This window comes from Ruegeria sp. J8 (genome assembly GCF_056531925.1).
On sequence record NZ_JBQFMR010000002.1, the window covers coordinates 169452 to 224747 of the forward strand.

Here is a 55296-nt window from a genome sequence, read left to right on the forward strand (position 1 = left end):
CCCTATTGGCGCGGCATGGCGCAGGTTCTGGTGCAAAATGCCCGTGGCCGGATCAACGCGCCCTATCTACCGGCGCGTCAGCACAAAGCCATGCGGCTGGAGGCGCGGGTGCTACTGGGCCTCTACGCCCTAGCGCTTGTCAGCCTGTTTATGTCACCCGTGCTGTGGTGGCTGTGGCTGCTGCCCGTTCTGGTCGGCCAGCCCTTTCTGAGGCTGTACCTTCTGGCCGAACACGGGCTCTGTCCGCCGGTCGCGAATATGCTCGAGAATTCCCGAACCACTTTCACCAACCGCCTGATCCGCTTTCTGGCCTGGAACATGCCCTACCACGCCGAGCACCACGCCTTTCCGAATGTCCCCTTCCATCAGCTACCCGCGCTGCACAGATGGACCCGAGCGCATTTGAGATCGACATCAGACGGGTATTCTGACTTTACAAGCGCGTACATCCGCAAAGTAAGGAACTAACAACACCGGCGGTTGCTCTGGATGGCTAGCAACCAGACGTCATCAAGCAGCTTATGACCAGAATATTATGCCAGTGCGATTTCGTTTTCGATGCCAGCCGCACCTTCCGCAAGGACATAACCAAGATCCTCTAGGGACGCGACTGACCAATCTGACAAATAGTTGGTGGCATCATACGAGCCATCATCTGCCACATACCCGATATACCCGGTCATCAGCTCATCCTGATACTCTTCTTCGTCCCAGTGTCCTCCGGCTGTGCCCGACCCACCGTCAGTCTCTACAAACAAGAAATCGTCTTCAGTGAAGTAGCCGACATATGCTGAGTTCGCTGCATCACCGGTATAAACGCTGGTCACTATGTCATCAGTCGGCCGTCTGGTGCCATTGTCGTCCACCACAGTCGATACCAGACCGTAGTAATCCCAAAGCGTACCAAGACCCATGACATGCATCATTTCATGCAGAACAATATCATCGAATTGCCCAGCATCATGATACGCCAGAGCGTCCGCTTCATCGAACGTCATTTCTCCCAAAGCTGGCAAACCAGTATCAGAGCGTATTGCGGTCGGACCCGCCTGCCCCAGCACGCCGCCTTCTCCGTCTATGGCATCCAAATCCGCCATGATGACGAGGTCGTCGTAGAGGTTCCCTTCTCCATCGACAGCGTCTTCGATATCGCCATCAACAAGCGAAGCCAAATAGTCTGCGGACGCAATGAACACTGACTTCAGATCTTCAGGCCAGTCACCTACAAACCGGACTTCAATATTGTATTGAAGGCTGTCGTCGATTCCGTCGCCTTGACCGGTGATGTACGTGTCCGTGACAACCTCTGTTTCGGTTTCACCCCCGCCGCCTATGCCTGCTGGTGGCCCTTTGCTGCCCCTGGCTGCCGCTGACTCATTGATCATAAGCAGATCACCGCTCAAAGTTCCAATGGATTGTTTGCTATTTTCGGATTCATGTAGACGCGAAGCTCCCGCGCCTGATGACTTCACGTAGTCAAGAAAATTTCCACTGTTTTCAGATGGCATACCCTTCTCCCTCGAGCCTAGTCGAATACTACCACCCAGTTTATTTTCGAGGATCTAATCCAAACAAAAGAAAATGACAAAAATGTGACTTGACGCGAATTTTGCGCGCTCATTTCGCTACAATAGCCCAGTAAAGCTAGGCTTTGTTTGCCTAAAGCACACTAAATAAAAGCTATTGGTGTGGCACATAGAGTGACCTAAAAACGCTTAATCGAGTCTTCAATACGCTCGACACTACTCACCACACCTCCTCCCACAAGCGCGCTGACTCCTGTGGTTCCGGGGCATGAGGTCGGCAGGCCCCGCGCCACGCGGACGGCGAGGTAGGCGAAGGCTTGGGCTTCTAGCATATCTCCGTCCAGACCTACGGCTTCGACCGGCTCGACCGCGCAATCAAGACCAGCGCGCAGCATATCCATCAGAACCGTGTTGTGGCGGCCTCCACCCGTCACCAGCACACGCGCGGGGGGTTTGGGGCAATGCTCCATCCCCTGCATCACGCCTGCGGCGCACATACCCGTCAGGGTCGCCACGGCATCGGCGTCCGAGAGTTCCTGCACCAGACGGATCATCTCGGCAAAGTCGTTCCGGTCCAGCGATTTGGGGGGCATCTTGTTGAAGAACGGCTCGGACAGGAACAGCTCCAACGCACCTGCCTCAACCGACCCTTGGCGGGCCAGCGCGCCGTCCCTGTCCATCGGCAGACCCAGCCGCGCCTGCATCAGGTCATCCACGGGCGCGTTTGCCGGGCCCGTGTCGAACGCCAGCAGCGCGCCAGGGGCCTCAGGGCCGTCAAAGCTGGGGTCCACATAGGTCAGGTTCCCCACCCCGCCCAAGTTCAGGAAGCACAAGGGTTCGGTCGCGCCGATCCACTTGGCGCAGGCAAAATGGAAGAACGGCGCCAGCGGAGCACCCTCGCCCCCCATCGCTACATCGTCGCTGCGGAAATCCCACACGACCGGAACACCCAGCGCCTGTGTCAGACCGTCTCCATCGCCCACCTGCAACGTCCCCCGCCCGCGCGGCTCATGCGCCAAGGTCTGACCGTGAAAACCGATCAAGTCGATTTCATCGAACTCGGACAGCGCCTCGGCATGGGCAACCGTGACCAACTCGGCGGCGGCATCGACCTCGGGCCCGTGCCACTGGCCCAGCGCGGCCCGCAGAACCGCACGCTCGGCATCTGAATAGGCCCGGTATCCGCTGGGACCAAAGCCCAGAATGCGCACACCATCGGTTTCGACCACAGCCGTATCAACACCATCCAAAGACGTGCCCGACATGGCGCCCAATGCCTTAACTGCGCCCGTTTTGCTGATCGCCCGACCCATGTTTGCCCTCGCGTTCCTCACGCCCGTTGATCCGGCGCGTTGGCCTCAACCTGCACGGTAACGCGAAGACAGTGCAAGCCACATCGGGCGTGGCCTCCGCTTTTCGTGCAAAAGGTGCCTTTTCCTTGCCACCCCCACCGCCTATACACTGCCCCGCAACATAAACCCAAAGGGCACGGATATGACCTACCACCCCAAATCGGATTTCATCGCCACGATGATCGAGCGCGGCTTTCTCGCCGACTGCACCGATTATCAGGGCCTTGACGAGGCGCTGATCAGCGGGGTGCAAACAGCCTATATCGGCTATGACGCAACGGCGCAGTCGCTGCATGTGGGCCACCTGATGAACATCATGGTGCTGCGCTGGCTGCAAAAGACCGGCCACAAGCCGATCACTCTGATGGGCGGCGGTACGACCAAGGTGGGCGACCCCTCGTTCCGGTCGGATGAACGCCCCCTGCTGGGCCCCGAACAGATCGACGCCAACATCGCCGGGATGCAAAAGGTGTTCGCCAAGTACCTGTCGTATGATGACAGCGAGACCGGCGCGCTGATGCTGAACAATGCGGAATGGCTGGACAGCCTGAACTACCTCCATTTCCTGCGCGATATCGGGCGGCACTTCTCGGTCAATCGGATGCTGTCGTTCGAGTCCGTAAAATCGCGGCTGGACCGCGAACAATCGCTGAGCTTTCTCGAATTCAACTACATGATCCTGCAGGCCTATGACTTCCTTGAGCTGAACCGCCGCTATAGCTGCGTTCTGCAGATGGGAGGTTCAGACCAATGGGGCAACATCGTCAACGGTATCGACCTGACCCGCCGCGTATTGGATCACGAGATATACGGCCTGACCACACCGCTGCTGACCACCAGCGACGGCCGCAAGATGGGCAAGTCGCAGGGCGGTGCGGTTTGGTTGAACGGCGACATGCTGTCAGCCTATGAGTTCTGGCAGTTCTGGCGCAACACCACCGATGCGGATGTTGGCCGGTTCCTGAAGATCTTCACCGAACTTCCGGTGGATGAATGCGACCGTCTGGCCGCGTTGCAAGGATCTGAGATCAACGAGGCCAAAATCCGCCTCGCCAACGAAGTCACTACTCTGCTGCACGGGGCCGATGCCGCCGCAACCGCCGCGGCGACCGCCCGCGAAGTGTTTGAAAAAGGCGGCGTGGGCGATGATCTTCCAACGCTGACGCTGCGCGCAGATGATCTACCTACTTCGATCGTGCAGTTGATCGTGAAATCAGGCCTGGCCAAAACCGGCAAAGAGGCCAAGCGCCTGATCGCCGAAAACGGAGCCAAACTGGATGACGCGCTGCTGACTGACGCAGGGTTGATGATCGACGCCGGTGCGCTGTCGTCTCCGATCAAACTGAGCGCGGGTAAAAAGCGCCACGCGCTGGTGCAACTGGGCTAAGCTCAGTTCTACGCTAAGAAAAACGGCCACCCAAATGGGTGGCCGTCGTCGTTTCAGGTTTGGCCTGTCTCAGCGGTTCCCACGGTTGCCATTGTTTCCGCCGTTACCGTTTCCGCCGCCACCGTTGCCCGAGCCGCCGCCCTGACCGTTATTGCCGCCGCCATTACCGGTGCCGGGACCGGAGCCGCCATTGTTGCCACCGCCGTTACCGGGGTTGCCACCATTGCCGTTCCCGTTTCCGGGGCCGCCATTGTTCCCACCGTTGCCGTTTCCGCCACCGTTGCCACCGCCATTGTTTCCGCCGTTGCCATTGCCGCCGCCGTTGCCACCGCCATTATTTCCGCCGTTACCACCGCCGCCATTGCCGGGTCCACCACCATTGCCGGGGCCACCGCCACCATCACCTGGTTCGTCGCCGCCACCGCCATCACCCGGCCCATCTCCGCCGTCACCAGGCCCGTCACCGGGGCCACCATCACCGGGCCCATCGCCGCCGCCACCGTCACCCGGCCCATCGCCAGAGTTTCCGCCACCGCCCGGACCGCCGACACCCGGCCCTGCATCGGCCGACTGCTCGTTGTCACGATCTTCCCCAAGCGGAGCGTTGGATCCGATCGAGGCAGTCGGCACATCTGTTAGCAAACCTGCAAGCCCCGGACATTGTTCGCCCGTTACCTGCAAAGTGGTCAGAAAATCACTCTGTTTTTGCAACCGCTCCAAAAAGCTGGGCGTCACCTGCGCACAGTCGCACAAGGCCGCGTAATCCCCGCTTTTGGTCACATCGCGCGCGGTTTTCCAATTGCACACTTCAGGCGCGGCCGAGGCTTCACCCACAAACATCACACTCGCCAAGGGGACAACTAAAAGCCCTCCGGCCGCACCTTTCAAAACATTTCGCATCACAGCACCTCCATTCACCAAACACGCGAATTGCAAAGTTTCTTCGGTCACGAGGTGGCGATTGGACGTGATCCCCACATGAGCCAAACATGAAGACGCCTTCATACTTGCTCGTGGCACAGCCCCTTCCCTGCAACCGATCACTGGACAGACAGGGGTGCGACAGGTTATTGAACAGGTGTTCATATATTGAAAAGGAGCCCGCAATGCACCTGTCCAACACAGCCGCACTCATCACCGGCGGAGCGTCGGGTCTGGGCGAGGCGACCGCGCGCCACTTCGCTGATCAGGGCGCGCAGGTCACGATTCTGGACCGCGATGCCGACCGGGGCCCAAATGTCGCCAACGAAATCGGTGGTCACTTTGTCCAGACCGATGTGACCAACGAGGCATCGGTGACCGAGGCCGTTGCATTTGCGACAAGTAAGATGGGGCGTGTCACGGCTGCTGTGAATTGCGCAGGCATCGCCTTGGGCATCAAGACCGTTGGACGCGACGGCCCGCATCCCCTGGAGGCGTTTCAGCGCACCATCGACATCAATCTGGTCGGCTCCTTCAACGTCTCGCGCCTTGCGGCGGCTGAGATGGCCAAGAATGACCCAGAACCGGACGGTGCACGCGGCGTGATCATCAACACGGCCTCTATCGCAGCGTTCGACGGGCAAAAGGGGCAGACGGCCTATGCGGCCTCAAAAGGAGGGATCGTGGGAATGACCCTGCCCATGGCGCGCGACCTGGCCTCGACCGGTATCCGCGTGATGGCGATTGCACCGGGCATATTCATGACGCCCATGCTGGCCGGACTACCGGAAGAGGTGCAACAGCAGCTGGCCGCCGATGTGCCTAACCCTGCTCGCCTTGGCGACCCGCACGAATATGGGAGGCTGGCCGGGTTCATCGTGGAAATGGGCTATCTGAACGGAGAGGTCATCCGCATCGACGGTGCGCTCAGAATGCGGTAAACCTGCGCCATGAACGAGCGCGAGAAAATGGAGTCCGGGCAGTGGTATTGTTGTCTGGACCCGGAACTGAACGCCTTGCGCGATCAAGCCAGACGCGCCGTTCATGCGCACAACACCAGTTCACCGGACCGGCGCACCGACATGGGGCCGGAACTACGCGCCCTCTTGGGTCATGTGGGCGCGGACTGTTTGCTAGAAGCACCGTTTCACTGTGCCTATGGGATGAACATTCATCTGGGTGACAGAGTTTATTTCAACGCCGGTTGCATCGTTCTGGATACGGCCCCGGTCCGGATCGGCGACGATACGATGTTCGGGCCCCATGTGCAGATTTATTGCGCCCAACATGCCAAAGATCCGGCAGACCGCGCGCAGGGGCTAGAGGTTGGTTTGCCTGTCACAATCGGCAAACATGTCTGGATCGGAGGCGGAGCAATCCTGTTGCCCGGTATCACCATCGGCGACAATGCCACCATCGGCGCGGGCAGCGTGGTCACAAAGGATGTCGTCGCCGGGCAGACCGTGGTTGGAAACCCAGCCCGCGTGCTGCCAGCCTAAGCGCCCTCAGCTTTTTCCTCTAGCATCAGCCATTCCTCTTCGGCAGCGGCGAGTTTTTCCTGCCGCTCGACCAAAGCCTCGGTCGCTTTCTGGAACTTAACCGGCTCGCGGGTGAACAGCTCGGGGTCGGACATCAGCTCTTCCAGCTTGCCGATCTCGGCCTCAAGCCGTTCCATCTCGGCAGGCAGTTTTTCAAGGCGATGTTTTTCCGAGAAGGACAGACCCGCCTTCGGCTGCGCCTCTTGCTTGACCTTCGGCTTGGAAGGTTTTGATTTCTCTTCCTTCTTAGGCAGGAGATCGCCGCGCTGAGCTATGTAATCCGACCAACCACCCGCATAGACAGTGGCGCGGCCATTGCCTTCCATCGCGATGGTCGTAGTAGCGACACGGTCCAGAAAATCGCGGTCGTGGCTAACCAGCAGAACGGTGCCGTCATAATCGTCCAACAGCTCTTGCAGCAGGTCCAGCGTTTCCACGTCCAGATCGTTGGTCGGTTCGTCCAGCACCAGCAAGTTGGACGTCTTGGCCATCAACTTGGCCAACAACAGCCGCGCTTTCTCACCGCCCGAGAGGGATTTGACCGCAGCCCGCGCCTGCCGTTCATCGAACAGGAATTCCTTGAGGTAGCCGACCACATGTTTGGGCTGTCCGCCCACCATGACTTGATCGGCCTTGCCCGAAACCCGCATTTCGGGATCGCCGGTCAGGCTGTCCCACAGGGTCATCTCGGGGTCTAACTGGGCACGGGTCTGGTCGAAGACCGCAACCTCAAGATTGGTGCCCAGCGTGACTGCGCCCTCATCCGGGGTTTCCTGACCTAGCAGCATTTTCAGTAGCGTCGTCTTGCCCACACCGTTGGGGCCAACAAAGGCCACACGATCACCGCGCTGCACCAGCAGATCAAAATTCCGCACAATGGGTATTGAATCAAAAGCCTTGGCCAACCCTTTGGCTTCGATCACCTTGCGCCCCGATTTAGGCCCTGCCTCCAACGTCATCGCCGCCGAGCCCTGACGTTTGATCTGCGCTGCCTTCTCAGCCCGCAACGCCTGCAAGGCGCGCACTCGGCCCTGATTGCGTTTGCGGCGGGCGCTGATGCCTTCAACGGCCCATTTCGCCTCGGATTTGATCAAGCGGTTCAGCTTGTGGCGCTGCTGATCCTCTTCTTCCCAGGTCTTGTCGCGCCATGCCTCGAACGCATCAAACCCCTGTTCCTGCCGCCGCACCGCACCCCGGTCGATCCAAAGGGTCGCACGGGTCAAAGCGCGCAGAAAAGCGCGGTCGTGCGAGATCAGGACATAAGCCGCGCGGGTCGAGCCCAGCTCACGTTCCAGCCAGGCAATCGCTTCGATGTCCAGATGGTTGGTCGGTTCGTCCAGCAGCATCAGGTCTGGCGCTTCGGCCATCAGTTTTGCCAATGCCGCGCGGCGACGCTCCCCGCCCGAGGCCGTTTCGACCAGGCGCGCCGGATCGAACTTCAGCCCCTCGCCTGCGCGCTCGACTTTATACAGTTCGCCCGGCTCTAGCCCGCTGGAGGCATAGTCGCCCAGTGTGGCAAAGCCCTCCATGCCCGGGTCTTGCTCCATATAACCGACCGACTTGCCCGGAGGCACCACGATGTCGCCCTGATCGGCCTCAACCAGTCCGGCCATCACTTTCATCAGGGTCGATTTGCCGGACCCGTTGCGCCCCACCAGCGCCACGCGGTCGCCGGGTTGAACCACCAGATCAAGCTCGGAAAACACCGGATCGCCCCCGAAGGTCAGGGAAATGCCGGACATCTGCAACAAAGGAATTCTCGCCATGCCCGCCAGCTAAACCGGCAGGGTCGGCGCGTCAACGCCCAGCCCTTGTTCTCGTCAAAAATACGGAATCTACCCAGCCACCACCCGCAACAGACGTTTCCGGGCTGGCGGAATCGCCCCGATCTCGAGCCCGGTAAACACGTGCAGCGTGTTCATATGCCGATCGACCACTGCATGATCACTGACCCAGCCGCCCATCAACAGATAGGTGCGCAGCAAGGGCGGCATCCGCAACATCGCTTTTTTGACGTCGGGCCGACGCCGCAACCGTGCGGCAAAACGAAAGACATCCGGTGCCTTGACCCGTGGCAACCAGCGCTTGGGCGCCAGATGACGGTGTTTTAGCATTGCAAAAGCATCCAGATACTCGGCCGTTTCTGTCCCGGCAAAGGACGAACAGCCAAACAGCATCTCAACGTTGTTCTGATCCACATAAGCCGTCATCGCGCCCCATGCGACGCGCAGTATGTCAGGATCGGTCCAGTCGGGATGAATGCAGAACCGCCCCATCTCGACCATGCGCCCCTGAAATTCCTCCAAAGCGGACAGATCGTAAAATTGCGCTGAATAGCTGAGGCCGATTTCGTCCCCACGCTCCATCGTCAACATGCGGAAACAGCAGACGAGTTCGCCACTGGAACGCATATCTTCGACAAGAACATGCGCACAGAGGCGATCAAAATCATCCCGATCCGTCTGATCCCTTCCAAAGGCCAGAGTGCGCAACTTCTGTGCCGCCACGATGTCCGCCCCAGTCAATGCCAACCGGGCGCGATACCGGCCTTTGCCAAGCAGTAAAGCCATGGTCGTCCTCTATTCGGCGATCACCGACCCGTTTCATCCCGTCTCGGTGCCTATCACATTATGTGTGACCATCCTGTGACGCGGACAAGAGGCGAAGGCTGATTAGTTGGTCGCGCCCGGAATATTGGCCGGGTTGAAGTTGCCGATATTGCCGAACAGCTGGCGCAGGAATCCGCGGTTCTGAATGCTCGATTCGGTTACCCGCCGCTCCAGAGGGACCACGATCCCGTCTTCAAGGCCGAACCGTTCGATGTTCCGCACCACACCACCCTGATCAAAGCTGATGGCGACAAGCTCACGCTCGACCACTTCGGGTCGTTTCGGACCGTAGTGACGCACCCGAGACCGCACATAGTAGAACCCAGAATCCCGCACTACGCCGGACGAGGACGGCGCACCGACCGAGTCGAGGACGCTTTCGCGTGTGTCCACGCCCACCTGAATCTCGGCCAGGTCTTCGGGGGGCGGGATGTACCCGTGATTCTCGAACACAGGTGAGCACGCGCTAATACCTGCCACACAGGCTGCAAGCACTAGCGTTCTGGACGCCGGTTTCAACCTGTTCACAACCTTTAACATGCACACCCTCTTGCCTTGGTCCCTTGCGGACCCTATCCGCTTACATCAAACCGCAGCCCCGGTTCAACACAGGAAAGGGTAACGAATGAGCAACCAGACATCTCTGCGGGTGGCCGACCTGCCGCAAAACGCGCCAACCTCGTTCGATCTGCGCCCCGACACCAAAGCGCTTGAGGCGATCCGCGATGACCTGGGCCTGCTGGGTCTGCGAAAGCTCAGCTTTGTCGGAGACGTCCGCGCGCAAGGAAAACGCGACTGGGCACTCGCAGGTAAGCTGGGCGCAACAGTGATCCAGCCCTGCGTCGTCACGCTAGAGCCGGTGACGACCCGGATCGACGTGCCCGTCACGCGGGTATTTCTGGCCGATTGGACCGACCCCGATGAGGAAGAGTTCGAAATCCCAGAAGGCGACGAGTCGGAGCCCTTGGGGTCCGAGATCGACCCAGCCATTGTAATGATCGAGGCGCTGTCGCTGTCCCTGCCCCAATACCCGCGCAAAGATGGTGCGGAACTGGAACAGGCCGACTATACAGAGCCGGGCAAACAGGCGATGACAGATGAAGATGCAAAACCCTTTGCCGGACTTGCCAGCCTGCGCGATGCACTGAAAAAAGACGAGTGACACGGGTCTGATTTCCTGTCATAGCACGCCCTCAGAAAAATCGCTTGAACATGTCGAGAATCGCAGTATTTTCGCGCGCTCATCGGAATTTGGGTTGGACATTGCGGGGCTCGTCCCCTAAACGCGCGTCAAACCACGTAAAAAACGAAGAATGAAACCCGGTCGGCAGCGAATCTGCGGACCCTCAGTAGACAAAGGTTGAGACCATGGCCGTCCAACAGAACAAAGTTTCCAAGTCGCGTCGCAACAACCGCCGCGCACACGACGCTCTGGTTGCTGCAAACCCGAACGAATGCGCAAACTGCGGCGAGCTGAAGCGCCCGCACCACGTATGTGCGTCCTGCGGCCACTATGATGACCGTGAAGTCGTCGCTCAGGCCGACGAAATCGACCTGGACGAAGACGCGGCCTAAGCCTTTCAAAGCGCAGGCCAAGGCATGACGGAACAGCCCACGCAAACCGGACGGATCACCATCTCGGTTGACGCTATGGGCGGAGATTCGGGTCCCGCCGCAGTTGTGGCGGGGATCGCCAAATCGGCGGACAAGAACCCCGACATCGCGTTTATCCTGCACGGGCCTGAGGCTGAGTTGCGCAAACTTGTTGCGAAACGGCGTGTCCTGAATGGGCGCGTCGTTTTTCGTGATTGCACCGACGTGGTCACGATGGAGGACAAGCCCAGCCAGGTTGTACGCCACGGCAAGCAGACCTCAATGTGGTCGACACTGGAATCGGTGCGCCAGGGCGAAGCCCATGGTGCGGTGTCCTGCGGCAATACTGGCGCGTTGATGGCGCTGTCGATGATGCGGCTGCGTAAATTGCCGGGTGTAAACCGCCCGGCCATCGCGATTCTGTGGCCATCGCGCAACCCGCAGGGGTTCAACGTGATGTTGGATGTGGGCGCCGATGTACGCGCCGACGCGAAGGATCTGCTGCAATACGCGCTGATGGGCGCCTCGTACGCGCGCAACGGCATGGCGCTGGAACGCCCCCGGATCGGCTTGCTGAACGTAGGCACCGAAGAACACAAGGGGCGCGCTGAATTGAAAGAAGCGCATGCCATGATCACGGACTTTGCGGATCAGGCGAGCTTTGATTTCGTGGGCTTTGTCGAAGGCAGTGATATCCCCGGTGACAAGGCAGATGTCATTGTAACCGATGGGTTTACCGGCAATGTCGCGATCAAGACCGGCGAAGGCACGGCCAGCCTGATCGGGGACCTTCTGCGTGAGGCGTTCAAATACTCGCCCCTGTCTCGGCTGGCGTCGGTTCTGGCCATCACCTCACTGAACCGGTTGAAGAAACGTATCGACCCACGCCGTGTAAATGGCGGGGTTTTCCTGGGCCTCAATGGGACTGTGGTGAAATCTCATGGCGGCGCAGATGCCACCGGAGTTTCGGCCGCCGTGAAACTGGCCTTTACCTTGGCACAGTCCGGGTTCTCTGAAAAATTGGCGGCACGGGTTGCATCGACAGTCGAGCTTGCACAAGATGCCGCCCAAGCTCCGTCCAAGGCGGGCGAATAACAAAAAAGGCAGTACCCCAACATGGCAGGCCGTTCAGTTGTTGTAGGTGTCGGACATTATTTGCCAGAGCGAATTGTGCCGAATTCCGAGTTCGAAAAGTCGCTTGATACGTCCGATGAGTGGATCAAGACGCGGTCCGGCATCGAACGCCGCCATTTCGCAGCCGAGGGCGAGACCACATCCGACATGGCCACAAAGGCAGCCGAAGCAGCGCTTGCCGATGCTGGACTGACGGCCGACGACATCGACGCCATCGTTCTGGCCACATCGACGGCGGACCTGACCTTCCCTTCAGCGGCTACCATGGTACAATCGCGGTTGGGTATGACCAAAGGCTTTGCCTTTGACGTTCAGGCCGTCTGTGCGGGATTCGTTTACGCTCTGACTAATGCCAACGCACTGATCCTTTCGGATCAGGCCAAGCGGGTGCTGGTAATCGGGGCCGAGACCTTCTCGCGAATCATGGATTGGACGGATCGGTCCACCTGCGTGCTTTTTGGCGATGGTGCGGGCGCGCTGATTCTTGAACGACAAGAAGGTGACGGCACGGCCGAAGATCGCGGTATTCTCGCCACTGATCTGAATTCCGACGGTCGCTATAAAGACTTGTTGTATGTAGACGGCGGCGTGTCGACGCAAACAACGGGCTATCTGCGGATGAAGGGCAATCAGCTGTTCCGCCAGGCGGTTGAACGTTTGACCTCAACTGCCGAGACTTGCTTGGAAAAAGTGGGTTTGGGTCACGAGGATGTGGATTGGATTGTCCCCCATCAAGCCAATATCCGCATCATTCAGGGCACCGCCAAGAAATTGGGCGTTCCCATGGATCACGTCGTAGTCACCCTACAGGATCACGGCAACACCTCTGCGGCATCGATTCCCTTGGCCATGTCCGTGGCCAAGCAACGCGGCCAGTTCAAACCGGGTGATTTGCTTGTTACTGAGGCAATCGGGGGTGGATTGGCCTGGGGATCAGTCCTCCTTCGGTGGTAACAGGCGCAAAACGGCTTACACACAGACCTGCAATTCATTGATATTGACAGTGAATTTGCCCTGACCCTATGCTCTACCATCAACAGGGGGATTGGCATGGGCGACAAAACACTGACCCGAATGGATCTGAGCGAGGCCGTTTTTCGCGAGGTTGGCCTTTCACGCAATGAAAGCGCACAGCTGGTCGAAAGCGTTCTGGACCATATGTCCGACGCGCTCGTGCGAGGCGAACAAGTCAAGATTTCGTCTTTCGGAACATTCAGCGTTCGGGACAAAACTGCCCGTATCGGCCGCAACCCCAAAACCGGGGAAGAGGTTCCTATTCAGCCACGCCGCGTGCTGACTTTCCGCCCTTCGCATCTGATGAAGGATCGCGTCGCCGCAGGGAACCGCAAATAGGATCAGGACGGCAGCGCTATGAGCAAGTCCCCAGACGCCTTTCGCACGATCAGTGAAGTAGCGGACTGGCTGGGCGTTCAGGCCCATGTCCTGCGATTCTGGGAAAGCCGCTTCACGCAGGTCAAACCGGTCAAACGCGCCGGTGGGCGGCGCTATTACCGCCCCAATGACATGCGCTTGCTGGGTGGTATCAAAAAGCTGCTGCACGAGGATGGGATCACCATCAAAGGCGTGCAGCGCATTTTGCGCGAACAGGGCGTGGCCTATGTCGCCTCATTGTCTCAGGGTTTGGAGGATGACGCCAAGCCCGCCGCAACCGACGACAACGTGGTCGTTCCCTTTACAACAAAGCCCGCGCCCCAAGAGCAGATCTCGCTTGATTTGCCCGAGGCACCGGTGCCCGCAGCACCCGCGCCGCCGCAGCCTGTTTTAGACAAGCTGGATGAGGCGCCGTTGCTGGGCGGCATCGCCACCCAAGCGTGGAATCGGACCGAATTTGACGACCAACTTTTGCGTCAGATCGCGCCTGTTGCCCGTGACCTGCGCGCCCTTCTGAACCGAATTGAGAATCGGTCGGCGGGATAAGAAAAAGGCAATGTTTTCCTCTTGCCCCTGCCGGGAAAACCGTTATGAACACTCCAACGTCGGGCTATGGCGCAGCCTGGTAGCGCGTCCGTCTGGGGGACGGAAGGTCGCAGGTTCGAGTCCTGCTAGCCCGACCAAATCACACCGACGTTTATGGCAGACAGGCCAGATCCCGCTCTGGCATCAGGGGGGATCGGAATGACAGGTGTATGCCCAAACCAGCAGATCGAAGGCATGATTGCACGCGGTGAAATCACCGCCGATCCCGCCATAATCGACCCGCAGGTACAACCGGCCAGCCTTGACTTGCGTTTGGGAACAGTGGCTTACCGCGTGCGCGCCTCATTTCTGGCAGGCGAAGGGCGCTCGGTCGCCGACCGTCTGGCCGAGTTCGAGATGCACCGCATCGACATTAGCGACGGTGCGGTTCTGGAAAAGGGTTGCGTCTATCTGGTGCCACTGATGGAATCACTCGCCCTGCCCGACAGCGTGACCGCCGTGGCCAATGCCAAAAGCTCGACCGGGCGGCTGGACTTGCTGACCCGCACCATCACCGATGGCGGCACCGAGTTCGACCGGGTGCCTGCGGGTTATACCGGGCCTCTATATGCCGAAATTTGCCCGCGATCATTCTCGGTCCTGGTGCGGCCCGGAATGCGTCTGAACCAAATCCGGTTCCGTCAGGGCCAAGCGGTGCTAAGCGATGCGGAACTAAACGCGCTGCACGCCGAGTCGCCATTGGTGGATGGACCGGCCGTGATTCAGGACGGGCTGGGCTTTTCGGTTGATCTGCAACTGCCCGATACCGATCTGGTGGGCTATCGTGCCAAGCCACACACGGGTGTGATCGATCTGGACCGGATCGGCGAATACGACCCGCAGGAATACTGGGAAGAGGTACGCACCACGGATGGTCGCATCATCCTCGATCCCGGCGCGTTCTATATTCTGGTCAGCCGCGAGGCGGTGCATATCCCGCCCTTGTATGCCGCTGAAATGGCCCCTTATCTGGCTATGGTTGGTGAATTCCGGGTGCACTACGCCGGCTTCTTCGATCCCGGTTTCGGCCACGCGGCCGCTGGAGGCGCGGGTTCACGCGGAGTGCTGGAAGTGCGCTGCCACGAGGCCCCTTTTGTGCTGGAACATGGACAGGTCGTCGGGCGTTTGGTCTATGAGAAAATGGCCGAGATGCCCACGCAACTCTATGGCGCGGGCATTGCCTCGAACTATCAGGGACAGGGGTTGAAGCTGTCCAAGCACTTCAAGCCGGTTGGCTAGAACTTCATAAAGCGGCGCATCTGGCGGGTCATCTTCTGCGCTTGCCTCATGTTTTGAGAAGGGCGTGGACCGCTGCTTTGTTTCTGTTGGCCTGAATCACCGCCCTGATCCGATTTGCCGCCCATACGGCTGGCCATATCAAAGCCCTTGTCCACGCCTTTATTGACCAGACGGCGCATCACCTGACGCACGATCATATCGATCATTCGATTGGCATTCATTGCTCAACTCCGTTTCCTGAACCTCAAAATAGGTGATCTGTCTGGCAACAAAAGGGCCGTTTGATCACTCTTCCTCGAACAGTTCCACCTGATCTTCATCTTCTTCTTCGTCGCTGCCCTCTCCCAAGGGAATCGTACCCGGAGGTGGCCTGTTTTCCAGCAACCCTGCGGCGCGCAATTCCTGAAGCCCTGGAAGGTCGCGGGCGTTTTCCAGCCCGAAATGATCCAGAAACTGCGGCGTAACCACAAATGTCACCGGACGGCCCGGTGTCATGCGACGACGCCCCAGCCTGATCCACTCCATTTCCAGCAACTGGTCAATGGTCCCGCGCGAGACGGACACGCCACGGATTTCCTCGATCTCGGCCCGCGTGCAGGGCTGGTGATAGGCCACGATGGCCAGCGTTTCGATGGCGGCACGGCTGAGTTTTCGTGTCTCAACCGTTTCCTTTTGCATCAAAAAGCCCAGATCAGGGGCTGTGCGGATGGCCCAGGCCTCTCCCACGCGCACAACGCGCACGCCGCGCCCTTCATAGCGCTTGCGCAGCAGATCAACCGCTTGTGCCGCGTCGCTGCCGTGGGGCATCCGGGCTTCAAGATCGCTGATCGAAACGGGTTCAGCACTCGCGAACAGCACGGCTTCGACCATACGTTCCTGTTCGGCCAAGGGGGGCGCTTCGAACAGGGTGCCGGTTTCCTCAGAGGTTTCAGTCACGTGTTTCGGTCCTCTTGCGCAGATGGATCGGTGCAAAGGTTTCGCTTTGCTTGATCTCCATATGTCCTTCTTTCACCAGCTCCAACGAGGCCGCAAACGTCGCCGCCGTGGCCGAGCGCCGCCGCACCGGATCGGCATCCCAACCGTCGGGCAGATAGGTCTCCATATCTGTCCAGGCGCCCGCAAACCCGATCAAGGGGCGCATCCGTTCCAACGCCTGTTCCATGGTAAAGACAGCATCGCGGTCCATGACAAAGGGTCGGAATTCATCGCGGGTGCGGATGCGCGCATAACCCTGCATCAGATCCAACAACGTGGCTGAATAGGTCACGGTGCGGATGCGAGTGACATCCTCACCCTGCCCCCGTTTGAAGAAATCACGCCCCAACTGATCCCGCGCCATCAGACGTGCAGCCGCGTCGCGCATGGCCTGAAGGCGTTCAAGTTGGAACGCCAGATGCGCGGCCAATTCCTCACCAGACGGTCCTTCGTCATCGGGATCGGGCGGCAGCAGCAGGCGGGATTTCAGAAAGGCCAGCCAAGCGGCCATGACCAGATAATCCGCCGCCAGTTCGATCCGCAGCGCACGGGCTTTTTCAACGAAGGTCAGATATTGCTGCGCCAGCGCCAAAACCGAGATTCTGCGCAGGTCAACTTTCTGCGTCCGCGACAGGGTCAGCAGCACGTCCAATGGGCCTTCGAACCCGTCGACGTCAACAATCAGCGCCTCGGCGACAAGCCGATCCGCGACCGAGACCGGATCTTCGCTAAAAAGGTTATCGTTCATATACCTGCCCGCCCATTAGGGCAGATAGTTCCGCCTCGGCGGCTTCGATGTCAAGTTCCACAGGCTTTTGCCGCATCGACAGCGCTTTTTCGGCGCGTTTTTGCGCTAGTGGGGTCATCTCTCCGACGGCGTCCAGCACCTTGGCGCGGACTTCAAAAGTACCGTTGCAATGCAGAACCACGTCGCAGCCCGCAGCCAGCGCTTGCCCGGCGATTTCTTCGGGCGCGCCGGACAGGGCTTTCATCGAGATATCGTCGGTCATAATCAGCCCGTCAAATCCGATCTTGTCACGGATCAGGCCGATCATCGTAGGTGAAATCGTCGCCGGTTGCGGGTCGATCCGGTCATAGACTAGATGTGCGGTCATCCCCATCGGCAGGTCGTTCAGCGCGCGAAACGGTGCGAAATCGGCCCCTTCCAGTGCTTCTTGAGTCAGATCCACATGCGGCAGGTCATGGTGGCTGTCCAGCGTGGACAAGCCATGCCCGGGCATGTGTTTGATGACCGGAAGAACGCCGCCGTCCAGATGCCCTTTGGCAACCGCGCGGCCAAGTTTCGCAACCTGTTTAGGATCAGAGCCATAGCAGCGGTTCTTGAGGAACGCATGGGTGTCGTCACGCGCCAGATCAACCATCGGGGCACAGTTGCTGTCGATCCCAAGCTCGAACAATTCCAGCGCGATCAAGCGATAGCGCAGATACATCGCCCGTTCGGCCTGTTCCCCAGCACGAGCCGCATGATCCAGCGGCGGGGCCCATTCGCGTGCCAAAGGCGCGCGCAGGCGCTGAACGCGTCCACCTTCCTGATCAATCGTTATCGGGCAGTTGCGGCCCACCGCCTCGCGAAAGTCGTCACACAGGGCGCGCACTTGATCGGCGGTGTCGATATTTCGGGCAAAGAGGATGAACCCGAACGGGTTCATCTCGCGGAACAGTTTTTTCTCGTCGGATGTAAGCCGCAGCCCTTCCGCGTCAGAGATCGCAGCGCCGAATGTCACCGGGCTGCGACCGGGATACAGTCAGCCCCCTGCGCCTGAAGCGCAGCACAGAACTGACGCGAGTCGCTCAGATCATCAAAACCCAAAACCCGCAGCCGATAGAATGTGCGTCCACCGCTTGAGGTTTTTTGAATAACCCGTTGTTTTCCAACCATATACTCACCGAATCGACCGTTCAGGCGATCCCATTCTGATTGCGCAACCTGGGTGCTTTCATAGGCCCCGAGCTGGGCCATACGGGTGCCCTTTGAAAGGGTATTAGCGTCGACATCCAAGCCAACAGCGGCTTTGACAGCCGCATTGATGGCATCTTCGGTGCTGCTGCTAGGTGTGATCGGGTTGCTGATCCTGCGTGCCGGGCGTGTGATGGGCCGCAGCGACCGGCGCACACCGGGCAGCGCTGCAATTGCGGGGTCCGGCAGTTGCGCTGCGTAGTCCGCAGGGTCAATCGCCGGTTCGTCGTCAAGCGCAAGCGACGCCAGTTGCACACCGTCCTGTGGCTGTTCAATTGGCTTGTCCGCCAGTTCAGCAACCACCGCATCCACGGCACCTTGGCGCAGTTGCGCCGCCTCTTGATCAGAGATTTCTTCTTCCACCAAGTGCACGGCCGGTGTGGGCTTCAGCGGTTCAACCGGCGTGTCTTCATCCGTTAGCGAAACGGGGCGCGGCGCCAAAATCAATCGATCTGCAGGCGGCGCAGCGGTGCCGACGGCTGCCACTGCGTTCACCGCCAAGCCCTGATGATCTGCAGGTGTCCCACCTGGATTTTCCGGCTGGATACGCATCGGCCCTTCGATCGCGCGGACAACCGGAACACCGCTGACATCGCGCATGACCAACTTATAGCCCCAAACGGCGATACCGGCGACCAAAGCCAAGGACGCGGCCGCGCCCAGAAAATTCACGATCCGACCCAAGCCCGCTGCCTGCGGCGTCTCTTCATACCCGTGCAAGTCGTCGGAATAATCGTAACCGCCCTGAACCGAGGGTTGATTCGTGTAATGCATCTGCTCGGGACGCATCTGCCCCGAGTAAACGTTATTTGCCATGTCCGCCTCACCGCCCGTTTCGCGCCGGAAAATAAGGCGCGCGGGTCATTTCTTGCCTACCTCGTACCGGCAGTTCGGGCGGTTTTTGTTACCGCATCTCCTGCGCCGGGGTAACGCCAAGAATACCCAAGCCCGCTGAAATCACAACAGAAACGGCACGGGCCAAAGCGATTTTTGACTGGCTTGTGGCAACATCGCCATCCTGAATGAACCGCAGTTGGGTTTCGTCGTTGCCCTTGTTCCACAGCGCGTGGAAGTCTCCGGCCAGTTCATAAAGGTAGAACGCAACGCGGTGCGGCTCGTTCGTGCGGGCAGCGATTTCCACCAGACGCGGCCATTCGGCCAGCTTTTTAGCAACCGTCAACTCGGATGCGTGATCGTTCTTACTCAGATCGGCCCCTTTGAGGGTCGCATCATCTGCGGCGATCCCGGCCTCAGCCGCGCGGCGCAGAACGCTCATGACGCGGGCATGGGCGTATTGCACGTAGAACACAGGGTTCTCGCGGCTTTGCTCCAGCACCTTGTCGAAATCAAAATCCAGCGGCGCGTCGTTCTTGCGGGTCAGCATGACGAAACGCGTAACATCCGGCCCCACCTGATCCACCACATCGCGCAGAGTGACAAAGTTCCCTGCCCGTTTAGACATCTTGAACGGCTCGCCATTCTTCCAAAGCTTCACCAACTGGGTCAGCTTGATATCCAGCGGCACCTTGCCATCGGACAGCGCCGACACAGCCGCCTTCATCCGTTTGACATAGCCGCCGTGGTCGGCACCAAACACGTCGATCAGAGCGTCAAAGCCACGGCTCACCTTGTCATAGTGATAGGCGATATCGGGCGCGAAATAGGTCCACGCGCCGTCCGATTTCTTGACTGGGCGGTCCACGTCATCGCCATGTTCGGTCGATTTGAACAGAGTCTGCTCGCGCGGCTCCCAATCTTCGGGCTTTTTACCCTTGGGCGGCTCCAGCACACCTTCATAGATCAGGCCCTTTTCGGTCAACGACTGCAGAGCAGCCTCGATCCGGCCTGTGCCGTAGAGGGACTTCTCAGAAAAGAACACGTCCATCTCGACGCCCAGCGCCTTCAGATCAGCGCGGATCAGGTCCATCATCGCATCGGTGGCAAAGTTGCGCAGGTCTTCCAGCCATTCGCTTTCGGGCTTGTCGATCAGGCTGTCGCCGTATTTCTCTTTCAGCGCCTCACCGATCGGGATCAGATAGTCACCGGGATAGAGGCCCTCGGCAATCTCGGGGCTGAGGCCATTGGCCTCGCGATACCGCTCATAGGCCGAACGCGCTAGTACATCCACCTGCGCGCCGCCATCGTTGATGTAATACTCACGCGTAACTTCATGGCCAGAATAAGCCAACAGGCTTGCCAAGGCGTCACCGAAGACCGCGCCCCGCGTATGGCCTACATGCAGCGGACCGGTGGGATTGGCCGAGACATACTCGACGTTCACCTTCTGCCCGTGTCCCATGGTCGAGCGACCATAATCGGTGCCCTGCTCCAGCACGGCGGTCAGCACACCCTGCCAGACCGACGGCGCCAGCCGCAGGTTCAAAAACCCCGGCCCTGCCACCTCGGCGCTGGTGATCCGTTCATCAGCGGCCAGCTTACCAGCCAGCACATCGGCAATGTCGCGCGGCTTCATCTCAGCAGGTTTCGCCAGCACCATCGCCGCGTTGGTCGCCATATCGCCATGTGCCGCGTCGCGCGGGGGTTCAACGGCCACGTTGTCAAAGCTCAGCCCTTCGGGCAGCGCGCCTTCGGACTGCATCTGCGCCAGCGCGTCCAGTACAAGGGCGCGTATCTCGGAAAACAGGTTCATTTCGGATGTCCTTTTGCTTGCCCGGCGGTTTATCACGCAGCGCGGTAAGGTCAATGGATGCCTAAAGTTTGACCTTGGTTTGGGCGCGATCCCCGCTACAGTCAGACCGAAACGCGAAATTCGGAGACCATTGATGCGCCTCGCCCTATCCCTCAGTCTGCTTCTGTCCACCGCCCTGCCCGTTCTGGCCGAGATGCCCGCACCGCAAGGACATGTGCTGGTGACATTGGGTGGCGCTGTCAGCGAAACCAACCTGCCGGCGCGGGGCGAGAATGATGGCGGGCTGCTTGGGTTTCTCGAAGTGACCCATGAGGGTGCAGCAGGGTTTGACGCGGCCCTGCTGGACAGCCTACCCCAGATTCAAATCACTATTCCCTATGGCCCGCCCGATCATCAGCGCAACTACACTTTCAGTGGCCCGCTGCTGTCGGACGTTATGATCCTTGCGGGAGCCGAAGGAAAAACCGCACGTCCCATGGCAATGGACGGGTATCAGGCGGAAATCCCATGGGACAGCATTTCGACGTACAAACCCATTTTAGCCACCCATGCCGACGGTGAACCGATGGGCGTCGGAGGATATGGCCCCACCATGATCGTGTTCCCGCCAACCGACGATGCCGACGCAGCCGACTCGCAAGCCAGCCAACAGGTCTGGGCGCTGGCCTATATCGGGATCGAGTGACCCGTCGGCGGGGGTCGTCCTGTCAACCGTACATGATCCTGTATCGCAAACCGGTCCGTCATCCCGGCGATATAGTCTGACACGATCCGGGCAAGTGCGGTTTCATTGTCAGCCGCCTCAATCTCAGCGTGCCAGCGGGCCGGCATTTGACGGGGGTCCCCGAGATAAATCGGGAACAACTCTTCGACGATCTTGCTAACTTCGGCCCGCACTTCCATCACCGAGGGCGCGCGATACATCCGGGTGAACAGAAAGGCGCGGATGTCCTGCAACTGCGCCCACAATTGCCCCGAGAACTGGATCACCGGGCGACCCAAATGGCGGATATCTTCCACCGATTGCGCACCAGATTCGGCAATTAACCCAGCGGACGTGTCGATCACATCCGAGACCATGACCCCAAAGACGCGCCTCAAAGCCTCATGCCTGCGCCGATACGGGTCCAGTGCTGGGTACGCACGATCGACCTCGGCATAGCACGTACCCACAATCGGCAGGGTTTGAATTTCGTCATCACTGAACAAATCCGCCCGCAGCCCGTCCAGCAAATCATGGTTGTTATAAGCGATATCATCTGACAATGCGGCCACTTGCGCCTCGGCGCTGGCATGGGTGTGCAGTTCCAGATCAAAAACGCCGTTGCACTCTGCCAACGCCCAAGGCAACACGCCCTCAACTGGGCCGTTGTGCTTGGCAATCCCTTCCAACGTCTCCCATGTCAGGTTGCAGCCATCGAACTCGGCATAGTGCCGCTCCAGCTTGGTCACGATACGAATGGCTTGTGCATTGTGATCGAAGCCACCATAGGGCTGCATGATGGCATGCAACGCATCCTCACCCGTATGACCAAATGGTGTATGACCCAAATCATGAGCCAAAGCGACGGCCTCGGTCAGTTCCGGGTTAAGGCCCAAAGCACCGGAAATAGTCCGCGCCACCTGCGCCACCTCAATGGAATGCGTCAGGCGGGTGCGATAGCTATCCCCTTCATGCTCCACAAAAACCTGCGTCTTGTGCTTGAGCCGCCGAAACGCGCTGGCATGAATGATCCTGTCACGATCGCGCTGAAAGCATGACCGAAAACTGCTCTCTTCCTCTGGCACCAACCGCCCTCGCGCGCGACTGGGGTCCGAGGCAAAACCCGCTCTTTCCAAAGGTCTTGTCCTTGTCGCCTGTCCTTGGGTTTTCTATATGGTAGTGTGGTACAGAAATAAACCTTTGGAGCGTGGCATGAATCTGCCCCCAACAGTCACCGAACGCGCCTTCGACCGTCTGGCTGAAATCGGCGCTGCGGATCAGGGACAAGCCCTGCGCGTCGCGGTAGAAGGCGGCGGCTGTTCCGGGTTCCAATACGAGATCGCCCTGGACGAACCGAAAGAGGATGATCTGATCCTTGAGGGTAAAGGACAGAAAGTCATCGTGGACTCGGTCTCGTTGCCGTTTTTGGAAAACGCGGTCATAGACTTTACACAGGAACTGATCGGTGCACGGTTTGTGATCGAAAACCCGAACGCGACCTCATCGTGCGGCTGCGGCACATCATTTTCCATGTAAGCAAAGGCGGGGGCGTTGCCCCCACACCCCCAGGATATTTATAGCCAGACGAAGAAGGGATCCGCTCTCCGACCTCAATGCCGGAGAGCTTCACCTGGCGCGGTCATCGGCGTCCCCGCCTGTACCGCATATTAGAGATCGCACGGATTGGTTAACGATCCGTTTCTTCATCTGGCTAAAAATATCCCGGAGCGCGAGGCAGAGCCTCGCTCCCCAGGCCTCCGCCATCTTGCCGCTGCGTTCATTCTGCGCGATAGGTTGCCAATGGCTCTGGAGGATTGCGCATGAAAATCGCCACATTCAACATCAACGGTATCAAAGCACGGATTGAGGCTCTGCCCCGTTGGCTGGATGACGCGCAGCCCGACATCGTGTTGCTGCAAGAGATCAAGTCGGTGGATGAGAACTTTCCCAAGGAACTTTTCGAAGACCGGGGCTACAATGTCGAAACCCACGGGCAGAAAAGCTTTAACGGCGTAGCGATCCTTTCAAAATTCCCGCTTGAGGATGTATCACGAGGGCTACCGGGCGACGATGACGACGAACAAGCGCGGTGGATTGAGGCGACGGTCGTCGGAAAGCACTCGTTGCGGATTTGCGGTTTGTATCTGCCTAACGGCAATCCGGCTCCGGGACCGAAATATGACTATAAGCTTGCCTGGATGGAGCGCCTTTTTCAGCGCGCGCAGGAGCTGATTGCTGGTGAAGAGCCGGCACTGGTGGCCGGGGATTACAACATCATTCCTCAGGCCGAAGACGCCGCACGTCCCGAGGCATGGCGGGAGGATGCTCTGTTTCGGCCTGAAAGCCGGGCGGCATTTCGTAAAATCCTGAACCTCGGCTTTACCGAGGCGTTCCGGGCGCGCACACAGGGGCCTGGGCACTATTCCTTTTGGGATTATCAGGCCGGGGCATGGAACAGGAATGACGGCATCCGCATCGACCATTTCCTGTTGACCCCGCAGGCGGCAGATCTGATGCGCGATTGCCGGATTGATTCCGAGATACGCGGGCACGAAAAGCCTTCAGATCACGTTCCGGTTTGGGTGGAACTCGATCTTTAATTCCTTATTCGGTCGGGTCGTAGTTGTAGATCCAGTCGTATTTGCGTGCCAATTTCCCACCGATAACGGACAAGGCCAGTTGCGCGCCCAGACGCATCAGTCCGCGCAAGTGGAAATTGCGGGCATTGGCACCAGCGGTGGCCACGACGTTGCGGGCTCTGGGGCGGCGGGTAGTCTCGTAGACCGAAAGCGCCTGGGTCACTCCTGATTGCTCAGAAAATGCACGCGCCAAGATCCAGGCGTCCTCCAACGCAAGACATGCCCCCTGCGCCATGAAAGGTAGTGTGGGGTGGGCAGCGTCCCCCAGCAAAGCAAGCCGACCGTTCTGCCAACTTTGCGCCACCGGCCGCAGGTAAAGGGCCCAAAGGTGGGTTTGCGCAACCTCGGTCAGCACCTCCCGCACTGGGCCGCCGAAATCCTGAAAGCGCGCCCTAAGATCGTCAGGATCACCTTCCCTGCGCCAACTTTCATCTGTCCAGTCCGAGCGTTCCTCGATTGCTACCACATTCATCATTTGCTGGTCACGTAGAGGGTACAAGACCACATGGCGACCCGGGCCCATTGTCAGTGACGCACATGGCGCTCGGTCGCGTTGAGCCCATGGTATCGTTGCACGCCAGGCGATTTGGCGGGTGAATTGCGGCTGTTCCTCTCCGTTCAGGATCGGACGCAGAATGCTGCGTCCTCCGTCTGCAGCGATGGCGCATTCGGTGCGCAATCGCTCACCGCTTTGTAAAACCACTTCGACTTCGCCAGGATGTTTGATCACCTGCGACACTTGAGCACCCAACCGAATATCGACCCCCGCGTTTCGCGCGGCCTTCGCCAACAGATCCAATAGATCGGCGCGATGGTAGTAGTAGGTCGGGCCGGCCGTCGGGGGCGGAATACGGCTGATGACGCGGCCTCGGCGGTAGTCGCGAAGAATCGTTCCGTTTGAGCGTTGTCCTACACGCGGCTCTGTGTGCTCAACACCCAGCGCACGCAGCACAGCCATGCCATTAGCGCTGATCTGAAGGCCCGCGCCCACTTCGGTCAGGGCTGGTGCTTGTTCCAGCACCGTCACCTGCGCGCCCTTCAAGCGCAGGGCCAGAGCAGCCGCCAAACCACCAATACCGCCGCCGATTACGGCAAAACTCAAACCGTCGTTATTCATGCGCAAGGCTTAACGCAAAAACGCCGAGGCGACAGGCCCCGGCGTCAAAGATTTCCGAATTTCGCAGCGATCAATCGTCGCGGTGGACCTTCTCGCGGCGTTCGTGACGCTCTTGCGCCTCAAGCGTCATGGTCGCGATCGGGCGCGCATCCAGACGCCGCAGCGAGATCGGATCACCCGTCATTTCGCAATAGCCGTACTCGCCCTCATCAATCCGGCGCAGAGCCGAGTCGATCTTGGCCACCAGCTTGCGCTGACGGTCGCGGGTGCGCAGTTCCAGCGCGCGATCGGTTTCCTCGCTCGCGCGGTCTGCGACGTCCGGAATGTTACGAGTGTTGTCTTGCAGACCTTCGATCGTGTCGCGGCTGCCTGCCAAAAGTTCAGTCTTCCAGTCCAGCAGCTTACGACGAAAATACTCAAGCTGCTTGTCGTTCATAAATGGTTCGTCTTCGGCTGGACGATAATCTTCGGGCAGAAATACTTCCTGCTTCATTTTTGCTCCCTCGGTGTGGCCTGCAACGCCGAGTGCTCTCTCTTCACCAGACATGAGGCATTCCCTTCTGCGGAGCGTTTATCTGACGGCGCGGGGATTGTCACTATGCAAACGACGCGCCTGTGTTGTGTAATCCTAAAGCGTCTAAATATGAGACAACTAATGACAAAACCTTGTTTTTCTGTGAAAAAGTGCGGGCGATTTCTGGGCAAACTTTATATTGCCTCAGGGTGTGTTAGCGCACGAATCAAGCAAAGCCCTTGGAGTTGCTGGTCAATTCCGCATCGGGCGACGCAGCGACGTGGGTTGTAAAAATCTTCGCCCCTCTGTAACCCCAAAGGCACAACCTGCGCGACCTATCATGAGGCCCCAATGACCGCACGCTTTCAAGGCACAGCCGAATATGTTGCCACCGATGATCTGACCATCGCCGTCAACGCCGCGGTCACTTTGGAACGGCCTTTGCTGGTCAAGGGCGAGCCGGGCACCGGTAAGACCGAACTGGCCAAGCAGGTAGCTGGTGCGCTGGGTCTGAAGATGATCGAGTGGAACGTAAAGTCCACCACCCGCGCCCAACAGGGCCTGTATGAATATGACGCCGTCAGCCGTCTGCGCGACAGCCAGCTGGGCGATGAACGCGTGCATGACGTGTCGAACTATATCCGCAAGGGCAAGCTGTGGCAGGCGTTCGACGCCGACGAAAAGGTCGTGCTGCTGATTGATGAGATCGACAAGGCCGATATCGAATTTCCCAACGACCTGCTGCAGGAACTCGATAAGATGGAGTTCCATGTCTACGAGACTGGTGAGACAATCAAAGCCAAGAACCGGCCTATTGTGATCATCACCTCGAATAACGAAAAGGAACTGCCCGACGCCTTCCTGCGCCGGTGTTTCTTTCACTATATCCGCTTCCCAGATGAGACCACGATGCGCCGCATCGTCGAGGTCCATCACCCTGGGATCAAGGATGCCCTGCTGACCACCGCGCTGACACAGTTCTATGAAATCCGTGAGACGCAGGGGCTGAAGAAAAAGCCCTCGACCTCGGAAGTGCTGGACTGGCTCAAGCTGCTGCTGGCCGAGGATCTGACCGCCGAGGATCTGAAACGCGACGGGGCGAATGCGCTGCCCAAGTTACATGGCGCGCTGCTGAAAAATGAGCAGGATGTTCATCTGTTCGAACGTCTGGCCTTTATGGCGCGTAGCAAACGCTGAACATCCAGTGATCAGCCTTGCCTTACGGCAAGCGGGCTGTCAGCATTGGCACATGATCGCCCGACTGTCGGGCATCCGAGCAGATGGGGCAATCTGAGTGTCTGACACCCTTACGATCCGTGCCTTGCGGCCCGATGACCGGGCCGAATGGGCTGAGATGTGGCGCGATTATCTGGCGTTCTACGAAACATCCGTACCCGACAGCACCTATGACAGCACATTCGCGCGGCTTTTAGGGGATGATCCGCATGATTTCTCGTGCTTTGTTGCCGAAAGCTCCGATGGTTTGGTCGGCCTGACGCACTACCTGTTTCACCGCCATGCGTGGAAAGAGGAAAGTGTCTGCTACCTTCAGGATCTGTTCGCCCGTCCCGAGGCGCGCGGAACCGGCGTTGGACGCGCGCTAATTCAAGCCGTGTATGAAGAGGCTGACCGACAAGGCGCGCCATCGGTCTATTGGCTGACGCAAGAATTCAACCATACCGCTCGCAAATTGTATGATCGGATCGGCAAACAGACACCTTTCATTCGGTATCAACGCGCATGATCCGCTGGGCTGCTCTTGTGTTCGGTTTGGCATTGGCTGGATGTACGGCTGTTTCCGTCCCAGAACCACCCAGCCGGGTGAAGCCCACAGTTGAAGGGCTGCCGCCCCCAAAGGCCTTTGTAACCCCGCGCCCTACCCCGCCCGGTCGGGCAAATGCCGATATGGCGCGCGATTTCGTATCACTTCACTTTGCGCTGGAAAGCGGCACGCCCCTACCGGTCTTTACTCGCTTCGAGGGGCCCGTAACGGTGCGCCTGACCGGCCAGGTTACTCCGTCGATGCAGCAGGACTTGACCCGGTTGCTCAACCGTCTGCGCCGCGAAGCCCGGATCGACATCAAGCAAATCCCCGAAGGTCAGGCAAATATCACCATCGAGGCCGTCACTCAGGACCAAATTCAGGATATCCTGCCGCAAGCCGCCTGTTTCGTCGTCCCGAACGCCTCCAGTTTCGAGGAATACAGCCGGGATCGGCGCAAGAAGAAAAGCAGTTGGGTCCGGCTGCAAGACCGGCAGCGACTGGGGATTTTCATCCCCTACGATGCCAGCCCGCAGGAAAAGCGCGATTGCCTGCACGAAGAGATTGCACAGGCTCTGGGGCCGCTGAACGACCTGTATCACCTGCCGGATTCAGTCTTTAACGATGACAACATACATACCGTTCTGACCGGGTTCGATATGCTGATGCTGCGCGCCACCTACTCGCCTGACTTGCGCAGCGGCATGAGCCGTGAACAAGTCGAAGCCGTTATCCCCGGCATTCTACGCCGTCTGAACCCAAACGGCGAAGTCCAGCCCGTAGGTCCCCCTTCAGAAACCCCGCGTGAATGGATCAGGGCGGTGCAAAAATCGCTGAACCCCAACCGCAACGTGCAGGCCCGGCTACGCTCTGCCCAGCGCGCCGCGCAGATCGGACAGGAACAGGGCTGGACCGACCACCGCCGCGCCTATCCGCACTACCTGATGGGGCGCATGGGGCAATTTGACAACCCGCAAGCCGCTTTGCGCGAATATGATATCGCGCTGCAATTTCTGCGCACGTCACCGAGTACTGAGGTGCATCAGGCCTACATTACCACGCAGCTTGGCGCCTATGCGCTGGCGCAAGGCAGCGGTCCCGACTTCCTGCCCGAATTGGACAAAGCCATCGACGTGATGACCCGCGCCGAGAATGCCTCGCAACTTGCGACGCTGCTGCTGCTGAAATCCGAGGCGCTGAATCAGGCCGGACGCCCGGTCGAGGCACGTTCCGTCAGGCTGGACAGTCTGGGATGGGCACGCTACGGCTTTGGCTCGGAAACGGTGGTCCGGTCGTTGATGCAAGAGGTTGCAGAAGCGCCGTCCAATAACAGAGGCGGTTAACGCATGGTCGTAGTTCTGGGAATGGCGATACTGGGGGCAATCCTCGGGGCACTGACGGCACGCAGACGTAATGGCAGCGGCGCGGATATGGCGCAATACGCTGCGGGCTACGGCATCGCCTTTTCGTTGGTGGGTCTCGTCCTGTCCCTCATTCTCGTCCGACTGATCGCGTAGCCATGTTCCTGCCCTTCTTCGAAAACCTCCGCAAAGCCCGTATTCCCGTCTCACTACGCGAATATCTGACCTTTCTGGAAGGCATGAAAAAGGGCCTAGCCACCTATGATGTCGAGGCATTCTACTACCTCGCCCGCGTTTCGATGGTGAAGGACGAGCGCAATATCGACAAGTTCGATCAGGCCTTTGCTGCAAGTTTCAAGGGCTTGGAAGAGATCAGCTTTGATCAGGTGATCGAGGCCGTGGACATCCCCGCCGAGTGGCTGGCCAAGATGGCCGAAAAGCACCTGTCCGAGGACGAAAAGGCCGAGATCGAGGCCATGGGCGGGTTCGAAAAACTGATGGAGACGCTGCAAGAGCGTCTCAAGGATCAGGAAAGCCGCCATCAGGGCGGCAACAAATGGATCGGCACTGCCGGGACCTCTCCGTTCGGGGCGTATGGCTATAACCCCGAGGGCGTGCGCATCGGCCAGAAGGAAAGCCGCCATCAGCGCGCGGTCAAGGTCTGGGACAAGCGCGAATTCAAGAATCTGGACGACACGGTCGAACTGGGTACCCGCAACATCAAAGTCGCCCTGAAACGCCTGCGCCGTTGGGCACGCGAGGGCGCGGCGGATGAGCTGGACCTTGACGGCACCATCCGCGCCACCGCCGAACACGGTTATCTGGACGTCAAAACCCGGCCCGAACGTCACAACGCGGTCAAAGTGCTGCTGTTTCTGGACGTGGGCGGCTCAATGGACCCGCATATCAAGGTGGTCGAAGAGCTGTTCTCGGCCGCGCGGACCGAGTTCAAGCATCTGGAATATTACTACTTCCACAACTGCTTGTACGAAGGCGTCTGGCGCGACAACGCCCGCCGCTGGGATCAGCAGACCCCCACCCATGAGGTGCTGCGCACCTACGGCCCCGATTACAAATGTATTTTCGTAGGCGATGCCTCCATGAGCCCCTATGAAATCGCCTACCCCGGCGGGGCGAATGAGCACTGGAACCAAGAGGCAGGTCAGGTCTGGCTGCAACGCGCACGAGACCAGTGGAATTCAAACCTGTGGATCAACCCAGTGCCCGAGAAATACTGGGAATACACTCATTCCGTTAACATGATCCGCGAGATTTTCGAGGACCGCATGGTGCCGATGACCTTGGCTGGGCTGGAACAGGGCATGCGCGAGCTAACGCGATAAAGGTTCGCTCGGTAACGCCGGGGCCCATGCCGTATGCGCGGAAACGGCGGCAAAAAACAGAACGCTGCCTGTCAGAACAAAAACATGCCAGATCGTGTTGTGAAAAGGCAGCCAGTCCAACAGGTAAAAGGCAATCCCGGTCGTGTAGACAATGCCGCCTGCGACCATCAGCCAGATAACGGGATGGGACAGGTCCGCTAGCAGAGATTGCCCCGCCCAGACGACGGCCCACCCCATTAAAACGTAGAGCCCCAACCCAAACCATCGAAAGCGATGCGGGTCAATCATCTTCAGGGCCGACCCAAGCGTTGCCGAAGACCACAAACCAATCAACAAACCCGGCGACTGTACGCCCGAAATCAATATGAATGGCGTATAGGTTCCAGCAATTTTCACATAGATTCCGGAATGGTCCAACCGCTGCAATACATGCCCCCACCTGTCCGATTGCACCATGTTGTAAGCTGCCGAAAGCGACAGCATCAGAATAAGCGTGACCCCATAAACTGAAACGCCCAGTATCGCGGCGGGCTCGGTGCGGTACTGAACCGTCAAGAAAATGAGCGTAGGAACCGCGATGCTGGCGGCGCTGACGCCCAGAATATGCACAAACCCGTCGCTGATACGCTCGGCGCGGCTGTAAGATGGGCGGATTTCTGCAAAAGACCACATGATAACAAGGGTATGGCGCAACTCCTCGCGCGGCAAGCAAAGGCTCAGTCGTTTCAGGCGACCTCACCCTAGATTGATGTCACGCGAGCTAGGGCATCGTGATCGTTTCAGCCCCGATTTTTTGTTGCCCTCGGCCCGATCGCCCCCCATATCTGAGGTATGCTGCGATTAACTCCGATCTTGCTGGCGATTGCTTATGCCGTTGTCATGTACCGGATTTCCGTCTGGCGCACCCATCGCGAGTTGGATGCGAAATCTACAGAGTTGGCGGATCCCGCTCTAAAACGCATGACTGACCGATTGGCCGCCGCGCTCGAGATCGAACGTGTGCCGGTTTATATCTATGAGATCGACCCTGTGAATGGGCTGGCCGCACCGGATGGACGGATTTTCATCACACGCGGGTTCTATCGCAAGTTCCGCAATGGAGACGTCTCGGCCGAGGAGATGGCCAGCGTGATCGCGCATGAGCTGGGCCATGTGGCCTTGGGTCATGCGCGGCGGCGGATGATTGATTTTTCCGGTCAGAATGCACTGCGGACGGCGTTGATGATGGTGTTGAACCGGTTCATTCCGTTTGTTGGCGCATGGCTCGCTAATATGCTCGCGCATCTGCTGGCCTCGCGCTTGTCACGTGGCGATGAATATGAGGCGGATGAATACGCCGCCGCGTTGTTGACCAAGGCAGGAATTGGGATCGGGCCGCAGAAATCTCTGTTTCACAAGCTTGAGGAACTGACCGAGCAACGCGCAGGTGTCACGCCCGCCTGGTTGATGAGCCATCCCAAGACAGATGAACGAATTGCGGCGCTGGAGGCGTTGGAGCAGCGTTGGGGTGCGGGTGGATAGGTTTCGGCTGTGAGGGGCCAGCCCCTCACACTCCCCGGGATATTTTTAGCCAGATGAAGGGCGGATCGGGATTAGGTCGTGAGGGCTTTGCCCAAACGCGGGAGACGAGCTTTTTTCATCAGCGCGCGCAGGGTCCATTGGTCACCTGAGAGGTGGTTGGCTTGCGTGAGGACTCGGTGGGCGGTATCCGAGAGGCCTTGCGGGTCGGCTTTCCAGAAGCCATGCAGCAGCGTGTCTGGGTCTTGGCGGATCAGGCCCTCATCCGACAGGATGTTTCGGGGGAAGTCCTTGGCATTCATGGTGATGATCGCATCTGACGACGAGGTTATGGCGGTGGCCAGAACGTGGACATCGGCGGCATCGGGTAGCCAGAGGCGCTGTTCCACGCCCGGTTGCGCCGCGCGTTCCGCCTTGGGCCAGTGCGATTGTGTCAGGGCGATTTCGGCGCGGGCCTGTACCTCGCCCGTGGGGCCCAGTTTGCGGGCGGCACGGGCCCATTCTTCGAGGATGCGCGCCGACCAGATGGGTTCGAAATGACCCAGTTTTGCCACGCCCAGTAGCATCTCTCGCATCACCGTGGGGTAGATGACGCATGTATCCAGAACCGCCCTCACAGCCGGTAGAACACGGCTTTGAGGTAGCCGCTTTCCGCCAGTTGCGGCAGTTGCGGGTGGTCGGAGCCGGCAAAGCCCGTGTGGATCAGTTGCGCTTGCCGCTCTGCTCGACCGATCCCGCGGGATGAGGCGTCGCGGAAACGACCCAGATCAGCGGCATGCGAGCACGAACACAGGCCCAGATAGCCGCCCGGTTTGACCAGCGGCGCGGCCAGACGCGCGATGCGCTCATAGGCGCGCAGCCCCGCGTCCAGCGCCTGTTTCGAGGGCGCAAAGGCGGGCGGGTCGCAGATCACCACATCGAATTGCGCGGCCTCTTCACCCAATTGGGTCAGAACGTCGAAGGCATCGCCTTGGCGGGTTTGGAACCGGTCGGCACAGCCAGACGCCTGCGCGCCCTGAGTGGCCAGGTCCAGTGCGGCGGCTGAACCATCGACGGACAGCGCTTGCCCCGCTCCGCCTGCCAGCATCGCCAGACCGAACCCGCCCACATGGCTGAACACATCCAGCACCTGCGCGCCGGGTTGAACCAGACGCGCCGCGAAGGCGTGGTTGGGGCGCTGATCATAGAACAGCCCGGTTTTCTGGCCGCCGGTCAGGTCGGCCATATAGGTCGCGCCATTCATAGGCACTGGCAGTGGCGCATCGGGGGCCGTGCCGCGCAGGGTGAGGTTCACATCGTCTAGCCCTTCAAGCCCGCGTGTCCGGCCCGAGGCGTTTTTCAGCACCGTGGTCACGCCGGTCACGGCGACCAGCGCGTCGGTCAGAGTGTCCAGATGCGCTTCGGCCCACGCCGCGTTGGGTTGGATGACGCAGGCGTCACCAAAGCGGTCAATGATCACACCGGGAAAGCCATCGGCTTCAGCGTGGATCAGACGGTAATAGGGCGCGTCGAACAGGCGCTCGCGCATGTCTAGCGCGCGGCGCAGGCGGGTTTCGAACCACGTGGCGTTTAAATCAGCATCCAGATCGCGGTCCAACACGCGGCACATGATCTTGGACTCGGGGTTTATTGCAACCAACGCGATGGGCGCGCGTTTTTCATCCTCTAACACGGCCAAAGCCCCTGCCGGGATTTTGCGGGTGCGGCGGTCGGTGACGATATCATTGGCATAGACCCAGGGGAACCCGTGGCGCAGGCCGCGCGCATTGGCTTTGGGTTTCAGGCGGATACGGGGTCGGTCGGCGGTTTGGGTCATGCCGCCTCTCTTAGTGGCTCCGGCGCGCGGGGAAAAGCCCTAGCGGTTGCGGGATTTCCAGCCGCCCCGGCGTTTGGGTTTTTGTGCTGCCTGCAGCCCCTCGGCCAGCACCTGCGTCATCGGGTGATCCGCCTGCGCCGCGTAGATCGAGTGCAGATCGGTCAGCGCCTGCGTCTGATCCCGATCCACAGGCAGGCTGAGTGCCCAGTCCAGAAAGATGCTACGGCACTCGGGCAAGGTGATGCCCTCCATATTATATGCCTCGCGGATCAGGCCCTTGTGGTCATTGGGGTCGTCACTGCGCGCCATGAGTATCCTCCGAAATAACGCGGCCGATGATCCCGGCGGCGGTGTCGTAACTGTCCTGCAGCGCGGCCTGAAGCTGGTCGACCTGTTCAAACCCGGTGGCCCGGCACAGGAAAGCGGTGCCACCTTCGCCGATCTTGTCGGCCTCGATCACCTTGCCCGACAGCAGCCGGGCCGCGCATTGCACCGACCAGCATAGATCATAGCAATCCTTCAGCGTTTGCGCCTGCGCGACATCCAGCAGCCCGGCAGCGACCGCGCCATCCAGCCCCGTATGAACATCCCGCTGAGGCAGACCGGACAACAACGCGCCCGTCTCTGCCATCAGTTCGATATCCATCATCCGACCCGAGCCGTTCTTGGCATCCCAGATACCGGCCGGAGACTTGGCGGCAGCGAGCCGCGTGCGCATCTCGGCCACCTCGCGCAGCACCTTCGCAGTATCGCGGGGACGGGTCAGGAATTCGGCGCGGAAGGCTTCGATATCCTGCGCCAGATCAGCGGCCCCGGCCACAACACGGGCGCGGGTCAGGGCCAAGTGTTCCCAGACCCATGCTTCATTCTGCTGGTAGTTAGTGAAACTGGCCCAACTGGTTGCCACCGGCCCCTGATTGCCCGAAGGGCGTAGACGCATGTCGACCTCATAGAGCCGCCCCTGCGACATGGGCGCAGACAAGGCCGTGATTAGCGCCTGCGTGAACCGCGCGTAGTAGGTACGTGTCGCCAGCGGGCGCGGACCGTCGGACATGTCCTGATCCAGCGGGTCATAGATCACGATCATGTCCAAATCGGATTGCGAATTGATCCGCCCGGCCCCGATCGAGCCCATTCCGAGCACCGCCGCCCCGCGTCCCGGCGCCGGCCCGTGTTTGCGGGCGAATTGCCCGGCCACATGCGGCAAAAGCGCGGCAATCACGGCACTAGCCAGATCGGCATAGTGCTGCCCGGCCTGCGCCCCGTCGATCAGCCCGCGCAGGTGGTGAACACCAATGCGGAAATGCCATTCCTTGCACCAGCGTCGGGCGAAATCTAGCTGCGTCTCGTAATCCGACTCTTGCGCAAGCGCCTGCTCCAGATCGGCCTGCAAGGCCGCCTGCCCCGGCCAGTCGTCAAAGAAGCTGCCGCCAATCACCGCGTCAAAAACCGAGGCATTGCTCGAAAGGTGCGTGGCCAGCGCGTGAGATGTCCCCACGATATCGACCAATAAATCGATCAGATGTGGGTTGGCCTCGAACAGCGAAAACAGTTGCACGCCTGCAGGCAAGCCCGACAGGAACCCGTCGAGTGCCAGAAGCGCCTCATCCGGTTTCGCGGTCTTGGCGAGGCGCGACAGCAGTTCTGGTTTCAGTCGCTCGAATATACGCGCGCCCCGTTGCGAGCGCAGCGCCGGATAGGTCGGCCAGCGCGCCATGACGCCTTCGTCAAAGGCGACCTCGGGGGTCGGCGCGGGGGCCGCAGCTCCGGGGGCGAAGAACCCTTCGGTCAGTTCATGCACCTGGGTCAGGCGGCGGGTCAGGTCGGAGGACAGATCTTCGCTGCTGATCCCCATTAGGCAGGCGACGCGTTCGATTCCTTCGTCGGATTGCGGCACCTTATGGGTCTGGGCGTCGTGGATCATCTGGATGCGATGCTCGACCTCGCGATGAGCGCGGTAATGGTTGGTCAGTTTGTCGGCGACCTCCTGCGGGACCCAGCTTTTTTCGGACAACGCGGCCAGCCCCGGCACCGTGCCGCGGACGCGCAGGTCTGGGTCACGCCCTCCTGCGATCAACTGGCGGGTCTGGGTAAAGAATTCGATCTCGCGGATGCCACCCTGCCCCAGTTTCATATCATGGCCCGGAATGGTCAGAGCGCCCCCGGTGCCCTTGTTCTCGCGGATGCGCAAGCGCATGTCGTGGGCGTCCTGAATCGCGGCAAAATCCAGATGCCGCCGCCAGACAAAGGGGCGCAACGTATCCAGAAATCGCTGCCCTGCTGCGATGTCCCCTGCACAGGGGCGCGCTTTGATATAGGCGGCACGCTCCCAAGTGCGGCCCAGACTTTCGTAATACCGCTCGGCGGCCTCGGCGGCCATACATACGGGCGTCACCCCCGGATCAGGGCGCAGGCGCAGATCAGTGCGGAACACATAGCCATCGGCGGTTTTGTCGCTGAGCGTGGCGCAGAAGTTCCGCGTGGCACGCACCATGCCATGCCGGGCCTCATAGAAATCATCCGGGTCAAACCGGGTCTCATCGAACAGCACGATCAGGTCGATATCCGAGCTGTAGTTCAGCTCATGCGCGCCCATCTTGCCCATGGCCAGAATGATCATCCCGGCGGCGGTCTCAACGTCGTCCTCGACCATACCGGGCAGTTTACCGCGCCGGATCAGCGCCGCGATCTCGGCCTTGGCGGCCACATCAGCCGCCAGCGCGCCGAAATCCGTCAGCGCAGCGGTGACTTTTTCTAGCGGCCATGCCCCTGCTACATCGGCCAGCGCGGTCAGCAGCGCCATCCGCCGCTTGCCTTGCCGTAAACCGGGCTTCAGTTGATCCGGTGGCAGTGCGCGCGCGGCGGACATTACCTCGGCCAAGGCTTGATCGGGATTGTGCAACGCCTGCGCCAGCCAGTCTTTTTCCCGATCAATCAACCCTTTGAGGTACGGGCTTGAGCCTGCAACGCCCGCAATCAATTCGCCCTGCTGCGGCGTAGCATCGGGGACCGTTGCGCGCGCCTCATCGCCCAAAGCCGGATCAAACGGGCGCGGCATTCGGTGAATTGTCAGAGCGTCGGTCATGCGGCCTCCTGCATCACAATGATCAGAGATGGCCTGATTTCAAGGGCTTGTACAAGTGGAAACTAGCCTTGTGCGACACCAGCTCCGACTAGATGTAAAACATTTTTACATTACCCCCTTGCAACCCGTTATGCAGCTCCCATCTATTCAATGTGAAAGCGATTTACATAAACCCGGAGACACCACATGACCGCACTAACCGACCCCGCCGTCCCTTCGAATCCGGGATGGTTGCACCGTATCGAGGCCTGGCTGGACGACAAAGGCAAAGGCGCCTGGATCGCCGCAATGGTGCTTGGTTTCATCTTCTTCTGGCCCGTGGGCCTTGCCCTTTTGGCCTATTTGATCTGGAGCAAACGCATGTTCAGCAAATCCTGCAGCCGTCGCAAATCCTGGAACAGCCAAATGAGCGCCATGAAACCTTCGGGCAACAGCGCGTTCGACGCGTACAAGTCCGACACTCTGGCGCGACTGGAACGTGAACAGAAAGAATTTGAAGCCTTCCTGCGCCGTTTGCGCGAAGCCAAGGACAAGGCCGAGTTCGACCAGTTCATGGATGAACGCGCCCGCGAAAACCGCGACGACGCCGAAACCGGCGCGACGGCCTGATCCGACCTTGCCCTGCCCCGGATTTCGGGACAGGGTGATCCTATTCAACGACGCGGATATCCCTATATGACCCATCTACCCGATCCCGATCGCCAGCCGGAATTCTATCAATCGGTGGCGACTAAACGCTTTGTTGCCTGGCTGTTCGATATCGCGCTGATTTCGCTGCTGTGTATCGTGCCGGTCTTCCTGACCCTTGGCGCGGGGCTGTTTTTCCTGCCGCTGATCTACGGCGTCATCAGCTTTGTTTACCGCGTGGTCACTATCACCAACGGGTCGGCCACGCTGGGCATGCGCTTTATGGGGATCGAGCTGCGCGACGCATTCGGCGCGCGGATGGATCTGGGCAAAGCGGTGGCCCACACGGCGGGGTATTTCGTTAGCATGGCATTCTTTGTCGTGCAGATCGTTTCGGTCATCATGATGCTGACCAGCGCACGCTGTCAGGGCCTGACGGATTCGTTCCTTGGAACAGTAATGATCAACCAGCGCGCATAAGACAAACAGGGCCGCGTGAATCACTTGGCGGTTCCGGGATCGGTTGTTATCATCCGACCCAGGAAACACGGAACGTTCATGCGACACACGCTGCCCATTGCGCCACAATTCTATGTGACGGCCCCACAGCCTTGCCCTTATCTTGAGGGCAAGATGGAGCGGAAACTGTTCACCGCCCTGCAAGGTGAAGGCGCGGACCAGTTGAACAATTCCCTTTCACAACAAGGGTTTCGGCGGTCTCAGAACGTGCTCTACCGTCCCTCTTGCGCCGATTGCGCGGCCTGTTTGTCGGCACGGATCGACGTGTCGGCCTTCAAACCCCGCAAAAGCCAGAAACGCGCAGCCAAGCGCAACGCCTATTTGCAGCGCAAGGCGAACTCGCCCTGGGCCACAGATGAGCAGTATGAGCTGTTCCGCCGTTATCTGGACACCCGCCATTCAGATGGTGGCATGGCCGATATGGACGTGTTCGAATTCGCCGCGATGATCGAGGAAACGCCGATCCGGTCGCGCGTCGTAGAATACGCTGACCCAAACTCGCATGAGCTGATCGCTGTCAGCCTGACCGATGTACTCGATGACGGGCTGAGCATGGTCTATTCCTTTTACGACCCACATCAGCCGCAGAATTCCCTTGGGACATATATGATCCTCGACCATATCGACATCGCACGCGAAGCCGGTTTGCCCTATGTCTATCTGGGCTATTGGGTGCCGGGCAGCCCCAAGATGGGCTACAAGGCCCGTTTCTCGGGGTTGGAGGTCTATATTCGGGGCGAATGGACACGCGTCAGTGATCCCTCCGACCTTGCAGCTGCAGGACATCATCCGCTGTCCACCGCTCCGATTGCCGAGCAGGTCGCCAATATCCAACTGCCCGACCGTCACCCCACCAAAGGCTGATCCCCCATGCGGCAAAGCTTGCACGCGGTCACACTGGTCGTGCCCGGCTATGATGAGGCGATTGCATTCTATACCCAAACCCTGTCCTTTTCGCTGTTGCAGGATATCGACCTGGGCGGAGGCAAGCGATGGGTGCGTGTCGCCCCTGCGGGATCCGAGCTGGGCTCGCTTTTACTGGCGCAGGCCGACGGGCCGGAACAAGCGGCGGCGATTGGCAACCAGACCGGCGGCCGGGTTGGTTTTTTCCTGCAAACCGATGATTTTCAACGCGACTACACCGCCATGAAAGCGGCCGGCGTGACGTTCGAGGAAACTCCGCGTCATGAACCTTATGGAACCGTCGCGGTCTGGCGTGACCCGTTTGGAAATCGCTGGGATTTGATTGAGTTCATCTAGGGCGTGGTGCGGTATTTCGACTGCCTCAGGGCAGATCAGACAGAAAAGATGAAGAATTATTAATCATCTAAATGGCGACTTCCCTACGCCCAGCGATTGAATCCTTACCCTACGTCACCAAGTAATCCTGACCCTCAGCCGTTCGACCCCGTTTAGATCCGCACGGCTGGGCTTCAATGACATAGCCCGTGATGCAACAGGTTCCCGACCTGCGGGTTTGGCTTTGGTAAAGGGAGACGGACAATGACTCATGCTATTCGACGGCTGCTTGCGGCCAACCTGACAACGCAAATCCTGATGGCCCTTGTACTTGGCTCAGCCCTTGGACTGGCCCTGAACTATTGGCAAATCCCGTTCCTTCAGGAGCATATGGTCAATGGCCTGTTCACCATGGTCGGTCAGATGTTCCTGAACGGGCTGCAAATGCTGGTCGTGCCGCTAGTGGTGTTTTCCCTACTGTGCGGCGTGGTTGGGATTGGTGATCTCAAGGTGTTGGGCCGCGTAGGCGGGCTGACCTTTGTCACCTATCTGGCGACTACGGCGCTGGCGGTGATGACGGCGCTGGTGTTCGCCAACATCATCAATCCCGGCATGGGATTTGACAGCCTGCATATGGCCAGCGCGGATGTGTCCGTCGCAACGCAGGATACTGCGTGGCAGATACTGGCAAACATCATCCCCAAGAACCCGGTTCAGGCGCTGGCCAATGGCGAAATGCTGCAAATCATCTTCTACGTGATCGTTGTCGGTATCGCCGTGCTGATGATCGGCAGCCGCGCCAAAACTTTTGTCGAGGGTTGCACCTTCATGAACGAACTGGCGATGAAAATCGTCGAGATCGTGATGGCCTTTGCCCCGATCGGTGTCTTTTGCCTGATCGCCAAGACCTTCGCGGCCGAAGGGTTCAGCCTGTTCGCTCCGGTCATCGGGTACCTGACGACCATCAGCCTCACGCTGGTCTTTCACCTCTGCGTGACGCTGATGGTGCTGCTTTATGTGTGCACCGGTCTCAGCCCGCGCGCGTTTCTGCGCAAGATGCGCTCGGCGCAGGTATTTGCCTTCTCGACCTCAAGCTCAAACGCGACGATCCCGGCCTCGATGCAATGCGTGACGCAGCGCATCGGTGTCGACCGCTCGGTTGCTTCGTTCGGCATCCCGTTGGGCGCGACGATCAACATGGACGGCACCGCGATCATGCATGGGGTGGCAACCGTGTTCCTGGCCAATGCCTATGGGATTGATCTGGGGCTGGGTGGCTATATGACCATCATCTCGATCTCGGTTCTGGCATCCATCGGAACGGCAGGCGTTCCCGGCGTGGGGATTGTGATGCTGGCAATGGTTCTGAACCAGCTGGGTATGCCACTGGACGGGATCGCCATCATCCTCGCCGTTGACCGGATCATCGACATGATGCGGACGGTGGTGAACATCACCGGCGACGCGGTTGTCACCACCATCGTTGCGCAGCGTGTCGGCAAGCTGGACCGGGCGGTCTTCAATGACCCCGACGCCGGGACCCTGACCCCCGCCACGCTGGATATTGACCACGAGGCCGAAGCTGCTTTTGCAAAACTGACGCATCCCAAAGCCGAAGCCTGAACAAAAAAGACCGGAGGCCACAGGGCCTCCGGTCTGTCATTCTTCAGTCTGCCCGATCAGTTCGGGATCAGATCCGGCACGATGGTCACGATGGTCGGGAAGAACCAAAGGATACCAATCCCGACTACCTGAATCAGCACGAATGGAATGATCCCGCGATAGATATGACCTGTTGTGACCTCTTTAGGCGCAACGCCCCTTAGGTAGAACAGCGCGAACCCGAAAGGTGGCGTCAGGAACGAGGTCTGCAGGTTCACCGCCACCATGATCGTCACCCATTTCGGATCGAACGACCCGCCATAGATCACCGGACCCACAATGGGGATCACGATGTAGATGATCTCGAGGAAGTCCAGCACGAAGCCCAGAATGAACAGCACCAGCATCACGATCAGGAAGACCGTAAACTCGTTGTCAAAACTGCGCAGGAACTGCTGGATATAGTGTTCCCCCCCGAACGAGATCACCACAAGGTTCAGCAACTGCGAGCCGATCAGGATGGTAAAGACCATCGAGGTCACCTTGGCCGTCTCGCGCACCACGGGCGTCAGAACCCCGCTGGTGAACAAGACCCAGCAACCAAACAGCAGGCCGAACAGGGCAAACAGGTAGGCGCCATAGGCCACGATGAAGGCAATCCAGGTCTCGACGCTGACATCGCTCTGGTTGATGCGCAGATCGAAGTTCACGCCCATCAGCAAGGCCACGATCACGGCCAAAGTCGCCCAGATGATCACCTTGGCCGAGCGGCCCTGATCCTGCAGCTTGCGGTAAGCGGCCAGCATGATCGCCCCGCCTGCCCCCAGCGCCGCAGCGGGCGTCGGGTTAGTCACACCACCCAGGATCGAGCCCAGAACCGCGATGATCAGAACCAGCGGCGGGAAGACCACACGGATCAGATCATTGGTCGCACAGCGCGCGGCGGCCTCTTTGCAGCCATAGATGGCCAGCGCAAACGGCACCGCCAGCAGCACAAAGGTCACACCCGAGGACGTGGTCGGAGCGATGAACAGCACATCGAACAACAGCATCAGCAACAGGCCGATGGCCCCTACGATCAGCGGCTGCGCCGGCTTCGATGGCGCGATGCCGCGACCCATGACCAGCGTCAGACCCAGCAGCACGACCATGACGGCCACACCGGTGCCGATCGGCGCAGCCGAAGCGATCTTGGCTTGCTGCGCAGCGGCCAGTTCCTCTTCGCTTAGGCGGGTCGACTCGGCGGCCCCACCTGCGGCGTCGATGGCCTCTTGCTCGGCTACGGCCTGATCCCAGGCCAGTTGCCCATGCAGGTCGATCATCGAGGCTTTGCATTCCTCGGACACGTTCGTGCGCAGCGATGCGCCCTCACCGATATCCGAGAAAGCCGAGACGCCGATATTCTGGCTTCCGACAACACCAGCACTGCTCAGAACCATCATGCCCACGATCAGCGCAACCGGTGCACCCAGCAACCAGGTCAGACCTTCGGCACGGGTGATCGACTCACCACTACCGCCTGACATTTCAACGGCCGGGGCCTTTTCCGGATTCAGCAGCGCATAGCCAAAGGCATAAAGCGCATACAGCAGCGCCAGCATGATCCCCGGCAGCAAGGCAGCCTGAAACAATGTCCCAACCGAGACCACAGCGGGCTCACCCAGATAGGTCAGCGCGTCTGTACAACCCGCATCCTGCGCGCGGGTTTCCTGCGCGGTCGAATACAGGTCTCCTGCCAGTGTCCCCAGCAGAACGATCACGATCGAGGGCGGAATGATCTGTCCCAGCGTTCCCGAGGCCGCGATCACACCGGTCGCCAGTTCCGGCGAGTAGTTGTTGCGCAGCATGGTTGGCAGCGCCAGCAGGCCCATCGTCACCACGGTCGCACCCACGATCCCGGTCGAGGCCGCAAGAAACGCCCCCACAACCACAATCGACACAGCCAGACCACCGGGCAGCGGGCCAAAGACACGCGCCATCGTGGTCAGCAGATCGTTTGCGATCTTCGAGCGTTCCAGCGTGATACCCATCAGGACGAACATCAGAACGGCCAGCAGGGTTTCAATCGACTGACCGGCCAGCACGCGTTCGTTCATACGGTTCACGATGAATGACACATTGCGGTCCAGCGCGGTTTCCCAGCCCTGCACAAAGACCGGTTCGGCGATCCTTGGTAGGTCCGGGAAGCGGAACACTGATACCGTTTCTGGTTTGACCCCCGAATTGACGAGGTCCCGGTACGCTTGGGAGCCGGTATCAATTGCCTGGTGGATCAGCAGCCCCGCACTGTCCAGCGCAGCGATGATCCCGAAGGAAATGATCCCTGCCCCGCCGATAGCAAATGCCACCGGAAAACCGGATAGGATGCCTCCGAAAAGGCAGAAGAATACGATAATGAGGCCTATCTCGACGCCATCAAGTCCGAATAGCATAGTCTTGGTCTCCGTCCTTAATGCGTGCCTTCGAAGGCTTCTTCACCCTCACCAAGGCTGTCCTTGTCGAGGTATTTTCCAGTGCTCTCGGACCCTTCCGAGTATTCCAGGAACGAGCGGTAGAGGAATGCGATGGCGTGCAGGAACACCATGGCCGCAAATGCCACCAGCAGGATCTTGAACAGGAAGTACGCGTTGAACCCGTTGGGGCTGAAACCGATGGTTTCCACGTTCCAGCGCAGCGCGCGGGATTTGGCGACCAGGCGGTCCAACGTATCACTGGCCGAGGGTTTCGGCACGATCAGGTGTCGCCACATGAAGTACCAGCCATACATCCAGGTCAGCACGGCCATGGGCATCATGAACAGAACCGCCCCGCACATATCGACCACACGCTTGGCCCGGTGGCTGATCCCGGCGTAGATCAGGTCAACGCGTACATGCCCGCCCTGAACGAAAGTGTAGGTGCAGCACAGGCAGACAACCATGGCGTTATAAAGTTTAAGTTCTTCCGCGAACCAACTGATATCTTGCGTAAACGGGATACCCAGGCCAAAGGACATATCGGGCCGGGTAAAGACCCGCTGCATGAACACGATGACGATCTGCTGGATCACCATCAGCAAGCCGGCCCAGGCGAAAAAGCGGCCGGTTGTGTTGGCGAAACCTTCAAGGACCCGCACCATTCCCCACATGAAGTTGCGGTAATACAGTCCAACTGCGGTCAGAACCAAAAAGAAGGTAAAGACCACAAAGAAGAACTCGACCGAACCGCCGTAATAGACAAAACGCATGATCGACGCCTTGTCCGACCAATCCAGCCAGAGTTGCGGATGCGTGATGGCATATCCGAAATTATAGAAAGCTTCGGCAATGTTCTGAATGAGCCATAGCAGCCCATTCCACAGGGCGCCGAAGAACGAGATACCGTTATCGTCCTGCATGTTGTCCCCAGGTCGCGTCAGTTGCACGAGGTGTTATCGCGGGCATGTCCAAGCCCGGCACGTGCAACGGGAAAGGTTTCCCCGCACAGGGCGGGGAAACCATTTGGTCGTGAGTAGGTTGCTTAGCCGCGAACGCGGTCGCGCTGCGTGGTGTAGGCACCCGAGGACAGGTTCTGCCATGCCGAAGATGCTGCCATCGACGACATTGCGCTGTCGTGGATTTTCTTGAACAGCTCGTCGCCCATGTTTTCGTCCAGAACTTCCTGGCTGGCCTGACCGAAGGCATCCCAGACGCTGTCGGGGAATTCCAGAACCTTCACGCCACCCGACTGCAGGCGCTGCAGCGCCGCGCCGTTGTTGGCCAGGAATTGCGCCAGGTTCCACTGGTGCGCTTCGCCCGCTGCGATCTCGATGATCTTCTGCTGTGCAGGTGTCAGTTCGTCGAATACATCGCGGTTCGTTGCCAGCGACAGACCTGCGCCCGGCTCGTGGAAGCCCGCGGTGTAGTATGTCTTGGTGATTTCCTGGAAACCGGCCTTTTCGTCCGCCCAGGGGCCAATCCACTCGGTGCCGTCAATCGCACCCGAGGACAGCGCCTGATACACTTCCGAGCCCGGAATGTTCTGAACCGATGCGCCCAGCTTGCCCAGCGCCTGACCACCCAGACCCGGCATACGGAACTTCAGACCTTGGAAATCCTCGGGGCCGTTGATCTCTTTCGAGTACCAGCCACCTGCCTGCGCACCGGTGTTACCCGCCAGGAAGGATTTCAGGCCGAAGATCGAACCCAGCTCGTCATGCAGCTCCATGCCGCCATCATGGTAGTACCAGTTCACAAGTTCCTGCGCGGTCATGCCGAAGGGCACGGCAGTGAAGAACGCATAGCCCGGATGCTGACCCACAAAGTAATAGTCGGCCGCGTGATACATGTCGGCCTGACCGGACGACACCGCGTCAAACACTTCGAAAGCACCAACCAGTTCGCCAGCGGCCTTGATTTCGACATTCAGGCTGCCGTCGGACATAGTGTTGATGCTGTCGGCACAACGCTGCGCGCTGTCGAACACGCCCGCCAGACCGCGACCCCACGAGGTCACCATGGTCAGGGTGCGTTTGCCCTGTGCATAAGCCGGAGCTGCCAGCGAGGTGGCCGCAGCAGCCGAGCCGCCCAGAGCAGATGTTTTTAGAAATGAACGACGATCCATATGAGTGTTCCTCCCCTACATAGTCCAATCCCCCGAACTTTGCGGGGGCAGTCGTTTTCAGTGCGGCCAGCCTAATGACGGGAATTTGAATGTGAATACCTACTACTACGTAGGATTGCCGGTTTTTGAGGTGGGTGCGGGACAAAACCGGTAAATCTGGGGCCCATTTTCCGGCGAAGCGGGCGACGTCACGATCGGAGACCCAAAGATTTTGCATTTTGACGCCTGCTTGCGTAACGATTCGACCATGAGGGGAATCCGCAATCTGATCTCGCTGACCTATGGCCAGAAACTGTCGCTTGTGGCGGCCATTCCTCTGTTGGTGGCCGTGGCAGCGATTGCATTCTTCGTCACCTACGAGGCCCGCGCCACCGCCGAGCGTGAAATTCAGGCGCTGGAACGTCGCCTGATCGAAGCCAAGAAAGAAGAGCTGCGCAACTACGTCACGCAGGCCCGCAACGGGTTCGCCTATATCTACGGCCGCGCCTCGACCGACGACAATGTGGCTCAGAATCTGGTCACGCAGATTCTGTCGGCCATGATCTACGGCAAGGATGGGTTCTTCTTTGTCTATGATTACGACGGCAACAATCTGGTCAGCCCGCGTCAGACCCAGTTCATCAACCGAAACTGGGAAGGTCTGACCGATAGCGACGGCACCCCGATTGTGGACGAGTTCATCCGCCTCGCCCGGCAGGGGGCTGGTTGGCACAGTTTCATGTGGCAAAAACCGTCGACCGGGGAAGAGGCGCAGATGATCGCCTATGTGGTTGGTCTTCAGGATTGGCGATGGGCCGTGGGCACAGGGGTCTTCATCGACGATATCGTCGCCACCGTCGCCAATGCCCGCGCCGAGGTCGAAGCCCGCGTGCAGCGCACCTTTGCCTATATCGGCGGTATCGTTCTGGCCGCCGTTCTGATCGTGTTTGCCTCGGGCATGTTACTGAATTTCCGCGAACGCAGGCTGGCGGATGCCAAGCTGAAAGAGCTGACTCAACGCGTGTTTGACGCGCAAGAGGAAGAGCGCGGACGGGTGGCCCGTGAGCTCCATGACGGGATCAGCCAGATCCTGGTCGGTGTGCGCTATGCGCTGGACAATGCCCGCCGCCGGCTGACGCGCGGCGATGATGCAGGCGCGCGCGACCCGCTGGACAAAGGGATCGACCATCTGGGCACCGCGATTACCGAGGTCCGCCGCATCAGCCGTGACCTGCGCCCCGGCGTGCTGGACGATCTGGGTTTGGGCCCTGCCCTTAAGGCACTAACCGATGATTTCCGCGAGCGTACGGGGATCGAGACCGAGTTCTCGACCGTCGTGTTTCGCAACCGTCTGGATCAGGACAGCAAGATCGCACTCTACCGTATCGCGCAGGAGGCGCTGACCAATATCGAGCGACATTCCGGCGCAACCAGCGTCACCATCGACCTGCGCGGCCACAAAAAGGGCGCGACCATGCGGATCACCGACAATGGCCGCGGTTTGCGCAGCGCACCCAGCGATGGCAGTGCCGGGATCGGGCTGCGCAACATGCAGGAACGGATCGAACAACTTGACGGATCGCTGCGCATTCTGTCATCACGCGGCCCACGCAGCGGAACGGTGATCGAGGTCAGCCTACCTCTCAGCCACTTGCTGCCGCCGCAGGAAGACGCAACCCCAAACCGAAAGGCCGGAACATGAGCGACACCACGATCCGGGTTCTGATCGTCGATGACCATCCAATGGTTGCCGAGGGGATCCAGTCGATATTGGAAAGCTATGACGAGATCGAGGTGGTCGGCACTCTGGGTAGCGGGCAGGATGCGGTCGATCAGGTGGCTGGGTTGCAGCCGGATGTCATTCTGATGGACCTCAATATGCCCGGCCTCGGTGGCCTCAGCGCGACCGAGATCATTCTCGAACGTCTGCCAGAAACGCGCATCCTGATCCTGTCGATGCATGATAGCCCGGAATATATCTCGACGGCGCTCAGCCACGGGGCCAAAGGCTATGTCCTCAAAGATGTCCCCACAGATGAAATCAAGCAGGCCATCGACGCTGTCATGCGTGGCGAGCAATATCTGTGCACCGGTGCCAGCGGCTCTCTTGAGCCCAAGGGCGACAACACGCGTGAGGCCCTGACCGGGCGCGAACAAACGATCCTGCTGGAACTCGCACAGGGCAAGTCCAACAAAGAGGTCGCTCACACACTGGACATCTCGGTCCGTACGGTCGAGACACATCGCAAGAACATCAAACGCAAGCTGGGGATATCCTCGACCGCCGGTCTGACCCGCTATGCGCTGGAACACGGCGTCTTGCAGGGCACCAGCCCAGGGTTCTGACCGCAGCGCGGCACGCGCTGCCCGGCCCAACCGGCGAAGATACGCCGCAGGCGCATCGACAACGGGCGGGAGCCCCGCCCGCTTCAGTCGAGCAAACGGTCCTGCCGCAGCCCTTCCCGATCTTGATGATGTTGCAGCACCCGCCCATAAAGCTGCCGAGTTCGTTCGACGCTGCCGCACATCCCCTCGGCCTCAACGAATGAAAAAATACCCACATAGCGACGTTGCGTCCCGGTCACCGCTGCGACCCGATGCAACGCGTAACGGCCCTTGAATATCTGAAGATCGCCGGGTTGCAACTCCAATTGCCGGACCCGCGCCCTTTCCCCGCCAAGCACGGCTGAGACGGCTGGAAAATTCTCGTCCGTTGGGCTGCGCAGGTTCGGTACATATTCGAACGCGCCACCCCCTTCGCCGTTTTGGATGGCCAAAGTCACGGTGAAATTGTTAGTATCGAAGTGCCAGGGAAAGCCCTGCCCTTCCTCCACCACATTGATGATCACATCCGCCAAAGGATCGTCATAGCGAAAGAAACAGTCGTCGGGCTCATCCAACGCTGCGCGAATAAACGGCAGGAAGTCTGCGCATTCGTAAATTCGTCGCAACGGCCCCGTTTTTGCGAAATTGTCCGCTGGCACAAAGGCGTTTGAGCGGTCAAAAAACTGCCGAACCGGGTGATTTCGATCCAGCGAGGGTTCATCACGGGTAAAATAGGCATTGGTTCGGCTGAATGAACGATGGGCGTGCTCGGCCACCGTATCGGCCTCTTGTCGCAATTGCGCGACTCCGTCGGAATGCACAAACCCCGGCAACACCGCGCAGCCATCCTGATCCAACTCACGCCTCAGATCGCTGATCAACCGCTCATATGCTCGAGAGCCCGGGCAATCTATCGGATACCGTCCAAGGTCAATAAGATCGTGCATGATATCCCGCCTCCATCGCCTATATGCTCGGGTCCACGTTGCCCCAGCATGTTGCCGCTATCATGCTCGTTTAGGACATCACTTTGACATTTTCCGACACGGTCAAATCACAGAGTCGCGTGGATTTCCCTCCAGGTTTTCCCGAAAATTCCCATCATGCGGCAATCTGCGCAATAAAATGTCGCAAAATTCACTGCCTGAGATAGAAAATTGGTGCGATTGCCTGTTGACGCCCCGTCGCGCCGCTCATAATGTCCCTGCACGCAAAAAAGGAGCCTCTGGCGATGAAAGCGCTAGTCGTAATCGTAGGAAACACGCGCATGGGCCGGTGACGGTAAACCATAATTCAACCCATGCGCCTCCGAAAATCTCGGGGGCTTTTTTTTGGCAACACGCAAGACACATGTCGCGAACGGAGCAAAGCAGATGACACGTGAGATGACCGGCGCAAAGATGGTGGTTCAGGCCCTCAAGGATCAGGGCGTGGACACGGTATTCGGATACCCCGGCGGCGCCGTGCTACCGATCTATGATGAGATTTTTCTGCAAAACGACATTCGCCACATTCTGGTGCGTCACGAACAAGGGGCTGTGCACGCCGCCGAAGGGTACGCGCGCTCGACCGGCAAGCCCGGCGTTGCGCTTGTAACCTCAGGCCCCGGTGCCACCAATGCAGTAACCGGCCTGACCGATGCGTTGCTGGATTCGATCCCGATCGTGGTTCTAACCGGTCAGGTCCCGACCTTCATGATCGGCTCGGACGCGTTTCAAGAGGCTGACACCGTTGGCATCACCCGCCCCTGCACCAAGCACAACTGGCTGGTGAAGGATACAGACTCGCTTTCTGAGACCATGCACGAGGCTTTCCACGTCGCCACCTCTGGCCGCCCTGGTCCTGTGCTGATCGACATTCCTAAGGACGTGCAGTTCGCCTCGGGTGACTATACCGGCCCGAAACCTTCGACCTCACATTACCAGCCAGTTTTGAAAGGCGATCTCGAAGAGATCACCGAACTGGTTGCCGCGATTGAGACGGCGAAAAAACCTGTCTTCTACACGGGTGGTGGCGTGATCAACTCGGGCCCCGCGGCCAGCCAGTTGCTGCGCGAGCTGGTGGATGCAACCGGCTTTCCGATTACCTCGACCCTGATGGGACTGGGGGCCTATCCGGCGTCGGGCGAGAACTGGTTGGGCATGCTGGGAATGCATGGTCTCTATGAGGCCAATCTGGCGATGCATGACTGCGACCTGATGATCAACATCGGCGCACGTTTCGATGACCGGATCACCGGGCGCATTGATGCGTTCTCGCCGAACTCGAAAAAGGCGCATATCGACATTGATCCGTCGTCCATCAACAAGGTGATCCGCGTCGATATCCCGATTGTCGGGGACGTGGCACATGTGCTGGAAGATATCCTCAAGGTCTGGAAAGCACGTGGGCGTAAAACCGACGCAGCGGCGGTTAAACAATGGCAGTCGCAGATTGCGGATTGGCGCAAGGTCAACTGCCTGGCCTATACCAACAGCGAAAAGACGATCAAACCGCAATACGCGCTGCAACGTCTTGAAGAGCTAACCAAAAACCACGACCGCTATATCACCACCGAGGTCGGCCAGCACCAGATGTGGGCAGCACAATATCTTGGGTTCGAAGACCCCAACCGCTGGATGACATCCGGTGGTCTGGGCACCATGGGCTATGGCACTCCGGCCTCGATCGGTGTGCAGATGGCGCATCCCGACGCGCTGGTAATCAATGTCGCGGGTGAAGCCTCTTGGCTGATGAACATGCAGGAAATGGGCACCGCCGTTCAGTACCGCCTGCCCGTGAAACAGTTCATCCTGAACAACGAACGTCTGGGCATGGTACGCCAGTGGCAGGAATTGCTGCATGGCGAGCGGTACTCGCATTCGTGGTCCGAAGCCCTGCCCGACTTCGTCAAACTCGCCGAGGCCTTCGGGGCCAAGGGCATACTGTGTTCCAACCCCGCCGATTTGGATGACGCGATCATGGAGATGATCAACTATGACGGCCCTGTCATCTTTGATTGTCTGGTTGAAAAGCACGAAAACTGCTTCCCTATGATCCCGTCGGGCAAGGCCCATAACGAAATGCTGCTGGGCGAGGCCGAAACGCAGGGCGTGATCGACTCCAAAGGTTCGGTTCTGGTTTAACAAAATTCGTCGAATTTTGTCGGGCGCTTCAGTACCCGACCTTCGCAGGATGATGAAAGGGACTTAAATGTCTGCCCTACATATCAAACAAGGCTCCACCCGCCATTCGGCCTATAACCTAAGGCCCACATTCTCGGACGTGCAGGAACGGCACACGATTGCGGTTTTGGTCGAAAACGAACCGGGTGTTCTGGCTCGCGTGATCGGACTGTTCTCTGGCCGTGGATATAACATCGAAAGCCTCACCGTGGCCGAGGTCGATCACACCGGCCACCTGAGCCGCATTACCATCGTCACCACCGGCACGCCGCAGGTGATCGAGCAGATCAAGGCCCAGCTTGGTCGCATCGTATCGGTCCGGGATGTGCACGATCTGACGGTCGAGGGTTCATCGGTCGAGCGTGAGCTGGCCATCATCAAGGTCGTGGGCGAAGGCGACAAACGGGTCGAAGCTCTGCGTCTGGCCGATATCTTCCGCGCCAATGTAGTAGACAGCACCCTGAATTCGTTCATTTTCGAAATCACTGGGGCCCCGGACAAGATCGACGCCTTTGCCGACCTGATGCGCCCGCTGGGCCTGGTTGAAATCGCCCGCACCGGTGTCGCGGCCTTGCTGCGTGGTGACTGAATGAATTGCCCCGCCCATTGCATGTAAGCATCGGACGGGGCTAAACATTCACAAAACTGCAGACAATATGCAATTATGTCTGTTTATTTTTTACATAACAGAAAATAATTGAATAAAAGATTATACAAATAAAAATAAAGCCTATTGCCTTTGCGGTTTAGCGCGTTAGCTTCGACACGTAACGTGGCGTTTCTATGCGCCTGTTGGGGTCCTAAGTACGATTTCAGAACATGCGCGACCGTTTGGTCAGACATGGTACGGTTTCACAAAAACACTTGAATACCGGGACAGAAATGACCAACGACACCCGCAACCCTGCTGACTTGCGCAGGATGTTCGGCGCAAACCTCAGGCAGCTCGCGCAGCAATACCCATCTGTTTCCGAACTCTGCCGTCAGCTTGGCATCAACCGGACTCAATTCAACCGGTATTTGGGCGGAGAGAGCTTTCCCCGCCCCGATGTTCTGGACCGCATTTGCCGGTTCTTCGATGTCGACGCCCGTATTCTGCTGCACCCTCTTGAGGCATTGGACAAGGCCCCTCTACACCCCGCCGCTTCGGCCCTGACCGAGTTTCTGGGCTCGGGGCCCACGACGTTGACCGAGACGCTGCTGCCCGCCGGATTCTATTCTGTGTCAGAGACGGATCTTGAAAACCCCTTCCCGTCCCGGCGCCGGCTGCTGCACGCCCGCCGCCTGCCCCAATGCACCCTGATTCGCAGCTTCGAGCCCCCCTCGGATGGCAAAGACAGTTCAGCCAAAGCGCGCGAAGTTCAGGGGATCGCCGCTTGTGCCGGTCATCAAATCTATATCCTGATGTCCTGCCGCGCCGCCCAGAACAGCCGCATCTACCTGATGACTCGCAATTCGGACTCGCAAGAAGAGTATTGGCGCGGCGTCGCAATCTGCCTGTCCAAGACGAATGCAAATGCGACCACCATGCGCAAACTCCAGCTGCGCCATCTGGGCACCAAACCGACCGAGGCATTGCCCGCCGCCCGCACCGCGCGCAGGTTGGAAAAGCCGCTTTAGGTAAGTCCTTCGGCCTCTGTAATCTGACGGTAAAGATGCCAGCTTGCATGCCCCAATAGCGGCAATACTATCAGCAAGCCAAGAAACCAGGGGATCATGGCGACAAAGGTCAGAACGGCGATCAGCACCCCCCAACCCAACATGACCGGCAGGTTTGCACTGACATAGCTATAGCTTGCAATCATCGCCGTAACGAAATCCAGTTCGCGGTCCAGCAGCATCGGGATGGACAAGACGGTGATCATGTAAAGCACGGTCGCGAAAACTGCGCCCACCGCCGTGCCCACCGCCAACATGGTCAGCCCATTGGCCGTCAGATACACCTCGACTGAAGTGGATACGTTGGTCATGGTCGACAACCCCATGAATAAAGCAAAGATCATGTGACCCAGAAAGAACCAGAACAGGAACATGACCACGATGATTGCGCAGATCGACGGCAACTGACGCCGCCCCTGCTGCGCCACGACACCAAAGATCGCGCCATAATCCAAAGGCTCCCCCAGTTCCAACCGGTGAGAGACCTCATACAGCCCCACCGCCGCGAAGGGGCCCAACAGCGGAAACCCGATCGCCGCCAGCACCAGCCAGTACGAAGTCTGAGTCTGTATTGTTACCCAGGCAATCGCCCAGCCGGCCAGCACATAGAACCCAGCAAACAGCAACCCAAAAACCGGCGCCCGGCGAAAATCGGCCCAGGCACGGCGCAGGGATTCGCGCAGCATCTCACGGCTGACCGGTCCCATTTTCGGAACGCCAAAGGGTTTCTCCATCACATCCTCCTCCCTTCATCCGTCCTTCTATCAGGCCGGTCTTTTCTGCGGCCAACGCGTGACCTCATGATACGCCGCCCCAATGGACAGAACCTGCCCATCGGCCCCTTTGGCTCCAAAAAGCTGCATCCCCATCGGCAGCCCCTCGGCCCCGAACCCGACGGGCACGGACAAGGCAGGCAGACCAATCAGACTGACAGGCACCATGACCTGCATCCAGCGATGATAGGTGTCCATCTTCACCCCTGCGATTTCTGTTGGGAACGGCGTGTCCAGCTCAAACGGCCAGACTTGCGCAGATGGCAGCACCAACATGTCATAATCAACGAACACCTCTGCGGCCTTGCGATACCAGTCCGAGCGAATGACGCTGGCGCGATGCACCTGCATCGCCGTCAAGGCCAAGCCCCGATCCAGCTCCCACTGCGCGGTGTCTTTCAGCTTTGAGCGGTGTTCAGTCAAAGGCCTCAACCCGGCGGCCACGCTCCAGGCGCGTAGCGTCACCCAACTATCCCACATCAATTCCGCTTCGAATGGCGGCGCAAGTGGTTCCACTTGCGCGCCCAGATCCGAAAACACCGCAAGGGCCTGCGCGCATTGATCCAAAATTCCGTCTTCAAACGGAAAGGCACCGCCCCAATCCGCCAACCAACCAATCCGCAGGCCGCGCATATCGGCGGGTCTGACCCGTGAAACCGGCGTGCAAGCCGCAGATAACGGCTGTCCCGCGTCCGGCCCTGAGATCACGTCCAGCAACACGCCCAAGTCCTCAGGGCTGCGTGCCATAGGCCCCAGAGTCGACAACTGATGCAAATACCCGTCCCCTTCGGGTTGAGACGGAACGCGGCCCCAGCTTGGTCGAAACCCATAAACATTGTTCCAGGCCGCTGGGTTGCGCAAGCTGCCCATCATGTCTGACCCATCCGCCAGCGCCAGCATCCCCGAAGCCAAGGCCACTGCGGCTCCGCCAGAGGAACCTCCGCAGCTACGCTCAGCATCATATGGGTTGCGCGTCGCCCCATAGACCGGGTTGAACGTGTGCGACCCCAAACCGAATTCCGGCGTATTGGTCTTGCCGATCAGAATGGCCCCCGCCGCCCGCAACCGTGCCGCGATCAGATCGTCAGCCTCCGGTACATGCCCTGCAAACAGCGGCGAGCCTTGGGTCGAGGCCATCCCGGCCACATTGACCAGATCCTTGACCGCCATCGGCAACCCATGCAGCGGGCCCCGTCGCGGACCTTCATCCATCGCCCGCGCCTCGGCCATCAATTCGGCCTCATCCCGCAGCGCCACGATGGCGTTCAATCGGCCATTGACCGCCCCGATCCGCTCCAGCGTCAACCGCATGACATCCGCAGCCGAGACCTGCCCCGATGCCATTGCGCCCAAAAGTTCAGTTGCGGTGATTTGGCTCAGTTCCATCCCGGTCCCATCGGCAGTCATATCGCGTCAATACGATCAGCCTAACGACCCCGCCGCACCATTTAAACCCACTGTTTAAATGTATCTTTTCCGGTCCACCGCCGCGCAAGGATCCCCTTCATCTGGCCCAAAATATCCCGGGGGAGTCGCGCGCACGCGCGGCGGGGGCAGAGCCCCCTGCCAGACTTATTCACCTTGCGCTTCGGACCGGGACTTGCCAGCCACATCCAGCGCCAAAGTCGCCGCCATGAACCCGTCCAGATCCCCATCCAACACGCCCTTTGTGTCCGAGGTCTCATGGTTGGTCCGCAAATCCTTCACCATTTGATACGGTTGCAACACGTAAGACCGGATCTGGTTGCCCCAACCCGCATCACCCTTGGCCTCATGCGCGGCGTTGATATCCGCGTTCCGGCGGTCCAACTCTTGCTGGTAGAGGCGCGATTTCAGCGCCTTCATGGCGATGTCCCGGTTCTGGTGCTGCGATTTCTCGGAACTGGTCACAACGATTCCGGTCGGGATGTGCGTGATCCGCACCGCCGAGTCCGTGGTGTTCACGTGCTGACCACCCGCGCCGGATGACCGATAGGTATCAATCCGAATATCCGCCGGGTTCACCTCGATCTCGATATTGTCATCGACCACCGGATAGACCCAGACCGAGCTAAAGGACGTGTGTCGCTTGGCCGCCGAATCATAAGGCGA

The 55296-nt window shown here is 59.3% G+C and carries 57 protein-coding genes and 1 tRNA gene (2 of these 58 running past the window's edge); 31 read left to right on the forward strand and 27 right to left on the reverse strand.

Translation table 11 applies throughout. The features are described 5' to 3' along the window. Positions 1-468 carry the 3' portion of a fatty acid desaturase gene (locus ACR0L1_RS04320; RefSeq protein WP_480857349.1) on the forward strand. It extends 423 nt beyond the left edge of the window, so the window shows 468 of its 891 coding nt (coding positions 424-891); its start codon lies off the left edge, out of view; it ends in the stop codon at positions 466-468. A 65-nt stretch (positions 469-533) separates the two neighbouring features. Here ACR0L1_RS04320 and ACR0L1_RS04325 read toward each other — a convergent pair whose 3' ends face one another. Further along, the gene (locus ACR0L1_RS04325) at positions 534-1508 is read right to left on the reverse strand and encodes a leishmanolysin-related zinc metalloendopeptidase (RefSeq protein ID WP_480857351.1); all 975 of its coding nucleotides are present in this window, start codon (positions 1506-1508) and stop codon (positions 534-536) included. A gap of 197 nt (positions 1509-1705) precedes the next feature. Next, positions 1706-2839 carry an anhydro-N-acetylmuramic acid kinase gene (locus ACR0L1_RS04330; protein ID WP_480857352.1) on the reverse strand — a complete coding sequence of 378 codons (1134 nt, stop codon included), beginning with the start codon at positions 2837-2839 and terminating at the stop codon, positions 1706-1708. Positions 2840-3020: 181 nt separating this feature from the next. Between ACR0L1_RS04330 and tyrS the strand changes: the two genes are divergently transcribed. Next, positions 3021-4265 (forward strand): tyrosine--tRNA ligase, encoded by a 1245-nt coding sequence (gene tyrS / locus ACR0L1_RS04335; protein ID WP_480857354.1) that lies wholly within the window; start codon positions 3021-3023, stop codon positions 4263-4265. Between the two features lie 69 nt (positions 4266-4334). On the opposite strand, the gene ACR0L1_RS04340 is transcribed toward tyrS, so the two are convergent. After that, positions 4335-5165 (reverse strand): hypothetical protein, encoded by an 831-nt coding sequence (locus tag ACR0L1_RS04340; RefSeq protein ID WP_480857356.1) that lies wholly within the window; start codon positions 5163-5165, stop codon positions 4335-4337. A 206-nt stretch (positions 5166-5371) separates the two neighbouring features. Between ACR0L1_RS04340 and ACR0L1_RS04345 the strand changes: the two genes are divergently transcribed. Further along, the gene (locus tag ACR0L1_RS04345; RefSeq protein WP_170788732.1) at positions 5372-6127 is read left to right on the forward strand and encodes a 3-hydroxyacyl-CoA dehydrogenase; all 756 of its coding nucleotides are present in this window, start codon (positions 5372-5374) and stop codon (positions 6125-6127) included. Positions 6128-6136: 9 nt separating this feature from the next. Beyond that, positions 6137-6685, forward strand: a complete 549-nt coding sequence (locus ACR0L1_RS04350; RefSeq protein ID WP_480857359.1) for a sugar O-acetyltransferase — start codon at positions 6137-6139, stop codon at positions 6683-6685. Here ACR0L1_RS04350 and ACR0L1_RS04355 read toward each other — a convergent pair. From ACR0L1_RS04355 to ACR0L1_RS04365, 3 genes are all read right to left on the reverse strand, one after another. Then, positions 6682-8490 (reverse strand): ABC-F family ATP-binding cassette domain-containing protein, encoded by a 1809-nt coding sequence (locus ACR0L1_RS04355; protein ID WP_480857361.1) that lies wholly within the window; start codon positions 8488-8490, stop codon positions 6682-6684. The genes ACR0L1_RS04350 and ACR0L1_RS04355 overlap by 4 nt on opposite strands. A 69-nt stretch (positions 8491-8559) precedes the next feature. Then, the gene (locus tag ACR0L1_RS04360) at positions 8560-9294 is read right to left on the reverse strand and encodes a GNAT family N-acetyltransferase (protein WP_480857363.1); all 735 of its coding nucleotides are present in this window, start codon (positions 9292-9294) and stop codon (positions 8560-8562) included. Positions 9295-9396: 102 nt separating this feature from the next. Continuing rightward, positions 9397-9873 (reverse strand): outer membrane protein assembly factor BamE, encoded by a 477-nt coding sequence (locus ACR0L1_RS04365; RefSeq protein WP_170774488.1) that lies wholly within the window; start codon positions 9871-9873, stop codon positions 9397-9399. An 85-nt stretch (positions 9874-9958) separates the two neighbouring features. Here ACR0L1_RS04365 and ACR0L1_RS04370 point away from each other — a divergent pair, with 85 nt between their 5' ends. From ACR0L1_RS04370 to ACR0L1_RS04405, 8 genes are all read left to right on the forward strand, one after another. Next, positions 9959-10495 carry a YceD family protein gene (locus ACR0L1_RS04370; RefSeq protein ID WP_170788735.1) on the forward strand — a complete coding sequence of 179 codons (537 nt, stop codon included), beginning with the start codon at positions 9959-9961 and terminating at the stop codon, positions 10493-10495. A gap of 206 nt (positions 10496-10701) precedes the next feature. Further along, complete coding sequence (gene rpmF / locus ACR0L1_RS04375; RefSeq protein WP_037316137.1) at positions 10702-10908, forward strand: 50S ribosomal protein L32; 207 nt, start codon at positions 10702-10704, stop codon at positions 10906-10908. Between the two features lie 24 nt (positions 10909-10932). Beyond that, a complete protein-coding gene (gene plsX / locus ACR0L1_RS04380) occupies positions 10933-12021 on the forward strand; it encodes a phosphate acyltransferase PlsX (RefSeq protein ID WP_170774492.1) in 1089 nt (362 codons plus the stop codon). Between the two features lie 21 nt (positions 12022-12042). Further along, the gene (locus tag ACR0L1_RS04385; protein ID WP_170774494.1) at positions 12043-13014 is read left to right on the forward strand and encodes a beta-ketoacyl-ACP synthase III; all 972 of its coding nucleotides are present in this window, start codon (positions 12043-12045) and stop codon (positions 13012-13014) included. A gap of 96 nt (positions 13015-13110) precedes the next feature. Then, positions 13111-13413 carry an integration host factor subunit alpha gene (gene ihfA, locus ACR0L1_RS04390; protein WP_120633007.1) on the forward strand — a complete coding sequence of 101 codons (303 nt, stop codon included), beginning with the start codon at positions 13111-13113 and terminating at the stop codon, positions 13411-13413. Positions 13414-13431: 18 nt separating this feature from the next. Then, on the forward strand, positions 13432-13998 hold the full coding sequence (locus tag ACR0L1_RS04395) for a MerR family transcriptional regulator (RefSeq protein WP_480857366.1): 567 nt from the start codon (positions 13432-13434) through the stop codon (positions 13996-13998). 60 nt (positions 13999-14058) lie between these two features. Next, positions 14059-14135: transfer RNA gene (locus ACR0L1_RS04400), tRNA-Pro, on the forward strand. Positions 14136-14196: 61 nt separating this feature from the next. Further along, the gene (locus ACR0L1_RS04405; protein WP_480502510.1) at positions 14197-15276 is read left to right on the forward strand and encodes a 2'-deoxycytidine 5'-triphosphate deaminase; all 1080 of its coding nucleotides are present in this window, start codon (positions 14197-14199) and stop codon (positions 15274-15276) included. Here the strand turns inward: ACR0L1_RS04405 and ACR0L1_RS04410 are convergent. The 6 genes from ACR0L1_RS04410 to argS form a co-directional block, all read right to left on the reverse strand. Beyond that, positions 15273-15497 (reverse strand): hypothetical protein, encoded by a 225-nt coding sequence (locus tag ACR0L1_RS04410; protein ID WP_170788738.1) that lies wholly within the window; start codon positions 15495-15497, stop codon positions 15273-15275. The genes ACR0L1_RS04405 and ACR0L1_RS04410 overlap by 4 nt on opposite strands. Positions 15498-15561: 64 nt before the next feature. Continuing rightward, on the reverse strand, positions 15562-16212 hold the full coding sequence (gene scpB, locus ACR0L1_RS04415; RefSeq protein ID WP_170782557.1) for an SMC-Scp complex subunit ScpB: 651 nt from the start codon (positions 16210-16212) through the stop codon (positions 15562-15564). Then, complete coding sequence (locus ACR0L1_RS04420; RefSeq protein ID WP_170788739.1) at positions 16205-16999, reverse strand: segregation and condensation protein A; 795 nt, start codon at positions 16997-16999, stop codon at positions 16205-16207. Before ACR0L1_RS04420 ends, scpB begins: the two co-directional genes overlap by 8 nt. Next, complete coding sequence (gene nagZ, locus ACR0L1_RS04425; protein ID WP_480857369.1) at positions 16989-17996, reverse strand: beta-N-acetylhexosaminidase; 1008 nt, start codon at positions 17994-17996, stop codon at positions 16989-16991. Before nagZ ends, ACR0L1_RS04420 begins: the two co-directional genes overlap by 11 nt. Further along, the gene (locus ACR0L1_RS04430) at positions 17993-19045 is read right to left on the reverse strand and encodes an SPOR domain-containing protein (protein ID WP_480857371.1); all 1053 of its coding nucleotides are present in this window, start codon (positions 19043-19045) and stop codon (positions 17993-17995) included. The genes nagZ and ACR0L1_RS04430 overlap by 4 nt, the downstream gene beginning before the upstream one ends. 88 nt (positions 19046-19133) lie before the next feature. Then, positions 19134-20879: an arginine--tRNA ligase gene (gene argS, locus ACR0L1_RS04435; protein ID WP_170774509.1), complete on the reverse strand. Its 1746-nt coding sequence runs from the start codon at positions 20877-20879 to the stop codon at positions 19134-19136. A 133-nt stretch (positions 20880-21012) separates the two neighbouring features. Here argS and ACR0L1_RS04440 point away from each other — a divergent pair, with 133 nt between their 5' ends. Next, on the forward strand, positions 21013-21564 hold the full coding sequence (locus ACR0L1_RS04440; protein WP_480857372.1) for a putative pterin-binding protein: 552 nt from the start codon (positions 21013-21015) through the stop codon (positions 21562-21564). On the opposite strand, the gene ACR0L1_RS04445 is transcribed toward ACR0L1_RS04440, so the two are convergent. Then, a complete protein-coding gene (locus ACR0L1_RS04445) occupies positions 21546-22718 on the reverse strand; it encodes a deoxyguanosinetriphosphate triphosphohydrolase (RefSeq protein ID WP_480857374.1) in 1173 nt (390 codons plus the stop codon). The genes ACR0L1_RS04440 and ACR0L1_RS04445 overlap by 19 nt on opposite strands. A gap of 76 nt (positions 22719-22794) precedes the next feature. Between ACR0L1_RS04445 and ACR0L1_RS04450 the strand changes: the two genes are divergently transcribed. Continuing rightward, positions 22795-23118 (forward strand): HesB/IscA family protein, encoded by a 324-nt coding sequence (locus ACR0L1_RS04450; protein WP_170774515.1) that lies wholly within the window; start codon positions 22795-22797, stop codon positions 23116-23118. A gap of 284 nt (positions 23119-23402) precedes the next feature. Beyond that, the gene (gene xth / locus ACR0L1_RS04455) at positions 23403-24182 is read left to right on the forward strand and encodes an exodeoxyribonuclease III (RefSeq protein WP_480857375.1); all 780 of its coding nucleotides are present in this window, start codon (positions 23403-23405) and stop codon (positions 24180-24182) included. A 4-nt stretch (positions 24183-24186) separates the two neighbouring features. On the opposite strand, the gene ACR0L1_RS04460 is transcribed toward xth, so the two are convergent. Continuing rightward, positions 24187-25338: an FAD-dependent monooxygenase gene (locus ACR0L1_RS04460; protein WP_480857376.1), complete on the reverse strand. Its 1152-nt coding sequence runs from the start codon at positions 25336-25338 to the stop codon at positions 24187-24189. Between the two features lie 70 nt (positions 25339-25408). After that, positions 25409-25831, reverse strand: coding sequence for an RNA polymerase-binding protein DksA (gene dksA / locus ACR0L1_RS04465; protein ID WP_170774521.1), 423 nt, complete (start codon positions 25829-25831; stop codon positions 25409-25411). 372 nt (positions 25832-26203) lie between these two features. On the opposite strand from dksA, the gene ACR0L1_RS04470 reads away from it, so the two are divergent. The 5 genes from ACR0L1_RS04470 to ACR0L1_RS04490 all read left to right on the forward strand — a co-directional run bounded on the left by ACR0L1_RS04470 (position 26204) and on the right by ACR0L1_RS04490 (position 30318). Beyond that, positions 26204-27049, forward strand: coding sequence for an AAA family ATPase (locus ACR0L1_RS04470; protein WP_170788747.1), 846 nt, complete (start codon positions 26204-26206; stop codon positions 27047-27049). A gap of 97 nt (positions 27050-27146) precedes the next feature. After that, positions 27147-27596 carry an N-acetyltransferase family protein gene (locus ACR0L1_RS04475; RefSeq protein ID WP_480857378.1) on the forward strand — a complete coding sequence of 150 codons (450 nt, stop codon included), beginning with the start codon at positions 27147-27149 and terminating at the stop codon, positions 27594-27596. Then, positions 27593-28957 (forward strand): DUF2927 domain-containing protein, encoded by a 1365-nt coding sequence (locus ACR0L1_RS04480; RefSeq protein WP_480857380.1) that lies wholly within the window; start codon positions 27593-27595, stop codon positions 28955-28957. Before ACR0L1_RS04475 ends, ACR0L1_RS04480 begins: the two co-directional genes overlap by 4 nt. A 3-nt stretch (positions 28958-28960) precedes the next feature. Next, positions 28961-29131 (forward strand): hypothetical protein, encoded by a 171-nt coding sequence (locus tag ACR0L1_RS04485; protein WP_170788750.1) that lies wholly within the window; start codon positions 28961-28963, stop codon positions 29129-29131. A 2-nt stretch (positions 29132-29133) separates the two neighbouring features. Then, positions 29134-30318: a vWA domain-containing protein gene (locus ACR0L1_RS04490; protein WP_170788751.1), complete on the forward strand. Its 1185-nt coding sequence runs from the start codon at positions 29134-29136 to the stop codon at positions 30316-30318. On the opposite strand, the gene trhA is transcribed toward ACR0L1_RS04490, so the two are convergent. After that, complete coding sequence (trhA, locus tag ACR0L1_RS04495; protein ID WP_170782981.1) at positions 30307-30990, reverse strand: PAQR family membrane homeostasis protein TrhA; 684 nt, start codon at positions 30988-30990, stop codon at positions 30307-30309. The genes ACR0L1_RS04490 and trhA overlap by 12 nt on opposite strands. A gap of 159 nt (positions 30991-31149) precedes the next feature. Between trhA and ACR0L1_RS04500 the strand changes: the two genes are divergently transcribed. Further along, positions 31150-31839, forward strand: a complete 690-nt coding sequence (locus ACR0L1_RS04500; RefSeq protein WP_170782571.1) for a M48 family metallopeptidase — start codon at positions 31150-31152, stop codon at positions 31837-31839. Positions 31840-31910: 71 nt separating this feature from the next. Here the strand turns inward: ACR0L1_RS04500 and ACR0L1_RS04505 are convergent, their stop codons facing one another. Genes ACR0L1_RS04505 through ACR0L1_RS04520 form a run of 4 tightly spaced genes read right to left on the reverse strand, consistent with a single transcriptional unit; the run spans position 31911 to position 36737 of the window. Then, complete coding sequence (locus ACR0L1_RS04505; RefSeq protein ID WP_480857383.1) at positions 31911-32453, reverse strand: RSP_2648 family PIN domain-containing protein; 543 nt, start codon at positions 32451-32453, stop codon at positions 31911-31913. After that, positions 32450-33652, reverse strand: coding sequence for an RSP_2647 family RNA methyltransferase (locus ACR0L1_RS04510; protein ID WP_480857385.1), 1203 nt, complete (start codon positions 33650-33652; stop codon positions 32450-32452). The genes ACR0L1_RS04505 and ACR0L1_RS04510 overlap by 4 nt, the downstream gene beginning before the upstream one ends. 39 nt (positions 33653-33691) lie before the next feature. Further along, entirely contained in the window at positions 33692-33961 is a 270-nt protein-coding gene (locus ACR0L1_RS04515) for a hypothetical protein (protein ID WP_480502522.1), read from the reverse strand. Further along, positions 33948-36737, reverse strand: coding sequence for a [protein-PII] uridylyltransferase family protein (locus tag ACR0L1_RS04520; protein WP_480857387.1), 2790 nt, complete (start codon positions 36735-36737; stop codon positions 33948-33950). Before ACR0L1_RS04520 ends, ACR0L1_RS04515 begins: the two co-directional genes overlap by 14 nt. Positions 36738-36923: 186 nt before the next feature. Here ACR0L1_RS04520 and ACR0L1_RS04525 point away from each other — a divergent pair, with 186 nt between their 5' ends. The 5 genes from ACR0L1_RS04525 to ACR0L1_RS04545 all read left to right on the forward strand — a co-directional run bounded on the left by ACR0L1_RS04525 (position 36924) and on the right by ACR0L1_RS04545 (position 40745). Continuing rightward, positions 36924-37346, forward strand: a complete 423-nt coding sequence (locus tag ACR0L1_RS04525; RefSeq protein WP_480857389.1) for a DUF2852 domain-containing protein — start codon at positions 36924-36926, stop codon at positions 37344-37346. Between the two features lie 66 nt (positions 37347-37412). Then, positions 37413-37844: an RDD family protein gene (locus ACR0L1_RS04530; protein ID WP_170774546.1), complete on the forward strand. Its 432-nt coding sequence runs from the start codon at positions 37413-37415 to the stop codon at positions 37842-37844. A gap of 78 nt (positions 37845-37922) precedes the next feature. Continuing rightward, a complete protein-coding gene (locus tag ACR0L1_RS04535; protein ID WP_170788758.1) occupies positions 37923-38747 on the forward strand; it encodes an arginyltransferase in 825 nt (274 codons plus the stop codon). 6 nt (positions 38748-38753) lie between these two features. After that, on the forward strand, positions 38754-39143 hold the full coding sequence (locus tag ACR0L1_RS04540; protein ID WP_170788759.1) for a VOC family protein: 390 nt from the start codon (positions 38754-38756) through the stop codon (positions 39141-39143). A 243-nt stretch (positions 39144-39386) separates the two neighbouring features. Next, entirely contained in the window at positions 39387-40745 is a 1359-nt protein-coding gene (locus ACR0L1_RS04545) for a dicarboxylate/amino acid:cation symporter (protein ID WP_480857391.1), read from the forward strand. A 56-nt stretch (positions 40746-40801) separates the two neighbouring features. Here ACR0L1_RS04545 and ACR0L1_RS04550 read toward each other — a convergent pair whose 3' ends face one another. The 3 genes from ACR0L1_RS04550 to ACR0L1_RS04560 all read right to left on the reverse strand — a co-directional run bounded on the left by ACR0L1_RS04550 (position 40802) and on the right by ACR0L1_RS04560 (position 45305). Further along, positions 40802-43156, reverse strand: coding sequence for a TRAP transporter large permease (locus ACR0L1_RS04550; protein WP_480857393.1), 2355 nt, complete (start codon positions 43154-43156; stop codon positions 40802-40804). A 17-nt stretch (positions 43157-43173) separates the two neighbouring features. Continuing rightward, on the reverse strand, positions 43174-44100 hold the full coding sequence (locus tag ACR0L1_RS04555; RefSeq protein WP_480548302.1) for a TRAP transporter small permease subunit: 927 nt from the start codon (positions 44098-44100) through the stop codon (positions 43174-43176). A 122-nt stretch (positions 44101-44222) separates the two neighbouring features. Beyond that, the gene (locus ACR0L1_RS04560; protein WP_480857395.1) at positions 44223-45305 is read right to left on the reverse strand and encodes a TRAP transporter substrate-binding protein; all 1083 of its coding nucleotides are present in this window, start codon (positions 45303-45305) and stop codon (positions 44223-44225) included. Positions 45306-45552: 247 nt separating this feature from the next. On the opposite strand from ACR0L1_RS04560, the gene ACR0L1_RS04565 reads away from it, so the two are divergent. Both ACR0L1_RS04565 and ACR0L1_RS04570 read left to right on the forward strand, forming a co-directional pair. Beyond that, positions 45553-46986, forward strand: a complete 1434-nt coding sequence (locus tag ACR0L1_RS04565; protein ID WP_170774560.1) for a cache domain-containing protein — start codon at positions 45553-45555, stop codon at positions 46984-46986. Beyond that, complete coding sequence (locus ACR0L1_RS04570; RefSeq protein ID WP_480502528.1) at positions 46983-47630, forward strand: response regulator transcription factor; 648 nt, start codon at positions 46983-46985, stop codon at positions 47628-47630. The genes ACR0L1_RS04565 and ACR0L1_RS04570 overlap by 4 nt, the downstream gene beginning before the upstream one ends. An 83-nt stretch (positions 47631-47713) precedes the next feature. Here ACR0L1_RS04570 and ACR0L1_RS04575 read toward each other — a convergent pair whose 3' ends face one another. Further along, the gene (locus tag ACR0L1_RS04575; RefSeq protein ID WP_480857398.1) at positions 47714-48556 is read right to left on the reverse strand and encodes a HalD/BesD family halogenase; all 843 of its coding nucleotides are present in this window, start codon (positions 48554-48556) and stop codon (positions 47714-47716) included. 426 nt (positions 48557-48982) lie between these two features. Between ACR0L1_RS04575 and ACR0L1_RS04580 the strand changes: the two genes are divergently transcribed. From ACR0L1_RS04580 to ACR0L1_RS04590, 3 genes are all read left to right on the forward strand, one after another. Further along, a complete protein-coding gene (locus ACR0L1_RS04580; protein WP_480502530.1) occupies positions 48983-50734 on the forward strand; it encodes an acetolactate synthase 3 large subunit in 1752 nt (583 codons plus the stop codon). 67 nt (positions 50735-50801) lie between these two features. Further along, positions 50802-51362 carry an acetolactate synthase small subunit gene (ilvN, locus tag ACR0L1_RS04585; protein ID WP_170774568.1) on the forward strand — a complete coding sequence of 187 codons (561 nt, stop codon included), beginning with the start codon at positions 50802-50804 and terminating at the stop codon, positions 51360-51362. Positions 51363-51655: 293 nt separating this feature from the next. Then, positions 51656-52393, forward strand: a complete 738-nt coding sequence (locus tag ACR0L1_RS04590) for a helix-turn-helix domain-containing protein (protein WP_480502531.1) — start codon at positions 51656-51658, stop codon at positions 52391-52393. Here the strand turns inward: ACR0L1_RS04590 and ACR0L1_RS04595 are convergent. From ACR0L1_RS04595 to prfB, 3 genes are all read right to left on the reverse strand, one after another. Continuing rightward, positions 52390-53166, reverse strand: a complete 777-nt coding sequence (locus tag ACR0L1_RS04595; RefSeq protein WP_170774571.1) for a DUF2189 domain-containing protein — start codon at positions 53164-53166, stop codon at positions 52390-52392. The two genes, ACR0L1_RS04590 and ACR0L1_RS04595, sit on opposite strands and share 4 nt — an antisense overlap. 30 nt (positions 53167-53196) lie before the next feature. After that, complete coding sequence (locus ACR0L1_RS04600; RefSeq protein WP_480857813.1) at positions 53197-54591, reverse strand: amidase; 1395 nt, start codon at positions 54589-54591, stop codon at positions 53197-53199. 186 nt (positions 54592-54777) lie between these two features. After that, on the reverse strand, positions 54778-55296 hold the final stretch of the coding sequence (prfB, locus tag ACR0L1_RS04605) for a peptide chain release factor 2 (protein ID WP_170774573.1). Its footprint extends 606 nt past the window's final position; only the last 519 of its 1125 coding nucleotides appear in the window; its start codon lies beyond the right edge, outside the window — the gene reads right to left on this strand; its stop codon occupies positions 54778-54780.

What these genes read in the sequence shown, in the direction of transcription:
- ACR0L1_RS04540 (WP_170788759.1), top strand. Translation starts at nt 38,754, where the DNA reads ATGCGGCAAAGCTTGCACGCGGTCACACTGGTCGTGCCCGGCTATGAT.
- ACR0L1_RS04345 (WP_170788732.1), top strand. Translation starts at nt 5,372, where the DNA reads ATGCACCTGTCCAACACAGCCGCACTCATCACCGGCGGAGCGTCGGGT.
- ACR0L1_RS04430 (WP_480857371.1), bottom strand. Translation starts at nt 19,045, where the DNA reads ATGGCAAATAACGTTTACTCGGGGCAGATGCGTCCCGAGCAGATGCAT.
- dksA (WP_170774521.1), bottom strand. Translation starts at nt 25,831, where the DNA reads ATGAAGCAGGAAGTATTTCTGCCCGAAGATTATCGTCCAGCCGAAGAC.
- rpmF (WP_037316137.1), top strand. Translation starts at nt 10,702, where the DNA reads ATGGCCGTCCAACAGAACAAAGTTTCCAAGTCGCGTCGCAACAACCGC.
- ACR0L1_RS04530 (WP_170774546.1), top strand. Translation starts at nt 37,413, where the DNA reads ATGACCCATCTACCCGATCCCGATCGCCAGCCGGAATTCTATCAATCG.
- ACR0L1_RS04410 (WP_170788738.1), bottom strand. Translation starts at nt 15,497, where the DNA reads ATGAATGCCAATCGAATGATCGATATGATCGTGCGTCAGGTGATGCGC.
- ACR0L1_RS04360 (WP_480857363.1), bottom strand. Translation starts at nt 9,294, where the DNA reads ATGGCTTTACTGCTTGGCAAAGGCCGGTATCGCGCCCGGTTGGCATTG.
- argS (WP_170774509.1), bottom strand. Translation starts at nt 20,879, where the DNA reads ATGAACCTGTTTTCCGAGATACGCGCCCTTGTACTGGACGCGCTGGCG.
- ACR0L1_RS04535 (WP_170788758.1), top strand. Translation starts at nt 37,923, where the DNA reads ATGCGACACACGCTGCCCATTGCGCCACAATTCTATGTGACGGCCCCA.
- ACR0L1_RS04470 (WP_170788747.1), top strand. Translation starts at nt 26,204, where the DNA reads ATGACCGCACGCTTTCAAGGCACAGCCGAATATGTTGCCACCGATGAT.
- ilvN (WP_170774568.1), top strand. Translation starts at nt 50,802, where the DNA reads ATGTCTGCCCTACATATCAAACAAGGCTCCACCCGCCATTCGGCCTAT.
- ihfA (WP_120633007.1), top strand. Translation starts at nt 13,111, where the DNA reads ATGGGCGACAAAACACTGACCCGAATGGATCTGAGCGAGGCCGTTTTT.
- ACR0L1_RS04340 (WP_480857356.1), bottom strand. Translation starts at nt 5,165, where the DNA reads ATGCGAAATGTTTTGAAAGGTGCGGCCGGAGGGCTTTTAGTTGTCCCC.
- ACR0L1_RS04355 (WP_480857361.1), bottom strand. Translation starts at nt 8,490, where the DNA reads ATGGCGAGAATTCCTTTGTTGCAGATGTCCGGCATTTCCCTGACCTTC.
- ACR0L1_RS04500 (WP_170782571.1), top strand. Translation starts at nt 31,150, where the DNA reads ATGCTGCGATTAACTCCGATCTTGCTGGCGATTGCTTATGCCGTTGTC.
- trhA (WP_170782981.1), bottom strand. Translation starts at nt 30,990, where the DNA reads ATGTGGTCTTTTGCAGAAATCCGCCCATCTTACAGCCGCGCCGAGCGT.
- ACR0L1_RS04545 (WP_480857391.1), top strand. Translation starts at nt 39,387, where the DNA reads ATGACTCATGCTATTCGACGGCTGCTTGCGGCCAACCTGACAACGCAA.
- ACR0L1_RS04395 (WP_480857366.1), top strand. Translation starts at nt 13,432, where the DNA reads ATGAGCAAGTCCCCAGACGCCTTTCGCACGATCAGTGAAGTAGCGGAC.
- ACR0L1_RS04550 (WP_480857393.1), bottom strand. Translation starts at nt 43,156, where the DNA reads ATGCTATTCGGACTTGATGGCGTCGAGATAGGCCTCATTATCGTATTC.
- ACR0L1_RS04515 (WP_480502522.1), bottom strand. Translation starts at nt 33,961, where the DNA reads ATGGCGCGCAGTGACGACCCCAATGACCACAAGGGCCTGATCCGCGAG.
- ACR0L1_RS04330 (WP_480857352.1), bottom strand. Translation starts at nt 2,839, where the DNA reads ATGGGTCGGGCGATCAGCAAAACGGGCGCAGTTAAGGCATTGGGCGCC.
- ACR0L1_RS04485 (WP_170788750.1), top strand. Translation starts at nt 28,961, where the DNA reads ATGGTCGTAGTTCTGGGAATGGCGATACTGGGGGCAATCCTCGGGGCA.
- ACR0L1_RS04460 (WP_480857376.1), bottom strand. Translation starts at nt 25,338, where the DNA reads ATGAATAACGACGGTTTGAGTTTTGCCGTAATCGGCGGCGGTATTGGT.
- ACR0L1_RS04555 (WP_480548302.1), bottom strand. Translation starts at nt 44,100, where the DNA reads ATGCAGGACGATAACGGTATCTCGTTCTTCGGCGCCCTGTGGAATGGG.
- ACR0L1_RS04440 (WP_480857372.1), top strand. Translation starts at nt 21,013, where the DNA reads ATGCGCCTCGCCCTATCCCTCAGTCTGCTTCTGTCCACCGCCCTGCCC.
- ACR0L1_RS04370 (WP_170788735.1), top strand. Translation starts at nt 9,959, where the DNA reads ATGAGCAACCAGACATCTCTGCGGGTGGCCGACCTGCCGCAAAACGCG.
- ACR0L1_RS04490 (WP_170788751.1), top strand. Translation starts at nt 29,134, where the DNA reads ATGTTCCTGCCCTTCTTCGAAAACCTCCGCAAAGCCCGTATTCCCGTC.
- ACR0L1_RS04565 (WP_170774560.1), top strand. Translation starts at nt 45,553, where the DNA reads ATGAGGGGAATCCGCAATCTGATCTCGCTGACCTATGGCCAGAAACTG.
- xth (WP_480857375.1), top strand. Translation starts at nt 23,403, where the DNA reads ATGAAAATCGCCACATTCAACATCAACGGTATCAAAGCACGGATTGAG.
- ACR0L1_RS04525 (WP_480857389.1), top strand. Translation starts at nt 36,924, where the DNA reads ATGACCGCACTAACCGACCCCGCCGTCCCTTCGAATCCGGGATGGTTG.
- ACR0L1_RS04560 (WP_480857395.1), bottom strand. Translation starts at nt 45,305, where the DNA reads ATGGATCGTCGTTCATTTCTAAAAACATCTGCTCTGGGCGGCTCGGCT.
- ACR0L1_RS04590 (WP_480502531.1), top strand. Translation starts at nt 51,656, where the DNA reads ATGACCAACGACACCCGCAACCCTGCTGACTTGCGCAGGATGTTCGGC.
- ACR0L1_RS04570 (WP_480502528.1), top strand. Translation starts at nt 46,983, where the DNA reads ATGAGCGACACCACGATCCGGGTTCTGATCGTCGATGACCATCCAATG.
- ACR0L1_RS04420 (WP_170788739.1), bottom strand. Translation starts at nt 16,999, where the DNA reads ATGAACGATAACCTTTTTAGCGAAGATCCGGTCTCGGTCGCGGATCGG.
- ACR0L1_RS04325 (WP_480857351.1), bottom strand. Translation starts at nt 1,508, where the DNA reads ATGCCATCTGAAAACAGTGGAAATTTTCTTGACTACGTGAAGTCATCA.
- plsX (WP_170774492.1), top strand. Translation starts at nt 10,933, where the DNA reads ATGACGGAACAGCCCACGCAAACCGGACGGATCACCATCTCGGTTGAC.
- ACR0L1_RS04600 (WP_480857813.1), bottom strand. Translation starts at nt 54,591, where the DNA reads ATGGAACTGAGCCAAATCACCGCAACTGAACTTTTGGGCGCAATGGCA.
- ACR0L1_RS04520 (WP_480857387.1), bottom strand. Translation starts at nt 36,737, where the DNA reads ATGACCGACGCTCTGACAATTCACCGAATGCCGCGCCCGTTTGATCCG.
- ACR0L1_RS04365 (WP_170774488.1), bottom strand. Translation starts at nt 9,873, where the DNA reads ATGTTAAAGGTTGTGAACAGGTTGAAACCGGCGTCCAGAACGCTAGTG.
- ACR0L1_RS04510 (WP_480857385.1), bottom strand. Translation starts at nt 33,652, where the DNA reads ATGACCCAAACCGCCGACCGACCCCGTATCCGCCTGAAACCCAAAGCC.
- tyrS (WP_480857354.1), top strand. Translation starts at nt 3,021, where the DNA reads ATGACCTACCACCCCAAATCGGATTTCATCGCCACGATGATCGAGCGC.
- ACR0L1_RS04350 (WP_480857359.1), top strand. Translation starts at nt 6,137, where the DNA reads ATGAACGAGCGCGAGAAAATGGAGTCCGGGCAGTGGTATTGTTGTCTG.
- ACR0L1_RS04480 (WP_480857380.1), top strand. Translation starts at nt 27,593, where the DNA reads ATGATCCGCTGGGCTGCTCTTGTGTTCGGTTTGGCATTGGCTGGATGT.
- ACR0L1_RS04385 (WP_170774494.1), top strand. Translation starts at nt 12,043, where the DNA reads ATGGCAGGCCGTTCAGTTGTTGTAGGTGTCGGACATTATTTGCCAGAG.
- ACR0L1_RS04595 (WP_170774571.1), bottom strand. Translation starts at nt 53,166, where the DNA reads ATGGAGAAACCCTTTGGCGTTCCGAAAATGGGACCGGTCAGCCGTGAG.
- ACR0L1_RS04580 (WP_480502530.1), top strand. Translation starts at nt 48,983, where the DNA reads ATGACACGTGAGATGACCGGCGCAAAGATGGTGGTTCAGGCCCTCAAG.
- ACR0L1_RS04575 (WP_480857398.1), bottom strand. Translation starts at nt 48,556, where the DNA reads ATGCACGATCTTATTGACCTTGGACGGTATCCGATAGATTGCCCGGGC.
- ACR0L1_RS04405 (WP_480502510.1), top strand. Translation starts at nt 14,197, where the DNA reads ATGACAGGTGTATGCCCAAACCAGCAGATCGAAGGCATGATTGCACGC.
- ACR0L1_RS04450 (WP_170774515.1), top strand. Translation starts at nt 22,795, where the DNA reads ATGAATCTGCCCCCAACAGTCACCGAACGCGCCTTCGACCGTCTGGCT.